Origin of the sequence: Pseudomonas sp. P108, assembly GCF_032613195.1 — a bacterium.
Classification (GTDB): domain Bacteria; phylum Pseudomonadota; class Gammaproteobacteria; order Pseudomonadales; family Pseudomonadaceae; genus Aquipseudomonas.
The window spans coordinates 112722-170392 of record NZ_CP126691.1; the positions used below are offsets into that span (position 1 = coordinate 112722).

General features: G+C 59.1%; 30 protein-coding genes, 2 tRNA genes and 4 rRNA genes (2 of these 36 cut by a window edge). 15 read left to right on the forward strand and 21 right to left on the reverse strand.

What is annotated here, in order from left to right; all coding sequences use genetic code 11:
- On the forward strand, positions 1–468 hold the 3' portion of the coding sequence (gene trpA / locus QOM10_RS00545) for a tryptophan synthase subunit alpha (RefSeq protein ID WP_316917399.1). 345 nt of this gene lie to the left of the window's left edge; the window shows 468 of its 813 coding nt (coding positions 346–813); its start codon lies off the left edge, out of view; its stop codon occupies positions 466–468.
- Between the two features lie 122 nt (positions 469–590).
- Positions 591–1046 carry an anti-virulence regulator CigR family protein gene (locus QOM10_RS00550; RefSeq protein ID WP_150749958.1) on the forward strand — a complete coding sequence of 152 codons (456 nt, stop codon included), beginning with the start codon at positions 591–593 and terminating at the stop codon, positions 1044–1046.
- Positions 1047–1093: 47 nt separating this feature from the next.
- Here QOM10_RS00550 and QOM10_RS00555 read toward each other — a convergent pair whose 3' ends face one another.
- The 10 genes from QOM10_RS00555 to QOM10_RS00600 all read right to left on the reverse strand — a co-directional run bounded on the left by QOM10_RS00555 (position 1094) and on the right by QOM10_RS00600 (position 11005).
- On the reverse strand, positions 1094–3055 hold the full coding sequence (locus QOM10_RS00555; protein WP_316917400.1) for a DUF4105 domain-containing protein: 1962 nt from the start codon (positions 3053–3055) through the stop codon (positions 1094–1096).
- Positions 3052–3372: a DUF2388 domain-containing protein gene (locus tag QOM10_RS00560; RefSeq protein ID WP_007911662.1), complete on the reverse strand. Its 321-nt coding sequence runs from the start codon at positions 3370–3372 to the stop codon at positions 3052–3054. The genes QOM10_RS00555 and QOM10_RS00560 overlap by 4 nt, the downstream gene beginning before the upstream one ends.
- 43 nt (positions 3373–3415) lie before the next feature.
- Positions 3416–3733 carry a DUF2388 domain-containing protein gene (locus QOM10_RS00565; protein WP_127925348.1) on the reverse strand — a complete coding sequence of 106 codons (318 nt, stop codon included), beginning with the start codon at positions 3731–3733 and terminating at the stop codon, positions 3416–3418.
- 108 nt (positions 3734–3841) lie between these two features.
- On the reverse strand, positions 3842–4159 hold the full coding sequence (locus QOM10_RS00570; RefSeq protein WP_007953908.1) for a DUF2388 domain-containing protein: 318 nt from the start codon (positions 4157–4159) through the stop codon (positions 3842–3844).
- A 375-nt stretch (positions 4160–4534) separates the two neighbouring features.
- Positions 4535–4750: a DUF1127 domain-containing protein gene (locus tag QOM10_RS00575; protein ID WP_007911656.1), complete on the reverse strand. Its 216-nt coding sequence runs from the start codon at positions 4748–4750 to the stop codon at positions 4535–4537.
- A 321-nt stretch (positions 4751–5071) separates the two neighbouring features.
- On the reverse strand, positions 5072–6565 hold the full coding sequence (locus tag QOM10_RS00580) for an acetyl-CoA hydrolase/transferase family protein (RefSeq protein WP_316917401.1): 1494 nt from the start codon (positions 6563–6565) through the stop codon (positions 5072–5074).
- Positions 6566–6780: 215 nt separating this feature from the next.
- A complete protein-coding gene (locus tag QOM10_RS00585) occupies positions 6781–8214 on the reverse strand; it encodes an NAD(P)(+) transhydrogenase (Re/Si-specific) subunit beta (protein WP_007911651.1) in 1434 nt (477 codons plus the stop codon).
- Positions 8214–8534, reverse strand: coding sequence for an NAD(P) transhydrogenase subunit alpha (locus QOM10_RS00590; protein ID WP_003187417.1), 321 nt, complete (start codon positions 8532–8534; stop codon positions 8214–8216). Before QOM10_RS00590 ends, QOM10_RS00585 begins: the two co-directional genes overlap by 1 nt.
- Before the next feature lie 15 nt (positions 8535–8549).
- Positions 8550–9671: a Re/Si-specific NAD(P)(+) transhydrogenase subunit alpha gene (locus QOM10_RS00595; RefSeq protein WP_160037691.1), complete on the reverse strand. Its 1122-nt coding sequence runs from the start codon at positions 9669–9671 to the stop codon at positions 8550–8552.
- A 434-nt stretch (positions 9672–10105) separates the two neighbouring features.
- Positions 10106–11005: a LysR family transcriptional regulator gene (locus tag QOM10_RS00600; RefSeq protein WP_150749960.1), complete on the reverse strand. Its 900-nt coding sequence runs from the start codon at positions 11003–11005 to the stop codon at positions 10106–10108.
- Positions 11006–11163: 158 nt separating this feature from the next.
- Here QOM10_RS00600 and QOM10_RS00605 point away from each other — a divergent pair, with 158 nt between their 5' ends.
- The 8 genes from QOM10_RS00605 (at position 11164) to rrf (QOM10_RS00640) (ending at position 19628) form a co-directional block, all read left to right on the forward strand.
- Entirely contained in the window at positions 11164–12345 is a 1182-nt protein-coding gene (locus QOM10_RS00605) for an acyl-CoA dehydrogenase (protein WP_007953903.1), read from the forward strand.
- A 13-nt stretch (positions 12346–12358) separates the two neighbouring features.
- Complete coding sequence (locus QOM10_RS00610) at positions 12359–13579, forward strand: CaiB/BaiF CoA transferase family protein (protein ID WP_150749961.1); 1221 nt, start codon at positions 12359–12361, stop codon at positions 13577–13579.
- A gap of 595 nt (positions 13580–14174) precedes the next feature.
- Positions 14175–15711: ribosomal RNA gene (locus tag QOM10_RS00615) — 16S ribosomal RNA — on the forward strand.
- A 123-nt stretch (positions 15712–15834) separates the two neighbouring features.
- Positions 15835–15911: transfer RNA gene (locus tag QOM10_RS00620), tRNA-Ile, on the forward strand.
- 10 nt (positions 15912–15921) lie between these two features.
- A tRNA-Ala gene (locus tag QOM10_RS00625) sits at positions 15922–15997 on the forward strand.
- A gap of 234 nt (positions 15998–16231) precedes the next feature.
- Positions 16232–19125 (forward strand): 23S ribosomal RNA (locus QOM10_RS00630).
- Between the two features lie 164 nt (positions 19126–19289).
- A 5S ribosomal RNA gene (gene rrf / locus QOM10_RS00635) occupies positions 19290–19405 on the forward strand.
- A gap of 107 nt (positions 19406–19512) precedes the next feature.
- A 5S ribosomal RNA gene (gene rrf / locus QOM10_RS00640) occupies positions 19513–19628 on the forward strand.
- The 16S, 23S and 5S rRNA genes sit together here with 2 tRNA genes alongside, the layout of an rRNA operon.
- Before the next feature lie 72 nt (positions 19629–19700).
- On the opposite strand, the gene QOM10_RS00645 is transcribed toward rrf (QOM10_RS00640), so the two are convergent.
- The 4 genes from QOM10_RS00645 to QOM10_RS00660 form a co-directional block, all read right to left on the reverse strand.
- Entirely contained in the window at positions 19701–20879 is a 1179-nt protein-coding gene (locus tag QOM10_RS00645; RefSeq protein ID WP_316917402.1) for a PepSY domain-containing protein, read from the reverse strand.
- A 77-nt stretch (positions 20880–20956) separates the two neighbouring features.
- Entirely contained in the window at positions 20957–23461 is a 2505-nt protein-coding gene (locus tag QOM10_RS00650; protein ID WP_316917403.1) for a TonB-dependent siderophore receptor, read from the reverse strand.
- Positions 23462–23549: 88 nt separating this feature from the next.
- The gene (locus QOM10_RS00655) at positions 23550–24551 is read right to left on the reverse strand and encodes a FecR family protein (RefSeq protein WP_316917404.1); all 1002 of its coding nucleotides are present in this window, start codon (positions 24549–24551) and stop codon (positions 23550–23552) included.
- Positions 24551–25051 (reverse strand): sigma-70 family RNA polymerase sigma factor, encoded by a 501-nt coding sequence (locus tag QOM10_RS00660; RefSeq protein WP_316917405.1) that lies wholly within the window; start codon positions 25049–25051, stop codon positions 24551–24553. Before QOM10_RS00660 ends, QOM10_RS00655 begins: the two co-directional genes overlap by 1 nt.
- A gap of 304 nt (positions 25052–25355) precedes the next feature.
- Here QOM10_RS00660 and QOM10_RS00665 point away from each other — a divergent pair, with 304 nt between their 5' ends.
- Positions 25356–27236 carry a methyl-accepting chemotaxis protein gene (locus QOM10_RS00665; protein ID WP_122597676.1) on the forward strand — a complete coding sequence of 627 codons (1881 nt, stop codon included), beginning with the start codon at positions 25356–25358 and terminating at the stop codon, positions 27234–27236.
- A gap of 123 nt (positions 27237–27359) precedes the next feature.
- On the opposite strand, the gene QOM10_RS00670 is transcribed toward QOM10_RS00665, so the two are convergent.
- The 5 genes from QOM10_RS00670 to QOM10_RS00690 all read right to left on the reverse strand — a co-directional run bounded on the left by QOM10_RS00670 (position 27360) and on the right by QOM10_RS00690 (position 34416).
- On the reverse strand, positions 27360–27827 hold the full coding sequence (locus QOM10_RS00670) for an SRPBCC family protein (protein ID WP_316917406.1): 468 nt from the start codon (positions 27825–27827) through the stop codon (positions 27360–27362).
- 21 nt (positions 27828–27848) lie between these two features.
- On the reverse strand, positions 27849–31241 hold the full coding sequence (locus QOM10_RS00675) for an amino acid adenylation domain-containing protein (protein ID WP_316917407.1): 3393 nt from the start codon (positions 31239–31241) through the stop codon (positions 27849–27851).
- Between the two features lie 13 nt (positions 31242–31254).
- Positions 31255–32184, reverse strand: a complete 930-nt coding sequence (locus QOM10_RS00680) for a diiron oxygenase (RefSeq protein WP_127925358.1) — start codon at positions 32182–32184, stop codon at positions 31255–31257.
- The gene (locus QOM10_RS00685; RefSeq protein ID WP_150776561.1) at positions 32181–32957 is read right to left on the reverse strand and encodes a DUF3050 domain-containing protein; all 777 of its coding nucleotides are present in this window, start codon (positions 32955–32957) and stop codon (positions 32181–32183) included. The genes QOM10_RS00680 and QOM10_RS00685 overlap by 4 nt, the downstream gene beginning before the upstream one ends.
- Before the next feature lie 748 nt (positions 32958–33705).
- Positions 33706–34416 carry a GntR family transcriptional regulator gene (locus tag QOM10_RS00690; RefSeq protein ID WP_102899668.1) on the reverse strand — a complete coding sequence of 237 codons (711 nt, stop codon included), beginning with the start codon at positions 34414–34416 and terminating at the stop codon, positions 33706–33708.
- 197 nt (positions 34417–34613) lie between these two features.
- Between QOM10_RS00690 and lapG the strand changes: the two genes are divergently transcribed.
- Both lapG and lapD read left to right on the forward strand, forming a co-directional pair.
- Positions 34614–35306: a cysteine protease LapG gene (gene lapG / locus QOM10_RS00695; RefSeq protein WP_095122342.1), complete on the forward strand. Its 693-nt coding sequence runs from the start codon at positions 34614–34616 to the stop codon at positions 35304–35306.
- A gap of 14 nt (positions 35307–35320) precedes the next feature.
- Positions 35321–37267 (forward strand): cyclic di-GMP receptor LapD, encoded by a 1947-nt coding sequence (gene lapD, locus QOM10_RS00700; protein WP_095122340.1) that lies wholly within the window; start codon positions 35321–35323, stop codon positions 37265–37267.
- Between the two features lie 341 nt (positions 37268–37608).
- On the opposite strand, the gene QOM10_RS00705 is transcribed toward lapD, so the two are convergent.
- Both QOM10_RS00705 and QOM10_RS00710 read right to left on the reverse strand, forming a co-directional pair.
- On the reverse strand, positions 37609–37947 hold the full coding sequence (locus tag QOM10_RS00705; RefSeq protein ID WP_007918987.1) for a hypothetical protein: 339 nt from the start codon (positions 37945–37947) through the stop codon (positions 37609–37611).
- A gap of 149 nt (positions 37948–38096) precedes the next feature.
- Complete coding sequence (locus QOM10_RS00710; RefSeq protein ID WP_316917408.1) at positions 38097–54035, reverse strand: retention module-containing protein; 15939 nt, start codon at positions 54033–54035, stop codon at positions 38097–38099.
- A 358-nt stretch (positions 54036–54393) separates the two neighbouring features.
- Here QOM10_RS00710 and QOM10_RS00715 point away from each other — a divergent pair, with 358 nt between their 5' ends.
- Entirely contained in the window at positions 54394–55743 is a 1350-nt protein-coding gene (locus QOM10_RS00715) for a TolC family outer membrane protein (protein WP_127925364.1), read from the forward strand.
- Positions 55744–55777: 34 nt separating this feature from the next.
- A protein-coding gene (locus QOM10_RS00720) for a type I secretion system permease/ATPase (protein ID WP_127925365.1) crosses the window boundary here: on the forward strand, positions 55778–57671 show its 5' portion. It continues 263 nt past the right edge of the window; 1894 of the gene's 2157 nt are visible here — the first part of the coding sequence; the start codon lies at positions 55778–55780; the stop codon falls past the right edge of the window.

Here is a 57671-nt window from a genome sequence, read left to right on the forward strand (position 1 = left end):
GCTGATGCGAAAGAGGCCGGTGTCGATGGTCTGATCGTGGTCGACATGCCGCCTGAGCACAACGCTGAGCTGTGCGATCCGGCACAGGCTGCCGGTCTGGACTTTATCCGTCTGACCACTCCGACCACTGACGATGCGCGCCTGCCGAAAGTGCTCAATGGCAGCTCCGGTTTTGTTTACTACGTGTCGGTCGCCGGTGTGACCGGTGCTGGCGCCGCAACGCTGGAACATGTCGAAGAGGCGGTCACTCGTCTGCGTCGTCATACCGATCTGCCGATCAGCATCGGTTTCGGCATCCGTACCCCGGAGCAAGCGGCGTCCATCGCGCGTCTGGCCGACGGCGTTGTGGTGGGCTCGGCGTTGATCGATCACATCGCCAATGCGATCACGCCTGCTCAAGCCGTCGACGGCGTATTGGGCTTGTGCTCGGCACTGTCGGAAGGCGTGCGTAAGGCCCGCGTCAGTTGAAGGTAAAGTTCCTGATACAGAGGAATTAGCGCTTCGCGGCACAGACTAAATGAGCAAGACCGAGGGCTTCAGAACATCGTTCTGAAGCCCTTTTTGCTGTTTGTGCCGTGAGGAAATACCCGATGAAAATGCCGAAACGTCTGATGGCCGGACTGGGTGTGCTGATGATCAGCGCGACGCCGCTGCTGGCCAGCGCTGATCAGCGCGACGATCACGACCACGGCGGCCCGCAGCAGGGCCATTACGATAACCGTGGCGACAATCACGGTGATGATCACCGTGGTCCGCAAAATGATCATCGAGGTGGCCCGCCACCGCGCGACTTTGGTCCGGTGCGTCAGACCATTCGTGACAACCATGGCTACTTTGTACGCGGTGCACCGCCGCCTCCGGGGATTCATCTGGAGCGTGGTCGACCGTTGCCGCATGGGTATTACGGTGAGCGTCTGGACGGTCGCGCGTTGGGTCGTTTGCCGGTGTATCCGGGTTATGAATGGCGTCGGGCGGGGGGCGATATTGTGCTGATCGCGGTGGGCAGCGGGATCGTTTACGAAATTCTCGATGGCGTTTTGTATTGATCCGCAGGCAATAAAAAAGACCGCAGCCAATGGCTGCGGTCTTTTTTTCAGGGCAGCTCCAGCCCGCCGGAGGCCTTGTGCAGTTTGCGCAGATGCGCGCCAATCTGCTTCACGTTCTCCTCGCTGGCGGCAATCTCGGCAGCGCGCTTGGGCTCCAGCAACTTACGCACTTCGGCGTCGAGATCGCCCGACAATGCGAGCAACTTTTTCTGCCGCTGACTGCTTTCTGCTTCCAGTCGAGTGAACTCGGTCGGCTGCGGCAATCCGTAACCCTTGGCGTCGAGCAATTCCGCCGGACGGCTAAGGAATCCGCTATTGGCGAGAATCTCCTGCAAGGTCGCGTTGGCCTTGTCCATGCCGCCGTTTTCCAGCTCGCGCGCACCGAGGTAACGCTGCTTGACCTCATCCTGAGCCAGCAGCAACTGGCGTCGATAACTGGCCTGCTCCAACAGCAGCAGGGCGGCGCTGGTGCGCAAGTCGGCGCGTTCGAACCACTCACGGCGCTCTTCGGCAGTGAGTGAAAGCCATTCCTCAACGGTGGTCTGTTTGATCGGCAACTGCTTCTTCAATACATCAAACATCGCCTGATAGCGATCGCGGAACGAGTCGAAGCGATAACCCAGACGCAACGCTTCTTTCGGATCATCCAGCACGCTGGTGTCCGCCAGACCACGGCCCTTCATCACTTCCAGCAAGCCGTTGGGCATGATGCTGTCGAGGCCGACGAACTGTGTGTTGTTGCTGCCGCTGCGCAACAGTTTCAGGCCTTCCACGGCGCAATTGTTCGACAGGAAGAAGTAGTTGCCGTCATAGCTCCAGTGCATTTCGGCGGCGTGTTCGACCACGCCTTCGATCTCGTCGCGGGACAGGTTCAGTGGCACCGACGCAAGGCTGCGCAGTTCGGTCTTGGTGTATTCGTCGATGACCTGCGCCAGCGGCAACACGAATAGACGCGATGGGTATTTGCCGACCAGTCCGTCCCAGCTCGACAGCTGTACATCACCGACAAAGGCGCGGTAGGACAACACCAGATGCTGGTCCAGATCGAGTCGGCAATCCGGCCCGCGCGGGCGGCCCGGTGCGCAGATCACTAGGCGCAACATGCTGTGGCCCCAGCGGCTGACCCAGTTCTGATTGGCTTCGGCCAGCAGATAATCGACGGCATAGACCCGTTCTGGATCAACTTGCCCCAATGGCTGTTTGGCGAAGTCGTTGCCGGCATTGAGGAACGAGAAGGTTTTGCTGCAGGCGTCCTTGGCTGGCGGTGCCCAGCCGAAGTGTTGCTGGTAATAGCGATACAGCGCCGGGCGGCGGCAGGCGTAGCTCGGGTCGACGAGGAAATACTCCATGTTGACCGCGACGAACTCCTTGGGGCTGGAGATTTCGTACAGGTCCGGACTGCGGGCGATCTGCCGATTGTGTTGTTCGCGCTCACCCCGACGGCCGACATATTGCTGCCAACCGGCGAGGTCGAGCAGGCGCGGGTCATCGCTGAGGGTGAAGCGCCGGCCGTTCTGGCCGCGACACTCGTCGGGAATGCCGATCAGCCCGGCGCTGTTGAACCGTCGAGTGCAGCGCTGGATAAGCGTGCGTTCGGCATCCGGCCATAAGCGGGCGCGGTCATAAATATGGGTAATTTCGTGCAGCACCGTGGCGAGCAGTTCCTGGCGCACAGTGCCGTGAGGGCGATTGGTTTTTTCTTTGGCCGCGCTGCCGTCGGTGAGGCTTGCGAGCAGTTTGCGGTTCAGGTCGAGTTCGGAAACCAGCGTGGCCTGGCCATAGGCATTGCCGGGCATGTCATCGGTCCAGCCGACATCGATGCGCCGATCCAGCCGCTCGATAAAACTCGGCGGCAGCTTTTGCATCGCCTCATCGATCAGCGCCTGGCTGGCCTGTTGTTGGGCGGGGCTCAGACCGTCGGTCTTGAGCCGCAATTGCAGGCCGGCGTGGGCGCTGTTGCCAAGCAGCAACAACGCCCCGGCCAGTAGCCAGGTGCCGAGTGACTTCACAGTGCGAGGATGGCTTCGGCGAGAACCTGATCACTGGCGTCACGCGCTTCCGGCACACGAGTGCGCAGGGTGTTCAGCGCTGCTTCCAGATGCGCGCCGCGGATATCGCCGTTGGTGGCGACGAAGCTGGCAGCGTCATCGTGCGCTTCGCGGATAATTTTCGAGTCGCGAATGGACGTGGTGGTGTCGGAAGTGAAATCGATGGTGCGCTGGGAGGCACGAACGATGATGTTACTGGTGGCTACCAGGGTGTGCGCCTGGGCCACGTCGGCCAACAAAAACAGGCCAAGGGCGGCAGCAATCAGCGGGCTACGCATGGAACGACTCCGGAGGGGCAAGGATAACTGGGGTACAGGATAACTATTGGACGAGAATTGCCTCTGCCAGTTCAAGATCGCTGACATGAAGTTTCGGCCGGGTTTTGCGCAAGTAATGCAGCGCAGATTCCAGACGAGCACCTCGCCATTCACCGTCACTGGCAACAAACGCGGCCGCGTCATCGTGAGCGGCGAGCAGTAGTTTACGGTCGAACGGTGCGGAAGACACCATGCTGGTGGCGTAACCACTGACGACGGTGCCTTGGGTCGACGCATTGAAAGCATCAAAGGCATTGACCGGCGTCGCCCAGCAGGCGGAGAACAATACGGAGGGAATCAGTAGATTTGGAAGAAAGCGCATCGGACTCGGTAATTTTTGGTGAGCCCAAAGGCTAGCGCAATGCCCGGGCCAGAGCCAGCGCCGAAACATCGGGACACGTTGCGCGTGTCCCGCAATGCCTGGAATCGCTTAGATCGTCAGGATGGCTTGGGCCAGCTGTGCGTCGGTCGCGTTCAGTTGAGGCGCCTGGTGACGGATGTGATCCAGTGCGCTTTCCAGTTTCACCCCACGGATTTCGCCTTCGCTGGCCACGAAGCTGGCAGCGTCGTCACGGGCGGCAAGGACGATTTTGTCGTCACGGAAGGACGAGGTGACGTCGGAAGTTGCGTCGGACGAGGACTTTAGTGCGCCGACAACGGCGTCGGTGGTGACGATAAAGCTGGTGGCGCTGGCGTTGGCAGCCACGGCCAGCAGGGCGGCGGCACTGAGCAGACGAAGACGGGACATGATGTAACTCCTGTGGATAAACCGTAGAGAGAGGTGGCTCGGTATCTGAGGAGTCAGACGCCAGTGACACAACATTCGCCACGTTCTGTGTGGATATTAGGCGCAGAACCCGATACCTAACCAGCATCCAGACGAAAAACTGTAGGAGCTGCCGAAGGCTGCGATCTTTTGCTTTGGATTTTCAAGATCAAAAGATCGCAGCCTTCGGCAGCTCCTACAATTGTAATGGTCTTATTTCGAATGATGTGAACTGTACTGGTATGGCTTTTTAAGAGCCCAAAACGACAAAACCCGTCGCGGTTTCCCACGACGGGTTTTGTTTGTTCAATTCGGGTTGCTGGCGGTGGGTCTAACGACCAGAGCCAGCGACGCTACTTAGCGCCAGAACGGCTTGCTCAGCTCTTCGTAGCGTTGTGCTTCGCTGATACCGGCGTCAGCCAGCAGACGCGAATCCAGACGAGCCAGTTGATGGCGGCTGGAGATGCGGCGCTGCCACAACATCAGGTTGGCGATAACGCGCAGAGGCAGGGAAGCCTGGGTGTTTACAGCTTTGTCTTCGAAGAACAGTTCGGAACTGAGTGTACGTTCCATGGTTGACATCCTTCCGCTTGTGGCGGGATCAGGTAGTGGTTTGACTGGTGCCCATGATCCTCTCGTTTGCCTAGTCTCTCTAGATACAGTTCAACTGTATTGTGAGTGACCAGTTAACTGTTTATAGGGGGTGTACGGGTCAAAATCGAGCAAACTGTACCTGTCTGCACTTAAGTGGTGCGTTTTTGCTTGATTCGAGGAAAAAGGTAGGCAAATGCTGTAGGAAAAGACCAGTACAGCAGTACAGTTTTTGTCAGTCTTGAGGATTGCAACAATCCGCTGACGCAAACTGTGTTTGCGCCAACGGTTTATTTGTGTGAATTACACCGCCAGCATGCGCCCGGTTTCTTCCAGGTTCATGTGCCAGCTCAACGCTTCACGCAGGATGTGCGGGGTGTGACCACCGATGGCACAGGCCTTCGTGAAGTAATCATTCAGCGCCTGACGGTAGTCCGGATGCACACAGTTATCGATGATCACCCGTGCACGCTCCCGTGGCGCCAGGCCGCGCAAGTCAGCCAGACCCACTTCGGTCACCAGAATGTCGACGTCATGCTCGGTGTGGTCTACGTGGCTGACCATCGGCACTACGCTGGAAATCGCGCCACCCTTGGCGATCGACTTGGTCACGAACACCGCCAGATGCGCATTGCGCGCGAAATCGCCAGAACCGCCGATGCCATTCATCATCCGCGTGCCACAGACGTGCGTGGAGTTGACGTTGCCGTAGATGTCGAACTCCAGCGCCGTGTTGATGCCGATGATGCCCAAGCGACGAACCACTTCCGGGTGGTTGGAGATCTCCTGCGGACGCAGCACCAGTTTGTCCTTGTACTTCTCCAGATTGCCGAACACGTCACTGTTGCGGCGCTCCGACAAGGTGATCGAGCTGCCCGAAGCAAAACTCAGCTTGCCGGCGTCGATCAGGTCGAAGGTCGAGTCCTGCAGTACTTCCGAGTACATGGTCAGGTCTTCGAACGGCGAATCGATCAGGCCGCACATCACCGCGTTGGCAATGTTGCCGATCCCCGCCTGCAACGGGCCGAGCTTGTTGGTCATGCGCCCGGCGTCGACTTCCTGCTTGAAGAAGGTGATCAGGTGCTCGGCGATGGCGTTGGTATCGACGTCCGGTGTTGACACGGTGGACGGCGAATCCGCCTGCTGGGTGATGACAATGGCGACAATTTTCTCCGGAGGAATCGGAATCGCCGTGCTGCCGATGCGGTCGTCGACTTTTACCAGCGGAATCGGCGTGCGCGTCGGACGGTACGTCGGGATATAGATGTCGTGCAGGCCTTCGAGGTTGGCGTTGTGCGCCAGGTTGATCTCGACGATCACCTGTTTGGCGAAAATCGCGAAGCTCGCCGAGTTGCCCACCGAGGTGGTCGGCACGATATGGCCCTGTTCGGTGATGGCCACGGCTTCGATGACCGCGATGTCCGGCAGCTTCAGTTGCTGGTTGCGCAGTTGTTCAACGGTTTCCGACAGGTGCTGGTCGATGAACATCACCTGGCCGGCATTGATTGCCTTGCGCAAGGTGCTGTCGACCTGGAACGGCATGCGGCGCGACAGTACGCCGGCTTCGGTCAGTTGCTTGTCGAGGTCGTTGCCCAGGCTGGCGCCGGTCATCAGGCTGATCTTCAGCGGCGTGACCTTGGCGCGCTCGGCCAGTGCGTGAGGAACGGCTTTGGCTTCGCCGGCACGGGTGAAACCGCTCATGCCGACGGTCATGCCGTCCTCAATCAGAGCGGCTGCGTCGGCGGCGCTCATCACTTTATCCAACAACGAAGGCAGACGAATACGGTCACGGTACATGGATTATTATCTCGGGAAGCGAGTAGCAGGATGCGCAGTCTAGTGAATTTGACGGGCGCCTGTCCCGCTACCAAGGTCGCAAACGAGGCGTCTATTTAGCGGGTTTCAAGTAAAACACCGTTACTGGATCTGCAACAACGCGGCAAATTGTCCGACGTTTTGCGCAAACAAAAACGCCCCGACGAGTCGGGGCGTTCGGTATTGCAGCGGGGGTATTACTCGACCGCTTTAACCATGTCTTCGATGACTTTTTTCGCGTCGCCGAAGACCATCATGGTCTTGTCCAGGTAGAACAGTTCGTTGTCCAGACCGGCATAGCCGCTGGCCATCGAGCGTTTGTTAACGATGATGGTTTTGGCCTTGAACGCTTCGAGAATAGGCATGCCGGCAATCGGCGATTTCGGATCGTTCTTCGCGGCCGGGTTGACCACGTCGTTCGCGCCGAGCACCAACACCACGTCGGCCTGGCCGAACTCGGAGTTGATGTCTTCCATCTCGAACACCTGATCGTAAGGCACTTCGGCCTCGGCGAGCAGAACGTTCATGTGCCCCGGCATACGGCCGGCAACCGGGTGGATCGCATACTTCACGGTCACGCCACGGTGGGTCAGCTTCTCGGTCAATTCCTTCAGCGCGTGCTGTGCACGTGCAACCGCCAAGCCGTAGCCCGGGACGATGATCACGGTGTCGGCGTTGGTCAGCAGGAAGGTTGCGTCGTCAGCCGAACCGGATTTCACCGGACGTGCTTCTTTCGCACCGGCAGGACCTGCATCGGCCGTATTGCCGAAACCACCGAGCAGTACATTAAAGAAGGAACGGTTCATCGCCTTGCACATGATGTACGAGAGGATCGCACCGCTCGAACCCACCAGGGAACCGGCAATGATCAGCATCGAGTTGTTCAGCGAGAAACCGATACCTGCCGCCGCCCAGCCGGAATAGCTGTTGAGCATCGACACCACCACCGGCATGTCTGCACCGCCAATCGGGATGATGATCAGCACACCCATCACGAACGCCAGCGCCAGCATCAGCGCGAACGCAGTGAGGTTGCCGGTGAACATGAAGGTCAGGCCGAGAGCCAGCGTCGCCAGACCCAGCACTGCGTTGAGCTTGTGCTGCCCGGCGAACTGTACCGGTGCGCCCTGGAACAGGCGGAACTTGTACTTGCCCGATAGCTTGCCGAACGCAATCACCGAACCGGAGAAGGTGATTGCACCGATGGCCGCGCCGAGGAACAGCTCCAGACGGTTGCCCGCCGGAATCGAGTCGCCCAGCTGTTTAACGATACCCAGCGATTGCGGCTCAACCACCGCGGCGATGGCAATGAACACTGCGGCGAGGCCGATCATGCTGTGCATGAAAGCGACCAGTTCCGGCATCTTGGTCATTTCAACGCGCTTGGCCATGATCGAACCAGCGGTGCCGCCGACCAGCAGGCCAACGATGACGTAACCGATACCGGCAGTCGCCAGTTCAGCACCGAGCTTATAGATGAGGCCAACGGTAGTCAGAATGGCCAAGGCCATGCCGAGCATGCCGAACAGGTTGCCGCGCCGCGATGTAGTCGGGTGCGACAGGCCTTTGAGGGCCTGGATAAAGCAGATCGACGCGATCAGGTAGAGCGTCGTGACGAGATTCATGCTCATTACTTCGGCGCCTCTTCTTTTACTTTCGGGGCTTTCTTCTTGAACATCTCAAGCATGCGGCGGGTGACCAGGAAGCCACCGAACACGTTGACCGCCGCCAGTGCCACCGCGAGGGTACCCATGGTTTTGCCCAGCGGCGTGACAGTCAGTGCAGCAGCGAGCATGGCGCCGACGATCACGATCGCCGAAATGGCGTTGGTGACCGCCATCAATGGCGTGTGCAGCGCAGGTGTAACGTTCCAGACCACGTGGTAACCGACATAAATCGCCAGCACGAAGATGATCAGGTTGTAGATACCGGGGGAGATAAGCTCTTCCATCGTCTGAATCCCTGCTTAGGCGTTTTTGCGGATGACTTGGCCGTCGCGGCACATCAGGCACGCGGCGACGATGTCGTCTTCGAGGTTGACGTCGAACTGGCCTTCTTTGGTGAAGACCAGCTTGAGGAAGTCCAGCAGGTTGCGCGCGTACAGTGCCGAGGCGTCTGCAGCGACTTCACCGGCCAGATTGGTTGGGCCGCAAATGGTCACGCCATTTTCGACCACGACCTGATCGGCCACGGTCAACGGGCAGTTGCCGCCCTGAGCCGCCGCGAGATCGATGACCACCGAACCCGGTTTCATCTGCGCCACGGTTTCCGCGCTCAACAGCGTCGGCGCCTTGCGGCCCGGAATCAGTGCGGTGGTGATGACGATATCAGCCTGCTTGGCGCGCTCGTGCACAGCCTGCGCCTGACGCTGCATCCAGCTCGCCGGCATTGGCCGGGCGTAACCGCCGACACCGACGGCGCATTCGCGCTCTTCATCGGTCTCGTAAGGCACGTCGACGAACTTCGCACCGAGGGATTCGATCTGCTCTTTTACCGCCGGACGCACGTCTGACGCTTCGATCACCGCACCCAGACGTTTCGCCGTGGCGATCGCCTGCAACCCGGCCACACCGGCGCCGAGAATCAGCACACGCGCCGCTTTCACGGTACCCGCGGCGGTCATCAGCATCGGCATGAAGCGTGGATAGTGATGAGCGGCCAGCAACACAGCCTTGTAGCCGGCAATGTTCGCCTGCGACGACAACACATCGAGACTCTGCGCGCGCGAGGTGCGCGGCGCCGCTTCGAGGGCGAACGCGGTAATGCCGCACTCGGCCATCTTCGCGATGGTTTCGTTGTTGAACGGGTTGAGCATGCCCACCAGCACCGTACCGCGCTTGATCCGCGTCAGTTCGGCATCGCTGGGGGCGACCACTTTGAGAATCAGCTCGGCGCCAAACGCGTCATTGGCACTGCCAATGGTTGCGCCTGCCGCTTCATAGGCACTGTCGACCACACTGGCTTTTACGCCGGCGCCGGTTTGCACAGTGACCTTATGACCTTGGCTGATCAGCTTTTTAATGGTTTCCGGGGTTGCAGCAACCCGTGTTTCACCGGTCTGGGTTTCGAGAGGAACACCAATGTGCACGTCAAATCTCCTGCGTGATCTTATTGAGTAAACCCATGCACTACGGATGGTGCGACTGGGGCGGCCGATCAGCACGATCCCGCCAAATCAGGGCGGGGCGCGGCATTTTGCAGGCGAACTTTATGCCCTTCAAGGGATTATGACGGGTGACGGAAAATTAACTACAAGTCATGCCGTGACCGAATGTCGCAGATGGCCAGCTGAATCCCTTGCAGGCCGTGCCTTGCAAGGATTCTGGCTGAATATTGAAAAATTTCTCATCGGTGGCGTGAATAGGCAGTAATGAGTCGCCGATGAAGGCTCAAAGCCACGTCGTCAGGCGCTTGTGGGACGTCTGTACGACTTTCGGATACAGTCGGTTAAATTGCGACAAATACTTATATCTGTAGGGCTTTTATTTTCCTGACTACGGGGTTAGTTATCGCTGCAAGCCTTTATCCTTCTAGGCTGTAGCTCTGTGCCTGAGTTACCAGCCAGTCACGAAATGCCTTTAATGACGCTGACTCGACCTTTCGCTCAGGAATCATCAGGTAATAGGCCTTGATGCTAGAGAGTGCCTGCGGGTTGGCAATCACCAAGCGTTTCTCGGCCAGTTCGCGTTGAATCAGGAATGGTGGAATCAGCGCAATGCCCATGTCGTGCATGGCGGCCTGAGCGAGCATGGAGAATAGCTCGTAGCGCGGACCTGTCATGTCGCGGGGGATATTCAGGTGTTGTGAGTTGAACCACTGACGCCAGGCATAGGGGCGGGTGGTCTGCTGCAACAACGGTAGCTCGGCGATTGCCTCGGCTGTCAGATGCGTCTTGTCACCGAGTAGGGCAGGGCTGCACACAGGCATCGGATTCTCGCCCATCAGTCTGTGGGATTCGGTACCGGACCAGTCGGCATCGCCGAAGTAGATCGCGGCATCGAATTCGGTATCGGCAAACAGGAAAGGTCGGGTGCGGTTGGTCAGGTTGACCGTGACTTCCGGGTGCTTGAGCTGGAAATCCTTAAGGCGCGGCAGAAGCCATTGGGTGCCGAAGGTTGGCACTACCGCCAATTCGATCACGTTGGTGCCTTGCTGGCCCATCACTGAGAGGGTGTCGCGCTCAACCGCATCGAGTTGCGTGGCGACCCGGCGACTGTAGGAAAGTCCTGCCTCGGTCAGTTTCACCCCGCGTCGCGAGCGTCGGAACAGTTCCACGCTGAGGAACTCCTCAAGGCTGGCGATCTGTCGGCAAATGGCGCCTTGGGTGAGGGAAAGTTCTTCAGCGGCTCGGGTAAAGCTCTCGTGCCGTGCTGCGGCTTCGAAACTGATCAGGGCCGTGGTGCTGGGAATCTTCCTGCGCATGTACGTCAACCTCACTAATGCGCCGCATAAAAGGCATTTCGCGACGTTTCGGAGTGAGAAATTAGCACAACAGAATGCGAAATCCTCGTTTGCCGCGACGGCGAACCACGCCTACGATCAATGCCACGTTAATTCACCCGATTTGCGAGGACACACTCATGGGCGGTAAAGCTAGCTTCAACTGGATCGATCCCCTGCTGCTGGATCAACAGCTCACCGAAGAAGAGCGCATGATCCGCGACACCGCCGAGCAGTTCGCTCAACAGAGCCTCGCACCGCGTGTTCTCGAAGCTTTCCGTCATGAGAAGACTGACCCGGCGATCTTCCGCGAAATGGGCGAAGTCGGCCTGCTGGGCGCGACCATCCCCGAGCAGTACGGTGGCAGCGGCCTCAACTATGTCAGCTACGGGCTGATTGCTCGCGAAGTGGAGCGTGTCGACTCTGGCTACCGCTCGATGATGAGCGTGCAGTCGTCGCTGGTAATGGTGCCGATCAACGAATTCGGCACTGAAGCGCAGAAACAGAAGTACTTGCCGAAGCTGGCTTCCGGCGAGTGGATCGGTTGCTTCGGCCTGACCGAGCCAAACCACGGTTCTGACCCGGGCGCGATGATCACCCGGGCGCGCAAAGTAGACGGCGGCTATAGCCTGACCGGCGCGAAGATGTGGATTACCAACAGCCCGATCGCCGATGTGTTCGTGGTTTGGGCCAAAGACGATGCTGGCGATATCCGTGGTTTCGTCCTGGAAAAAGGCTGGAAAGGCCTGAGCGCTCCGGCGATTCACGGCAAGGTCGGCCTGCGTGCGTCGATCACTGGTGAGATCGTCATGGACAACGTGTTCGTGCCGGAAGAGAACATCTTCCCGGACGTGCGTGGCTTGAAAGGCCCGTTCACCTGCCTTAACTCCGCACGTTACGGCATCTCCTGGGGCGCACTGGGTGCTGCCGAGTTCTGCTGGCACACCGCGCGTCAGTACACGCTGGATCGCCAGCAGTTCGGTCGTCCATTGGCAGCCACTCAGCTGATCCAGAAGAAGCTGGCTGACATGCAGACCGAGATCACGTTGGCCCTTCAGGGCTGCCTGCGTCTGGGCCGTATGAAGGACGAAGGTACTGCGGCGGTCGAGATTACTTCGATCATGAAGCGCAACTCCTGCGGCAAGTCGCTGGACATCGCCCGTATGGCTCGCGACATGTTGGGCGGGAATGGTATCTCCGATGAGTTCGGCGTGGCCCGTCATCTGGTCAACCTGGAAGTGGTGAATACCTATGAAGGGACTCACGACGTTCACGCGCTGATCCTGGGTCGTGCGCAAACCGGTCTGCAAGCGTTCTATTAATAGGAGAGCGACCATGGGCGCGCTGTCGCATCTGCGGGTACTGGATTTATCGCGAGTGTTGGCCGGGCCGTGGGCCGGGCAGATCCTCGCCGACCTTGGCGCCGAGGTGATCAAGGTAGAGCGCCCGGGCAATGGTGACGATACGCGAGCCTGGGGACCGCCGTTCCTTAAAGATGCGTATGGCGAGAATACGTCGGAGGCGGCCTATTACCTGTCGGCCAACCGCAACAAGCAATCAGTGACCATCGACTTCACCCGCCCCGAGGGCCAAAGGTTGGTGCGGGAGCTGGCGGCGAAGTCGGACATCCTTATAGAGAATTTCAAGGTCGGCGGTCTGGCGGCTTATGGGCTGGACTATGAATCGTTGAAGGCGATCAATCCGAACCTGATCTATTGCTCGATTACAGGGTTCGGCCAGACCGGGCCATATGCCAAGCGCGCCGGCTACGACTTCATGATCCAGGGGCTGGGCGGGCTGATGAGTCTGACCGGCAGGCCTGAGGGTGATGAGGGCGCTGGCCCGGTAAAGGTTGGGGTAGCGTTGACGGATATCCTCACCGGCCTGTATTCGACCGTGGCCATATTGGCGGCGTTGGCCCATCGCGATCACGACGGTGGTGGTCAGCACATTGATATGGCATTGCTGGATGTCCAGGTGGCATGTCTGGCTAACCAAGCGATGAATTATCTGACCACGGGCAATGCGCCGAAGCGTTTGGGCAATGCGCATCCGAACATCGTGCCCTATCAGGACTTTCCTACGGCTGACGGTGATTTCATTCTTACCGTGGGCAATGACGGGCAGTTCCGCAAGTTTGCCGAAGTAGCGGGGCAGGCGCAGTGGGCAGACGATCCGCGCTTCGTTACTAATAAGCAGCGAGTGGCCAATCGGGCGGTTTTGATTCCGCTGATTCGCCAGGCGACAGTGTTCAAGACGACTGCCGAGTGGGTTGCCGAGCTGGAGCAGGCGGGGGTTCCATGTGGGCCGATCAACGATCTGTCGCAGGTGTTTGAGGATCCGCAGGTAAAAGCGCGTGGCCTGGCGATAGAGTTGCCGCATGCGTTGGCGGGGATGGTGCCCCAAGTGGCTAGCCCGATTCGCCTGTCGCAGACACCGGTTGAATATCGCCGGGCGCCTCCTTTATTGGGTGAGCATACATTGGAGGTTCTGCAGAGTGTGCTGGGCCTGGGTGCGGGTGCGGTGGCTGAGTTGAAGGCGGCTGGGGTTCTCTGACGATCCCTTCTATATAGGAGGGATCGCTATATAGTGGAATTCTTGGTTGTTTTTTAACCAATCTGCAAGTGATTGAAAGAAAGCCGAAATTAACGGTTGACGGCAGATTTCAGATGTCTATAATTCGCCCCACTTCCGGCGCAGTCGAAACGGAAAACTCCTTGAAATTCAATGAGTTATGTAGGTTTCGGCAGCAGGTTGCTTCAGTTCATCGAAGCCGAAAGGAAGTTGAAAAAGAGGTCTTGACAGCAGCGTGTAACGCTGTAGAATTCGCCTCCCGCTGACGAGAGATCGGAAGCGCAAGTGGTTGAAGTTGTTGAAGTTGTTGAAGTTGTTGAAGAATTCTTCGAAAACTTCTGAAAATAATCACTTGACAGCAAATGAGGCTGCTGTAGAATGCGCGCCTCGGTTGAGATGAAAGATCTTAACCAACCGCTCTTTAACAACTGAATCAAGCAATTCGTGTGGGTGCTTGTGGGGTCAGACTGATAGTCAACAAGATTATCAGCATCGCAAGTTACTCCGCGAGAAATCAAAGATGTAACCAACGATTGCTGAGCCAAGTTTAGGGTTTCTTAAAAACCCAAAGATGTTTGAACTGAAGAGTTTGATCATGGCTCAGATTGAACGCTGGCGGCAGGCCTAACACATGCAAGTCGAGCGGATGAGAGGAGCTTGCTCCTGGATTCAGCGGCGGACGGGTGAGTAATGCCTAGGAATCTGCCTGGTAGTGGGGGACAACGTTTCGAAAGGAACGCTAATACCGCATACGTCCTACGGGAGAAAGCAGGGGACCTTCGGGCCTTGCGCTATCAGATGAGCCTAGGTCGGATTAGCTAGTTGGTGAGGTAATGGCTCACCAAGGCGACGATCCGTAACTGGTCTGAGAGGATGATCAGTCACACTGGAACTGAGACACGGTCCAGACTCCTACGGGAGGCAGCAGTGGGGAATATTGGACAATGGGCGAAAGCCTGATCCAGCCATGCCGCGTGTGTGAAGAAGGTCTTCGGATTGTAAAGCACTTTAAGTTGGGAGGAAGGGCAGTAACTTAATACGTTGCTGTTTTGACGTTACCGACAGAATAAGCACCGGCTAACTCTGTGCCAGCAGCCGCGGTAATACAGAGGGTGCAAGCGTTAATCGGAATTACTGGGCGTAAAGCGCGCGTAGGTGGTTCGTTAAGTTGGATGTGAAATCCCCGGGCTCAACCTGGGAACTGCATTCAAAACTGTCGAGCTAGAGTATGGTAGAGGGTGGTGGAATTTCCTGTGTAGCGGTGAAATGCGTAGATATAGGAAGGAACACCAGTGGCGAAGGCGACCACCTGGACTGATACTGACACTGAGGTGCGAAAGCGTGGGGAGCAAACAGGATTAGATACCCTGGTAGTCCACGCCGTAAACGATGTCAACTAGCCGTTGGGAGCCTTGAGCTCTTAGTGGCGCAGCTAACGCATTAAGTTGACCGCCTGGGGAGTACGGCCGCAAGGTTAAAACTCAAATGAATTGACGGGGGCCCGCACAAGCGGTGGAGCATGTGGTTTAATTCGAAGCAACGCGAAGAACCTTACCAGGCCTTGACATCCAATGAACTTTCCAGAGATGGATTGGTGCCTTCGGGAACATTGAGACAGGTGCTGCATGGCTGTCGTCAGCTCGTGTCGTGAGATGTTGGGTTAAGTCCCGTAACGAGCGCAACCCTTGTCCTTAGTTACCAGCACGTAATGGTGGGCACTCTAAGGAGACTGCCGGTGACAAACCGGAGGAAGGTGGGGATGACGTCAAGTCATCATGGCCCTTACGGCCTGGGCTACACACGTGCTACAATGGTCGGTACAAAGGGTTGCCAAGCCGCGAGGTGGAGCTAATCCCATAAAACCGATCGTAGTCCGGATCGCAGTCTGCAACTCGACTGCGTGAAGTCGGAATCGCTAGTAATCGTGAATCAGAATGTCACGGTGAATACGTTCCCGGGCCTTGTACACACCGCCCGTCACACCATGGGAGTGGGTTGCACCAGAAGTAGCTAGTCTAACCTTCGGGAGGACGGTTACCACGGTGTGATTCATGACTGGGGTGAAGTCGTAACAAGGTAGCCGTAGGGGAACCTGCGGCTGGATCACCTCCTTAATCGACGACATCAGCTGCTCCATAAGTTCCCACACGAATTGCTTGATTCATTGAAGAAGACGATAGAAGCAGCTTTAAGCTCCAAGCTGATAGCTCCAAGCTAACAGTTACGCGCTCGAAATTGGGTCTGTAGCTCAGTTGGTTAGAGCGCACCCCTGATAAGGGTGAGGTCGGCAGTTCGAATCTGCCCAGACCCACCAATTTTGTTATGGGGCCATAGCTCAGCTGGGAGAGCGCCTGCCTTGCACGCAGGAGGTCAACGGTTCGATCCCGTTTGGCTCCACCATATAACTGCTTCTGAAAGCTTAGAAATGAGTATTCCATTGAGAATATTGATTTCTAGTCTTTTGATTAGATCGTTCTTTAAAAATTTGGGTATGTGATAGAAAGATAGACTGAACGTTACTTTCACTGGTAACGGATCAGGCTAAGGTAAAATTTGTGAGTTCTCTTAATTGAGAAATTCGAATTTTCGGCGAATGTCGTCTTCACAGTATAACCAGATTGCTTGGGGTTATATGGTCAAGTGAAGAAGCGCATACGGTGGATGCCTTGGCAGTCAGAGGCGATGAAAGACGTGGTAGCCTGCGAAAAGCTTCGGGGAGTCGGCAAACAGACTTTGATCCGGAGATGTCTGAATGGGGGAACCCAGCCATCATAAGATGGTTATCTTGTACTGAATACATAGGTGCAAGAGGCGAACCAGGGGAACTGAAACATCTAAGTACCCTGAGGAAAAGAAATCAACCGAGATTCCCTTAGTAGTGGCGAGCGAACGGGGACTAGCCCTTAAGTGGCTTTGAGATTAGCGGAACGCTCTGGAAAGTGCGGCCATAGTGGGTGATAGCCCTGTACGCGAAAATCTCTTGGTCATGAAATCGAGTAGGACGGAGCACGAGAAACTTTGTCTGAATATGGGGGGACCATCCTCCAAGGCTAAATACTACTGACTGACCGATAGTGAACTAGTACCGTGAGGGAAAGGCGAAAAGAACCCCGGAGAGGGGAGTGAAATAGATCCTGAAACCGTATGCGTACAAGCAGTGGGAGCAGACTTTGTTCTGTGACTGCGTACCTTTTGTATAATGGGTCAGCGACTTATTTTCAGTGGCGAGCTTAACCGAATAGGGGAGGCGTAGCGAAAGCGAGTCTTAATAGGGCGTCTAGTCGCTGGGAATAGACCCGAAACCGGGCGATCTATCCATGGGCAGGTTGAAGGTTGGGTAACACTAACTGGAGGACCGAACCGACTACCGTTGAAAAGTTAGCGGATGACCTGTGGATCGGAGTGAAAGGCTAATCAAGCTCGGAGATAGCTGGTTCTCCTCGAAAGCTATTTAGGTAGCGCCTCATGTATCACTGTAGGGGGTAGAGCACTGTTTCGGCTAGGGGGTCATCCCGACTTACCAAACCGATGCAAACTCCGAATACCTACAAGTGCCGAGCATGGGAGACACACGGCGGGTGCTAACGTCCGTCGTGAAAAGGGAAACAACCCAGACCGTCAGCTAAGGTCCCAAAGTTATGGTTAAGTGGGAAACGATGTGGGAAGGCTTAGACAGCTAGGAGGTTGGCTTAGAAGCAGCCACCCTTTAAAGAAAGCGTAATAGCTCACTAGTCGAGTCGGCCTGCGCGGAAGATGTAACGGGGCTCAAACCATACACCGAAGCTACGGGTATCACCTTCGGGTGATGCGGTAGAGGAGCGTTCTGTAAGCCTGTGAAGGTGAGTTGAGAAGCTTGCTGGAGGTATCAGAAGTGCGAATGCTGACATGAGTAACGACAATGGGTGTGAAAAACACCCACGCCGAAAGACCAAGGTTTCCTGCGCAACGTTAATCGACGCAGGGTTAGTCGGTCCCTAAGGCGAGGCTGAAAAGCGTAGTCGATGGAAAACAGGTTAATATTCCTGTACTTCTGGTTATTGCGATGGAGGGACGGAGAAGGCTAGGCCAGCTTGGCGTTGGTTGTCCAAGTTTAAGGTGGTAGGCTGAGATCTTAGGTAAATCCGGGATCTTAAGGCCGAGAGCTGATGACGAGTGTTCTTTTAGAACACGAAGTGGTTGATGCCATGCTTCCAAGAAAAGCTTCTAAGCTTCAGGTAACCAGGAACCGTACCCCAAACCGACACAGGTGGTTGGGTAGAGAATACCAAGGCGCTTGAGAGAACTCGGGTGAAGGAACTAGGCAAAATGGCACCGTAACTTCGGGAGAAGGTGCGCCGGTGAGGGTGAAGGACTTGCTCCGTAAGCTCATGCCGGTCGAAGATACCAGGCCGCTGCGACTGTTTATTAAAAACACAGCACTCTGCAAACACGAAAGTGGACGTATAGGGTGTGACGCCTGCCCGGTGCCGGAAGGTTAATTGATGGGGTTAGCTAACGCGAAGCTCTTGATCGAAGCCCCGGTAAACGGCGGCCGTAACTATAACGGTCCTAAGGTAGCGAAATTCCTTGTCGGGTAAGTTCCGACCTGCACGAATGGCGTAACGATGGCGGCGCTGTCTCCACCCGAGACTCAGTGAAATTGAAATCGCTGTGAAGATGCAGTGTATCCGCGGCTAGACGGAAAGACCCCGTGAACCTTTACTATAGCTTTGCACTGGACTTTGAATTTGCTTGTGTAGGATAGGTGGGAGGCTTTGAAGCGTGGACGCCAGTTCGCGTGGAGCCATCCTTGAAATACCACCCTGGCAACTTTGAGGTTCTAACTCAGGTCCGTTATCCGGATCGAGGACAGTGTATGGTGGGTAGTTTGACTGGGGCGGTCTCCTCCTAAAGAGTAACGGAGGAGTACGAAGGTGCGCTCAGACCGGTCGGAAATCGGTCGTAGAGTATAAAGGCAAAAGCGCGCTTGACTGCGAGACAGACACGTCGAGCAGGTACGAAAGTAGGTCTTAGTGATCCGGTGGTTCTGTATGGAAGGGCCATCGCTCAACGGATAAAAGGTACTCCGGGGATAACAGGCTGATACCGCCCAAGAGTTCATATCGACGGCGGTGTTTGGCACCTCGATGTCGGCTCATCACATCCTGGGGCTGAAGCCGGTCCCAAGGGTATGGCTGTTCGCCATTTAAAGTGGTACGCGAGCTGGGTTTAGAACGTCGTGAGACAGTTCGGTCCCTATCTGCCGTGGACGTTTGAGATTTGAGAGGGGCTGCTCCTAGTACGAGAGGACCGGAGTGGACGAACCTCTGGTGTTCCGGTTGTCACGCCAGTGGCATTGCCGGGTAGCTATGTTCGGGAAAGATAACCGCTGAAAGCATCTAAGCGGGAAACTTGCCTCAAGATGAGATCTCACTGGAACCTTGAGTTCCCTGAAGGGCCGTCGAAGACTACGACGTTGATAGGTTGGGTGTGTAAGCGCTGTGAGGCGTTGAGCTAACCAATACTAATTGCCCGTGAGGCTTGACCATATAACACCCAAGCAATTTGCGTCGAAAGGCCAGATTGCGGTGTGTGAAGACGAAACGAACCGAAAGTTCGACTGCACTTAAAAAAGCAGCACAAACACCGAAAGCTGTCACATACCCAATTTGCTGAAGCGAGGCCACAAGGCCACGACTCAGTACCCGAATTTCTTGACGACCATAGAGCGTTGGAACCACCTGATCCCATCCCGAACTCAGCAGTGAAACGATGCATCGCCGATGGTAGTGTGGGGTTTCCCCATGTGAGAGTAGGTCATCGTCAAGATTAAATTCCAAAACCCCTGTCTGCTAACGCAGTCAGGGGTTTTGTTTTAGTAGAAACATCCGTTTTTGCTGGCTTGTTACCGTGTTGACGGGCCAGATACAGAATTTCTTGACGACCATAGAGCGTTGGAACCACCTGATCCCATCCCGAACTCAGCAGTGAAACGATGCATCGCCGATGGTAGTGTGGGGTTTCCCCATGTGAGAGTAGGTCATCGTCAAGATTGAATTCCGAAACCCCTGTCTGCTTACGCAGACAGGGGTTTTGTCATTTCAGGGCCAGGCAACATCAGCGATCAAACCGCTTTGCGTGCCTTGCTGATACGTCGAGCCTGCCATTTACGCCACCAGATGTAGACGCCAGTCCCTGACAACCCTGCAATCAACAGACCTAACACCGCGATCATGACTTGCCCTGTAACGCCAATGATCCGCCCACCATGTATCGGCAATTGCAGCCGATAAAACTGCTCTCCCAACGTTCCCTGCCCTGCAATCTCCTGGCCTAACAAGCGCCCGTCCGTACCATGAAAGAACAACCAGGATTTGCCATGAGCTTCTGTGTCGTGTTGTCCAAATCCTGCGCCGTAAAAGTTGTATTCAATGCTGTAATACAACTCTCCGATCGCCGCTGTCAGCCCTAGCCTTTTCCCCTCCTGTAATGCCCTCTCGTATGCCTGTTGATAACTCAATCGCGTCACCCCCAGGTCTGCGGGAGTCATTCGTCCTCGTGCCTCATAGACGCTCGGTTCAATCGGCGAAAATAACGAAACCGCTGGTTTGAATACCTGACTCGGCAAGTTCATGGCGACGCTGCTGACCGCGATCGGCAGCAGCAACAACCATAGCCATAAACCCCCGGCGCGATGCAGGTCGAAATTCAGCCGATAGGCATGGCCGCCCTTCACTTTCCAGGCAGTTGACCACTTCTTCCAGAACGGCTTTCCACGCGGCAATGTCAGCCAAAGCGCAATGAAACAATCGATCACCCAGGCAATCGCAACCAAGCCCATCAACAACAATCCCCAGTTCCCCGGCAGCGTCAGGTTGTAATGAAACTCGAGAATGAACGGGACAAAATTCTCCCGCTGAAAACAGCACTCACCCCAGTAGCGCTGGCCCTTTTGCTCAGCATTTACCGGATCCAGATAGAACACCTGATTACGCTCGGCAAATGGTTTGCCGGTCGCCGGATCATTACGCGCGACCGCAGCGAGCAACGCCGTATGCCCCGACTCATCCGGATACTCCATGTACCAGACCTGCAACTGCGGATGCGCAGCCTGCACGGCATCAACCAAATCACCGGGTGGCAGCCGCTCGCCTACGGCAGACGCCGCATAAAATTCCGGGTTCAACCATTCATCCAATTCATGATTGAACGCCAGAATGCTCCCGGTAATACCTGCCAGCAGCAAAAACACTGCCGTGGCCAAGCCGATATAACGGTGCAACAACACCAAAAACGCACGCATGAGAATTTCCCCACAGAAACGACAAAGCCAGCCCCTGAAACATCAGGGGCTGGCTTTTTTATGCACAGGACAAAGGCCTAGAACTGGTAGCTGACCGTCGCCGCCACGTTGCGCTCTTCGCCCATGTAGCAGAAGTTCAGACTGGCGCAGGAGGCGACGTAGGATTCGTTGGTCAGATTGTTCGCATTCAGACGCACGTCGACGCCCTTCAGACCGACCTTGCCCAAGTCATAACCAATCGAGGCATCAAACAACGTGTAGGAGGGCACCTTCATGGTGTTCTCCGCATCCGCCCAGCTATAGCCGACATACCGCACACCGCCGCCCAGGCGCAGGCCATCGAGTGCGGCACTGTCGAATTTGTAGTCCGCCCATAACGACGCCATATGCCGCGGCGCCTGCGTTGGTGAGTTGCCTTTGTTTTCGATCACGTCGGTTGGCGTGCTCAACGTACTGACCATCGACTTCGAGTATTCGATATCGGTGAAGGTGTAGCTGCCGAGGACTTTGAGGTTGTCGGTCAACTGCATGTGCGCTTCCAGTTCCAGACCTTGGGAGCGCACAGCACCGACCGCGCGATAGAAGTTTTCCTGCGGCAGTTTGGTCGCCAGGTTCTCCTGATCGATGCGGAACAGCGACGCGGTGAACAAGTTGTCAGTACCCGGCGGCTGATACTTCAAACCGACTTCCCATTGTGTGCCATCGGTAGGGGCCAGCGGGTTACCGGCGCTGTCGGCATAGGAGTTCGGGTTAAACGATTCGGAGTAGCTGATGTACGGCGCCAAGCCGTTATCGAACAGGTACAACGCACCGGCCCGGCCAGTGAGTTTGGTGCGCCGATCATTGATTTCCGTGCCGACCGGACGTCCGGCTTCAGCGATACGGTTTTCATCCGACGTCTCGACCCAGTCCTGGCGCAGACCCAGCGAGAAACGCCAGTTGTCCATCTCGATCAGGTCTTGCAGGTAAACCCCGGTCTGCTCCAGGCGCCGCAGGTAGCTGGTCTCGCCATACATGTCGATCGCCGAGTTGCCATATACCGGATTGAACGCGTTGATCGGCGCGAGTCCGCCACTGGTCCAGTCGACCACGGTTTTACGCCGCTGATAATCCGCGCCCATCAGCACCGTGTGTTTGGTCGCACCAGTAAAAAATTCGGCCTGGAGCATGTTGTCGACGATGAACGCATGCAGGCGCTCATCACCGCCAGTGTAATAGCGGTTCAACTCGTTGCTGGTCGGCGAGGTCCAGCCATAGGCGTAGACCTGATCCATGTTTACTTTGGAATCGAGGTAACGGAAATTCTGCCTTGCGGTGAAGACATCGTTGAAGCGATGTTCAAACTGATAACCGAACGATTGCTGATCACGCGAATAGCCATCGACGCCCGGCTCGCCTTCGAAGAAGTGCGGCGAGATGCGGTTGCCGTTGCGCTGATCAATTGTGCCGTCCGCCGGTACGCCACCGTGGTAACCGCCATCCGGATCGTGTTGCAGATAAGCCTGTAGCGTCAGTGAAGTGTCTTCACTGAAATCGATACTGAGGGTCGGTGCGAGGGCGAAGCGCTTTTCCTTGTTGTGGTCGAACTGCGTGTCGGACTGATCCGTTAAGCCGATCAGACGATAGGCAATGCGCTTGTCGTCATCGACCGGGCCACTGAAGTCAAAACCGACCCCGCGCTGGCCCTGAGTGCCGACCGTCGCTTGAACCTGATGGTAAGCCTCGTATAACGGTTTCTTGCTGGTCAGCGCCACCAGTCCGCCTGGCGAACTGCGGCCGTACAGCACCGACGACGGGCCCTTGAGAATGTCCACGCGCTCAAGGAAATACGGATCGACCTGCATGGTGCTGTAAGTGCCGCTGTCGCCCATCGACTTGAGGCCGTCGAGGTAGATGTTGTCCACCGAGCCGTCGTTGAAACCGCGCATCGCCACATAGTCATAGCGGTGAGTCGCGCCGTACGGGTTGGTCAGCACGCCTGGGGTGTAGCGCATTGTCTGCGAGACAGTCTGCGAGCCCTGGTCATCCATTTGCTCGCGAGTGACCACGGACACACTTTGCGAGGTTTCCAGTAGCGCAGTACTGGTCTTGGTGGCGATCTGGCTGTGAGTGGCGTTGTAGCCGTCCATACTGCCCAATGCGTTACCGAGGGCGAAACCTTTGATATCGGTGGTTGGCAGGGCCAGTACTTCGGATTCAGCGAGCGGACGCAGGATGTAACTGCTGCCGTCCTGGCTGACCGCTTCCAGGCCGGAGCCGCCGAGCAAATGGCTCAGCGCCTGATCGGTCGAATAATCGCCCTGAACGCCTGGCGATTGCCGGCCTTGAGTTTGCTGCGGGGTCATCGACAACGTGATGCCGGCCTGACGGGCAAACTGATTCAGCGCCTCACCCAGCGGACCCGCGGCAATGTTGTAGCGATGGCTGACTTCACTGGCCGCCGGATTATCCGCCATGCTCAAACCGGGCATCACACTAACGCCCAGCGCCGTGGAAAAAAGCGCTGCCCGAACGGCGTGGCGCAGCAGGCCCGATTCGGCAGTTAAATTCAGAGTGTTCTTACAGGTGGCGGGGACAGTCATTGTAGGTTTCCGTAGGAAGTCGCAAACGCTTGAATTGAAGTGCTTACTGACTAAGCCGGACCTGCAGCAAAAACCCGCCAAAATAATTTCAGGCGACGCGCTCCAGCGTCACCCACCAGCGCGTGCGATAGCGCAATTGCACTGGCAACGTCTGCGGCAGGATGGCCAACAGCTTGTCGGTGTCTTCCAGGCGGAATACCCCGGACAAGCGCAGATCTGCCACCTCCGCCGCGCAGTTCAGAAAGCCCTGACGATAACGCCCGACTTCAGCCATAAAGTCGCCCAGACGCATGTTGCGCGTGACGATCAAGCCGTCGACCCAGGCGCCGGCATCCATAGCCAGCGGCGGCGCCGGGCGAACCCGATGGTGATCGATCAGATAACTTTGCCCCGCCAGTGCCTGTACCGAAGTGCTGCCGGAACGGATCGCAACCTGACCATGGGTGACGCTGAGCAGAGTGCAATCATGTTCCTGACGCAGGATGAATCGGGCGTCGAAAGGTTCGTAAGTGCCGTGACGGTTTTGTATCCGCAGCGGTTGATCAGACGACGCCCCCTGATCAGCGCCGCCACAGGTGACGATGATCTCGCCGCGCGTCAGTTTGATCAGCCGCCGCTGCGCGGTGTAATCCAGATCCACTGCACTCGCGGTGTTGAGTTCGATCCGCGTGCCATCCGGCAACTGGAAGCCGCGCCGCTCGCCCGTCGCTGTAGCGTAATCGGCGCTCCATTGCTGCCAAGCGGCAGTGTCCTTGGCCAGCCATGCAGCGGAGCCCATCAGCAATGCGCCAGACAACAACTTCAAGGCCTGTCGCCGGCCCAAACCCTGAGCACTGTTTTCCAGAGTGTTGAACGCCACTTGCGCACCAGGCACCGCGCGCAGGTTATTGCTCAATTCGGCTTGCAGCGACTGCACCCGTTGCCAGGCCAGTTCATGCTCATGATGTTCGGCGCGCCACTGTTCACACTGGCGGTTCAGGCGCGGATTGCCATGATTGTTGCGCAGGCGCAACAGCCAGTGAATGGCCTGTTTGACCACCTGTTGCTGCGGCTCGGTGCGACGGCCAAGAGAAAGATTATCCACAGGCATCAGTTTTCGTACCGCAGCACGTAGCAGTGATACAGCGCGTCGGCGATGTAACGTTCGACCGAGCGCAACGACAGGCCCATCTGTTCGGCGATCTGCTTGTGGGTCAAACCTTCGCACTGCGCCAGCAGAAACGCCTGACGCACTTTCGGCTTCAGTCCTTCAAGCATCCGCGCGATGCTTTCCAGCAATTCGATCACCAGTGCGCGGGCTTCGGCGCTTGGCGTTTCGGCTTCGGGTAGATGCGCGATGGTTTCCAGATAGGCGCGTTCGATTTCCTCGCGACGCCAATGATCAATCACCAGACCACGCGCGATGGTGCGCAGAAAGGCGCGAGGTGCTTTGAGTTCGAGGCGTTCGGTGCGTTGCAACAGGCGTACGAAAGTATCCTGGGCCAGATCCGCCGCATCCGCCGCGTTGCCCAAACGGGCGCGCAACCACGCGTTAAGCCAGCCGTGATGACTACTGTAAAGCGTCTGTACTGCAAACTCGGGTGAGGACATGAACGCGAACGTCACAAATGATAATTACTCGCATTGTCATCAAGGGTTACGAAATTTGCAACTGTCACCCGAAGATCAGCACTGAAAAACATCGGGCAGAACGCTCTGGCACGCCGTTCGGCGGGAATCCGGCAGAAATGCCATCCATTTCCCACTCAGCCCTAAGATTTCTCCGACACGTGCCGACAGACTGGTGAGACATGCGTGCACCAAAGTAGAGCGGCCAGAAGAACGCTGCCTGCGCTGTACATGGAATGTTGCATCCGGAACGCATCCCCACTTTTGGCATAAGAAGTCCCATGAAATGAATCTCAAGTTCAGCCATAAAATCCTGTTGGCCGCCTCGGGCGTCGTGGTCCTGGCGTTCGCGCTGTTCACCCTCTACAACGACTATCTGCAGCGAAACACCATTCGCCAGAACCTCCAGTCCTCCGTACAGCAGGCCGGTGATCTGACCGCCAGCAGCGTGCAGAACTGGATGAGCGGGCGGATTCTGGTGCTGGAAAACCTCGCGCAGAACGTTGCCCATCAGGGCAAGGACGCCGACTTCCCGGGTCTGGTCGATCAACCGGCCTTCACCTCGAATTTCCAGTTCACCTACGTCGGTCAGGCCAACGGTGTGTTCACCCAGCGCCCTGACGCGAAGATGCCGGACGGCTACGACCCGCGTCAGCGCCCTTGGTACAAGCAAGCCGTTGTGGCTGACAAAACCATGCTGACGCCGCCGTACATGGCCGCTGTCGGTGGCCTGGTAGTGACCATCGCCATGCCGGTGAAAAAGAACGGCGAGCTGCTCGGCGTGGTCGGTGGTGACCTGAGCCTGGAAACCCTGGTGAAGATCATCAACTCGGTGGACTTCGGTGGCCTCGGCCACGCGTTCCTGGTCAGCGCCGACGGTCAGGTGATCGTCAGCCCGGACAAAGATCAGGTCATGAAAAACCTGAAAGACATCTACCCGAACACCAGCGTGCGCATCGAGAAGGGCAACCAGAACGTGGTGCTCAACGGCCAGGAACGCATTCTGTCGTTCACCCCGGTCAGCGATCTGCCGAATGCGCAGTGGTACATCGGTCTGTCGATTGATCGTGATAAAGCCTACGCCGCACTCAGCCAATTCCGTACTTCGGCACTGATCGCAATGTTCGTTGCGGTGGCCGCCATTGCGCTGCTGCTGAGCCTGTTGATTAACGTGTTGATGCGTCCGCTGACCACCATGGGCCGCGCGATGCAGGACATTGCTCAGGGTGAAGGCGACCTGACTCGCCGTCTGGTTGTGGAAAGCAAAGACGAGTTCGGTGAATTGGGCAGCGCGTTCAACCAGTTCGTTGAGCGGATTCACGCCTCGATTTCCGAAGTCTCCTCGGCGACTCGCCATGTGCATGACCTGTCGCAACGGGTGATGGCTTCGTCCAATGCCTCGATCGTCGGCTCTGACGAGCAAAGTGCACGCACCAACAGCGTCGCCGCGGCGATCAACGAGCTGGGTGCCGCTACGCAGGAAATTGCGCGCAACGCCGCCGATGCTTCGCAGCATGCCAGTGGTGCCAGCGAGCAGGCCGATGACGGTCGTCAGGTGGTCGAGCAGACGATTCTGGCGATGACTGAACTGTCGCAGAAGATCAGCCTGTCGTGCACCCAGATCGAAACCCTGAACGCCAGCACGGACAACATCGGCCACATCCTCGATGTGATCAAAGGCATTTCGCAGCAGACCAACCTGTTGGCGCTCAACGCCGCGATCGAAGCAGCGCGTGCCGGTGAAGCCGGACGTGGTTTTGCCGTGGTGGCGGATGAGGTGCGTAACCTCGCCCATCGCACCCAGGAATCGGCGGAAGAGATCCACAAGATGATCACTTCCCTGCAGGTCGGTTCGCGTGAAGCGGTGACCACGATGAATGCCAGTCAGGCCTCCAGCGAGCAGAGCGTGGAAGTGGCCAACCAGGCCGGTTTGCGTCTGGTCAGCGTGACCCAGCGCATCGGCGAAATCGACGGTATGAACCAGTCGGTGGCAGCGGCCACTGAAGAGCAGACCGCCGTGGTGGAAACTCTCAACGTCGACGTTAACCAGATCAACCTGCTGAACCAGCAGAGCGTGGCCAACCTCAATGAAACATTGAAGGATTGTGATGCGTTGTCGCAGCAGGCCAACCGCCTGAAGCAATTGGTCGACAGCTTCAAGATCTGACCTCAAGTCAGACCGCGTTATCGTTCTTCGCGAGCAGGCTCGCTCCCACATTTGGAATGCATTTCCCTGTGGGAGCGAGCCTGCTCGCGAAAGCGGTGGTGCATTCACCGCAAAGCCGAAGCCTTAAACAAACAGCCTCAGCACATTCCCCATCGCATCATCCGCAAACCCCTGCACAAACTCCTTGAATCCCGGCAACGCCTCTTCACCCCCCGAAGCAGGCTCGGCAATGATCGTCCACGTCGCCCGGGACTTGCCTGCGCCCAGCGACTCCACATTCATCGCCGCCCACAGATTCGCCACCCCCAAGGTGTTGTAAATCGTCGTCCAGGTCATGCTCCGCGCCTGCTCATCGCGGGAGTTGAGTTGCTCGACCACCACATTGCCATCCTTGAAGTATTTCTTGCGCAGCGAGGACACGCCCTCGCCAGTCATTTCGATGTGCGACAGCGCCGGAATGAAACGGTCGAAACCGCCGAAGTCGCCGACCACCGCCCAGACTTGCGCCGCGTCCGCCGGTACTTCCACTGACGACACAACGTGGCAGCCATGCGGATTTTTGATCAGGGTATCGGGTTGCAGAGTGTTCATGGTGTTGCTCCTTTTGTTGGATCAGATGAAATTGATTTCTTTCAGGTAGTCGCAGCCGCGACGCAGCAGCGCCGGGGATTTCTGCGGGTAGTGCGCGCCCATCTGCTGCACGCCGGCCTCGGCGTTGGCGTGGCCGATCAGGGAGATGTCGCCGATGTCTTCTTCAAAGCCGTTGAGGTAGAAACCGAGCACACCGAATAGCGCGTTATCGGCGTCGACCCGAGCCAATTGCTGTTGCCAGTCGGCGACGCTGACCAGCGCGAATTCGCTGCCGGTTTCGCGGAACGACGCCACGTAGGCATCCCAGCTCAATGGCTCGGGGTTATGCAGGTTGAACACCGCACGTTCGGGCGAATAACGGCTGGCGTGGAAGGCGATGAAACGGGCGAGAAAGTCCACCGGCATCAGGTCGAAATTCAGTGCGAAAGCCGGCACCTGGCCAAGCTGGATCGAGCCTTTGAGCATCAGCATCAAGCGGTTTTTGTGCGGCTGACAAACGCCGCTCAAGCTGTTGAAACTGATGTTGCCGGGGCGGTACAGATTAACCCGCACACCGCGCTCCCGCGCCCGTTCGAGGATGCGCTCGCCGACCCATTTCGACAGGTTGTAGCCGTTGCGAATATAGATCGGTGGCGTCGGCGCGGCGGGCAATTCCAGCACCCGTCCAGCATCGTCCACGGTGCTTGAAGCCGACAGTGTCGAGACGAAGTTGAAGACCTTTTTGCTCTGCCCTTCGCACAAGCGCAGCAGGGCGAAAATCGGTTCGACGTTGTCCGCCGCCAGCGACTCGTAATCGAGGACGTGATTGACGTTGGCGGCGTTGTGCACCAGCGCGCCGAACTCGCGATCCAGGCGTTGATAGTCCTCGTCGTTCAAGCCCAGTTGCGGACGGGTAATGTCTGCCGCGTAAACCCGCACACGACTCAGATCCAGATGCTCCAGACGGTTTTCCCGCAGTGACTCGGCAAAGCGTTGCGCCGCCGTTTGCCCGCCGCCATCGCGCACCAGACACGCGACTTCGCTGGCGCCCCAGCCGAGCAGTGCCTCGACGATGTGCACGCCAACAAAGCTGTTGGCGCCGGTGACGATGACCTTGTGCACATCGCCCATGCGGCTGACCGGCAGCGGTTCGATTTCCAGCGCACGCTCGGCGTCGGCCATGGCCTGGGCGCTGAGCACCGCGTTGTCATCGGTGCCGCGCACCAGCGTTGCCAGTTTGATGATGGTCGGCAGTTCGATGAAGCGATTGATCGAAATGCTGCGACCGAATTCCTCACGCAAACGCAGCAACATCCGCGACAGCAAAATCGAGTGACCACCCAGATTGAAGAAACTCTCATCGGTGGAAATATCGCTGTTCGGCAGCTCCAGCAACTCCGCCCAGATCTCCAGCAGCAGTGCTTCATCAGCATTCGCCGGCAGGCATTTCGGCCCGCTGCCCTGCACGCTCACCGGCAGGTCCAGCAGCGCTTTGCGGTCGACCTTGCCGTTGCTGGCGAATGGCATGCTCGACAGCTCAGTCCACGCCACGGGTTGCATGTAGTCGGGCAGAAACTGCCGGGCGTGGGCCTTCAGTGCTTCGCGCGCGGTGTCCGATTGCGGCTGGGCGAGGAACGCCAGAATCCGTCGCTGAGTGTCGATTACTACTGCGATTTGCCGGTACAACTGGCTCTCGCGCAGGCAGCGTTCGATCTCTTCCGGCTCGACCCGAAAACCACGGATCTTCACTTGATTGTCGCGCCGTCCGCACAGCTCGATTCCGTGCTCGCCCCATTTGGCCATGTCGCCGCTGCGGTAGGCGCGCAGCGTCTGCCCGTCCGGCAGATTCAAGGTCAGATAACGCTCGGCGGTCTGCTGTGGATTGTTCAGATAACCGAGGCAGACGCCGGGGCCGACGATGAACAATTCGCCGACGGTGTGCTCCGGCACCGGTTGCAAATCATCATCGAGAATCAGCACCTGGCTGTTGGCGATCGGCGCACCGAGGCTGCGGTTGCTGTCGCCGGGTTTGAGCAGGCGTGCGGTGATCAGCACCGTGGCTTCGGTCGGTCCGTAAAGGTTGTGCAGCGTGCCCTGACGGGTCAGTTGCTCGATGACGAATGGCTCGCAGACATCGCCGCCGGTCATCACTTGCACACCCTCCAACTGCTCCAGCGGCAGGATGCTCAACAGCGCTGGTGGCAGGAATGCGTGGGTCAGTTGCCGTCGGCGGATCAGCGCGACCAGTTGCAGCGGATCGCGCCGTTGCGTGTCGTCGGGCACCACCAGTTCGGCGCCTTCGAGCAGGGTCGGGAAGATGTCGATCAGTGATGAGTCGAAGCTCAGCGATGAGAACTGCAAGACCCGACTTTCTGCCTGCAACTGCACGTAATCGGCGTACCACGCGGTGAAGTGTGCAAGGTTGGCCTGACTGAGCAAAACACCCTTCGGATGCCCGGTGGTGCCCGAGGTGTAGAGCGCCATGCACGGTGCGTCGAGTTCAGGGCGGCGGCGCATCAGCGGGTGGCTGAGATCTGCCTCGGCGCTGTCGATACAACTGACATCCAGCCCCGCCATTGTTGCGCTCAGTGGATGCACGCCATCATGCAGCAACAGCACTGCACCGGCGTTTTGCAAAATGTATTGCTGGCGCTGCAATGGATGGCTCGGCTCCAGCGGCAAGTACACCGCGCCGCTGCCGAGGATCGCCAGAATCGAGGCGAACAGCGCCGGGCTTTTCTGCAGGCAGACGCCCACCACCCACGGTTGCGGATGTTGCTCGAGCAAGGGCTGCAAACGCTGCTGGATCGCGCGACTGTGGGCGTGCAATTGCCGATAGCTGATCGACTGTTCGGCGAGGTGCAGCGCCGGTCGTTCGGCATGCCGGATCAGGCTCTGTTGCAGGCGCTCGATCACTGGGAGCTGCGCCTGCTTCAGCAGCGCCGGATTGGCCGTGTCATTGAGGCGATGGACGTACGCCAGGCTGTCGAGAAACAGCAGGTTTTCCATCCGCTCGAAATCCGGCGCAGGCACAGATACGGCCCGCTGAAGATACTCCGCATCGCGGGAGACGCGGCTGACCAGCAACGCCACTTCGTCCACCACCTGCGTCAGCACCCTTTGCCGCAGGGCCTGACCATTGCCGGACGGCTCATCGGCAATCGGCACGCGGCTGATCAGTGACGAGCCGAGGAAGCACAGCAAATCGAGCGATGGCAAACCGGCAAGGCTCGGCGCGCCAACCCCCAGACGCAGATGCAGGTGCGGGATCGCGCAGAAGTCACCAGCGCCAATGAAGCCATCGTCGATGATCAGATCCACCGTCGATGCCGCAACGCCGCTGCGCTGTAATGAGTGACCGTGTTGTTCAAGTTCCAGCGCCAGGTCGGTCATGGCCTGGCTGGCGCCAATCAGCAAAATGTCGAGACGTTTCATGTCGGCCTCCTTGTCAAACCAGGTAATCGCGCAGGGCGTGCTGCACGCACGGTGTGTCGAGCAGCGAACTGTTGTGGAAGAACTTGACGATGTTGCCCACCAAGGGATGGTGGCGATTGATCGGGAACGCGAGCCCGGCCATTTCATCCCTGAGCGAACGGCGCGTTGTCGCGCTGACCGGCAGCGCATCGATCAGGCGCAGGTCGAAGGATTTCTGGATGTCGTTGGTCAGGTAATGGCCGATGAACACCGGCAGAATCTGCGCGATGGTTTCGCGATCCGCCGCGCTGGCGGTGTGCCAATAGATGCGCACCATTCGCGCCCAGAAACTCGAATGGCGACCCTCATCGAGCAAGTGATCGGCCATCAGGCCTTTGATCGACGGCTTGACCGTGTCGTCGCGGGCGAACGCCGCGACATCGCCGGTCACGGTGTTTTCGGCGATGGCCACGCAAATCAATTCCATCGCGCTGCGCAGGTGTTCCGGTGCCAGCGCGACGGCGGCGGGAATAGCCCGGCTCAGTTCGATTTCATCGGGCAACTGAATCGGTTCGATGCCGGTCATCGCGACCGTTTGCTGCATGAAGTCCATCGCCACCAAGGCGTGGTAATCCTCGTCGACCACCACGGTCATCGCGTCGTAACGGCAGGCAAACGGGAAGGTTACAGCGAAGCGGTTCTTGGCGATGCTGCGCGCAGTCTTGTCGACGATCTCGGTCTCGAAAATCACCACGTCGTTGATGAATTTGTACAACGTCTGCACCAAGGCGAAATCACGTTGCTGCGGACACTCGCGCAGGAAGGTTTCGCTGAGCACCAGCGGTTGACGGCTGAGCGGGTAGATCAGGCGTTCATCGTCTTCCAGCACGCGACGCGGGCGGGTGCGGATGGTGGCGCGGTTCTCCCAGGCATCGGCAAAGGATTGATAGTCGGCGGCGTTCATTGGGCGACCTCCGCCAACGGTTCGCGCATGCTCAGGCGCAGGCCGTCCCACAAGGCGATGCGGCTTTCCACGGCGGCGATGGCACTGGCGTAGACCTCGGCCTCGCGCTGCGGATCGCCGTCGACCAGACGCTCGAGCAGGTGTTCTGCTGCCGGGCCGTGATCTTCGGAGTCGACCTCGATGTGCCGTTCCAGGTAATAGCGGAAGGTCGGCGCCTGCTCGATACCGATGCCCCAGTCGTCGAGGATGCGCTGGAACATGGTCGGGATCACGCTCTCACGGCCATGCAGAAACGCCGCCGCCACGCTGTGCCCCGGGGCATGCAGGGCGGTGCGCAAGGTGTCGCGGACAAACTGCGCGGCGGCCGGATCAACCTCGATGCTTTGCAGCGCGACGTCATAGCTCACGCCTTCCTGTTGCAGGGCGATAAAGCGCTCCACGGCGGTGGTACTCGCGCCGATTTCGCGCATGGCATCCAGGTACAACTCGAAATGGCTGTAATGCCCTTCGGTCAGACAATCATCCGATTCCTCACCCAGAACGATCTCGTTGATCAACCGGGCGGCGTGAGGATCACGCGGCGGCAACCACGGCAAGCGGGTGCAAGTCAGCTCCTGCTGCAGGCGTTTGGTCAGCGACATGAAATCCCACACCGCAAATACGTGGGTTTCCATGAAACGTCGCAATACCGATAGCGAAGTGATCTCGGAAAAGATCGGGTGAATGCTAAGTTCGGCTTTCTTTAGGGCGAGTTGGTTCTTGGTGGGCATCATGATGTCCTTTATCGTTGATATGTAATGGAACTGCTCGGGTAACTGCGCAATCTGTGAAACTACGACTTACTTGTTTTCTGTCGGCGGACGACAGCCTTTCTTCCTGATAGGTAAGTGCGGACCGGATATATCTGTGACATGGCTTCATGTCTGCCCATAAGGCGCTGCTGTTGTACCGCAGGCATTGGGTGGGTGCCGAGGTGAAGGGTGAAGTTCAAACCTGGCGAGGAAAAACTAATACACCGACAAAGTATTTAACAAGTACATTTTTTAATTATTTTAAGTTGGCTGTTTTTTGAAGTTGAGTAGTTCCGATAAAACTTTTGGCTGAAGTTTTATTTGGGCGTAGTTGCTCCTTTCGGCGAATAACGGCCAAAATTTATCGATAAGAGTGAATGCCTCACTCGAAGCAACTTTCCAGTAATAAGAGTTGAATGATTTAAAAGGGGCGGAAGTTGGCCGTGACCCCGCGCCATGACTTCCTTTTTCCCGTGGCAAGGCTCCTTCCGTAGGTTCCTGGTGCGGGGACTGCGCCGTCAGGGCGGCGCGTCGCCCGTTCTTTATGGGGTTGGCCGTTCAAGAGTGCGGGTAAATGAGCGCCACGGCTATTACCGATTCGTCATCGGCACGGTGCAAATTTTGAGCTGAGCGGCGCAGGGAGGTTAGAGCGGGCAGGCGGATCCGCCCACCCGAGGGCTGGCAGATCGCTTGGGGATTTGTAAGAGAGTGATTCGCGGAGGGTGCGCGCTCAGCGCGCGGCTTTGCGGCTTTGTGCGGCGGGGGTCGCGAGATAGCGGGTAATCACCTCGACGCCCCGATTAAGGTGCTGCTCGAGGAGTTTGATTGACAGTTCAACGTCACGATCCTGCACGGCTTGCAGCATCGCCCGGTGATCGTCCTGGGACAATTTGCCCAGGCCCATGGCCTCAAGGTTGAAGCGCAGAAAACGTTCTTCTTCGTTGAGTCCGTCTTCGACCAGTCGCAGCAAGCGTTGGTTGGGCGCCTTGCTGTACAGGGCCATGTGGAACAAACGGTTGAGCCGGCCGATTTCCGTGTAGTCGTGTTGCGCCTCCAGTTCTTCGATGTAACCGGCGGCGCGAGTGTGATCGGCAGCGGTCAGCAACGGAATCGACTGGCGCATGGCTTCGGACTCGAGGAGGATGCGCAGCTCGTAGGTTTCGGTTGCATCGCCCTGAATCAACGGCGCAACCACCGCACCTTTGTGCGCGGTAACGCTGAGCAGTTCCTGGGCTTCGAGCTGGCGCAACGCTTCGCGCACCGGCATGCGGCTGACGCCGAACAGATCGGCCAGATCCTGCTGGCGCAGCGCCGTGCCGCAGGGCAGACGACCATCGAGGATTGCCGAACGCAGGGTTTCTTCGATCACCGACCGGGCCAGATGCGCAGGAATCGGTCCATCGACTTTAATGCTGTGCAGCGGTTTGGGCTTCTGTGTCACGACTACGCACCCTGTATGTCGGCCTGATTTGGATCCAAATGACACTAGTGATTGCTCTACAGGTTGTCAAACCTTGTAAAACATCGTGGTGCCCAATGAAGTTTAGCGCGCCGAGGATGATCTCATGGTGCCATTGTTTTTTCGCCGGCTAAGCTTCACCATCAAACGCTTTCCTTCCTGCCCCCCGGAATCCTGCTGTGGCGGTATGTTTCGCGATCCCCCGGACACTGCGCTGGCTAGGCTGCGCACTGCTGCTGGCCGGCGTCATGCTGGGCGGTCTGCATGCCGATTGGGATTTTTCCACGATCAGCCGCAAAGCCACGGCACTTTACGGACCGCTGGGTGCCGGGCAGCAGCGCATCGATGCCTGGCAAAATCTGTTGGCCACGCAGAAGCAAGTCAACGAGATGGAAAAGCTCAAAGTAGTGAACCTGTTCTTCAACAAACAGGTGCGCTACGTCGAGGACATCGATCTGTGGCACGAAGTCGATTACTGGGAAACGCCCATCGAGGCGCTGTGGAAAGGCGCCGGCGACTGTGAAGACTACGCGATCGCCAAGTATTTCAGCCTGCGCCACCTCGGGGTTTCCAGTGACAAGCTGCGCATCACCTATGTCAAAGCGTTGCGCCAGAACCGCGCGCACATGGTCCTGACTTACTATGCCACCCCCGATGCCATGCCGCTGGTGCTCGACAGCCTGATCGATCCGATCCAGCCGGCGTCGCAGCGAACCGATTTGCTGCCGGTCTACTCTTTCAATGCGGAAGGGTTGTACCTGCCGGGCGCCAAGGGCAACAAAAAAGTCGGTGACACCAAACGCCTGTCGCGCTGGCAGGATGTGTTGAAGAAAATGCAGGCCGAAGGTTTCCCGGTCGAGACGACTAACTAGGAGCACGCGCTCAGATGTCTTTGTTCAAACAGCTGTTGATCGCAATCTGTCTGTTCCTGGTGGTCGCCTTCACCGGCAGCTTCATGGTCAGCCTGGAAAGCTCGCGCACCCAGTACGTCAACCAGTTGCGTTCCCACGCCCAGGACGCCGCGACCGCGTTGGCCTTGTCGCTGACGCCGAATATCGACGACCCGGCGATGGTCGAGCTGCTGGTCAGCTCGATTTTCGACAGTGGCTACTACGCGAGCATCCGCGTGGTCGATCTGAAGACTGACCAGACGATTGTTGAGCGCAACGGCATTCCGGCCGTCACTAATGTGCCGGACTGGTTCGTCAAACTGATCGGCCTGGAACCGGCCGGTGGCGATGCACTGGTCAGCCGTGGCTGGGAACAGGCAGCGCGGGTCGAAGTGGTCAGCCATCCGATGTTTGCCGTGGCCAAGCTGTGGCAGAGCGCGTTGGGCAGCCTTGGCTGGCTGCTGATCTGCGGTGCGATCAGTGCCGTCCTCGGTGCGCTGCTGCTGCGCCGGCAGTTGAAGCCACTGGATTACATGGTCAAGCAATCCCACGCCATCGCCCGGCGCGAATTCCTCAGCCTGCCGGATCTGCCGCGCACGCCTGAATTACGCCGCGTGGTGCAGGCGATGAACCAGATGGTCGAGAAGCTCAAGGCACTGTTTCAGGAGCAGGCCGAGCGCAGTGAAAAACTGCGGGCCGAGTCTTATCAGGACAACCTGACGGGGTTGGCCAACCGGCGTTATTTCGAGATGCAGTTGAACAATCGCGTGAGCAACCCGGAGCAGGCCAGCTCCGGTTATCTGCTGCTGTTGCGGGTCAAGGATCTGGCCGGGCTCAACCAGCGTCTCGGTGGCCAGCGCACCGATGAACTGCTGAAAGCAGTTGGCGAACAATTGTCCCGCGAATGCGCCAAGTACCCGGAAACCCAGAATCTCGTCACCCGTATTCGCGGCGGCGAATTTGCCGTGCTGGCGCCGGGGCTGGTTCGTGAAGAAGCGCTGCAACTGGCGCAGAACCTCGACAATGCCTTGAGCAGTCTGCATGCCACCGGCGCGACCGACGTCGCGGCTGTGGCGTCGATCGGCCTGGCGCCATTCACTCACGGCGATTCGCCGCAACAGGTGCTGACACTTGGCGATCAGGCGCTGGCGCAAGCCGAAGGGCAGGGCGAGCAGAACTGGGCCTGCATCGATCAGAGCCTGACGGCGGATGTCGGCGACGATCACCATGCCTGGCATCGCTTGCTCGATCAGGCCTTGAGTCAGCAGCGTTTCGAGCTGTATTTCCAGCCGGTGGTGGCTGCCGCCGACACGCAACTGGTGCTGCATTACAAAGTGCTCTCGCGCTTGCTCGATGATCAGGGCCAGACCATCCCGGCCGGGCGCTTCCTGCCATGGCTGGAGCGCTTCGGCTGGACCGCGCGGCTGGATCGCCTGATGCTTGAGCGCGTGCTGGAGCAGATGAAAGAACATGAAGATTCGCTGGCGCTGAACCTGTCTTCGGCGACCCTGGCGGATCCGCAGGCGTTGAACAAAGTCTTCGAGATTTTGCGCGCGCATTCCAACCTGGGCGAGCGCCTGACCCTGGAAATCGGCGAGGAGCAATTGCCGGAGCAAGCGGTGCTGGAGCAGTTGACCCGGCGCCTGCGTGAACTCGGCTTCTCCCTGAGCCTGCAGCGCTTTGGTGGGCGCTTCAGCATGATCGGCAACCTGGCGCGGCTGGGGCTGGCGTACTTGAAGATCGATGGCAGTTACATTCGTGCGATCGATCAGGAGAGTGACAAGCGTCTGTTCATCGAAGCGATCCAGCGCGCGGCGCACAGCATCGATCTGCCGCTGATTGCCGAGCGGGTCGAGACGGAGGGGGAGTTGGCGGTGATTCGCGAGATGGGTTTGTATGGGGTTCAAGGGCAGTTGTTGGGTGAGCCGAAGCCTTGGCGGTGAGTCATTGCAAAAGCAACCCTCACCCTAGCCCTCTCCCAGAGGGAGAGGGGACTGACCGTGGGATATTGATGTAATACGCCGACGTGAAAGAGCTCCGCTGAATCCATAATCGACTCGATTTCTCAGGTCGATGTATAGCGCCAGACACCTCGGTCGGCCCCGTCCCTCCGAGAGAGCGGACTGATTGGGGATATTCGGGAAATACGCCGACATCAGCGATTTGCGCTGAATCCATAATCGACCCGGTTTTTCAGGTCGATGTACGGCGCCAGACACCTCGGTCGGCCCCCTCTCCCTCGGGGAGAGGGCTGGGGTGAGGGTAGGCCTTTGATCTGAAGAAATCAGATCAACCCGCCCTCATCCTCATCGATCAACTGACTCAACCCGCCCAACGCTTCCCGCGCCTGTGTCCGGTCCATCAACTTGGCCTGAGCCGCCGGTGGCAGGTCGGTGACGCGGATCACGCCTTTCTGGGTCAGCACCTGAATCAGGTCGTCGAGGACCCGAATCATTTCGAAGTCGCTCTGCTTGAGCTGTTTGAGGCTGGTTTCCACCACTTCGTTGGCGAACCAGGCCTGGATTTCATGGCTGTCGGCCGGCAGGGTTTCCGTGGCCTCGGCGTAGGCCGCGGCTTCCACGCGAATCAACAGACCTTGCGCATCGCGTTGCACGTAAAACATTGAGCATCCCTCGGAAATGAACCAGCGTCATGCTGTCAGCAGCATAGCCAACTGCGCGCGAGTATGCGGTGCGGCGACGTAATCGTCACCGTCGCGGTAAGCGCAAACGTGACGGCCGCCCCAGAAGGGCGGCCGTTTTTGTTCACGTATCAGCTGTTGTTGTGGTCGACTTTGATCGTCGGGTCGCTGCCGGCAATCAGGTTGTGAATGTTGGCGCTCGACCAGTTATTGCCTTCCAGTTTGATCGTCACGTCCGGGGTTGCCGCCGCAGCGTCGCCGGAGTTGAACTTGCCCGCCGAGCTGACTTGCAGCGACGACGTGCCATCGACCGTGGTGATCTTCAGGAAGTTATCGATGGTGCTGCCGGTCTCGCCCTGCAACAGATCGCGCAGATCGATACGGTCACCTTCACTGGCCTTGAAGTCCTTGATCACGTCGTTACCGGTATCGCCCGCCTTCCAGACGAAGGTGTCGGCACCCGAACCACCGATCAGGATGTCGTTGCCCTGACCGCCGATCAGCGTGTCGTTGCCAGTGCCGCCGAGGAGGATGTCATTGCCTTTGCCGCCATCGAGCCAGTCGTTGCCGCCCGAACCGAAGAGGATGTCATTGCCCGCGCCACCCAACAGCGTGTCGTTACCGTCATGCGCGCCGGACACATCGAACGCCTGATAGTGCTCGGTGATGTACTGGTGCACGTTGCTGGTGGTGACTTTGCTGACGTCAACCCCGGTTTCCTTGGCCACGAACGCCTGCATCGCCTGATAACCCTCACCGGCAATGCCGTTGAAGCTGACCAGATCGCCGAACAGGATGTCGTTGCCGTCGCCACCGCTGACGGTGTCGTTGCCCGGCATCGTCGCTTCGGTGTGGCCGATGATCGAGTTGGCCAGGTCCTTCGGATCGATGTTGGTCTGCGGCGTTTTGTCCGAGTCGTAAGGCTTCAGATCGTTGAGGCTGACATCGTTGTTCAGACCGATAGCCTCGACGTTCGACAGACCGCTGAGCAAGGCAAAGCCACTGGTCGAGTTACTGGTCGTTGACGAGTTGGTGCTGTTACCGGTCCCCGCCAGACTCGACAACTCATAGGTGCCGTCGCCCTGCGCGTGGATGGTGCCCAGATTAGAGCTGCTCCAGCCCCACCACGAATTGTAGGTTTGCAGGGTCACGGTGCCGGCGCTGTTGATCGTCAACGCGTGGGTATTGTCGATGTAGGTGCTGAAGGTGTCGCCCGGCTTGTAATTGCTGGTTTTCACCACATCGTCGAGCTTCACGTTGCCGTACAGCGTCGGGTTGGTCTGCTCGCCGCTCTGGTAGTAGGTCGGCTGGCCATCGGTGATGAAGTACGTGAGGTTCTTCGCCCCGGTGTTGGCCACCGCGTCAGCGCTCTGGAACCAGTTGGCCGTGGTCTTGAACACATCCTCGTAGTTGGTGCCGCCACCGGACGCCATCGAATCCAGTACCGCTTTGAGCTGGGTCAGCGCGTTCGGGTCGTTGAGGTTCACCGACACCGACTTGTTGACCTGGGTATCGAAGTCGACGAGGAAAATGTTCACCGTGCCCGAGTTGCTGCCGCCCAGGCTCTGCTTGAGGCTGTTGAACACCGAGGTCAGTGAGTCTTTGGCCGCGTTGAGCGACGAACTGCTCATGCTGCCGGAGCTGTCGACCATGAACGCGATGTTGTAGTTGGTGCCCGGCACCACGGTCAGGCCACCGATGTCGGCGACGATGATGTCGTTGCCATCGGTGCCGGTGACAGTGTCGTCGCCCGAGGTTGCCACGACCGCGTTGTAGACCGCCGGCACCACGGTGACCGGAATGGTCGCGGTGCTGCTGGCCGAGCCGCCGACCATCTCGGTGGAGGTCGAGGTCACGGTCAGGTTGAACTGGCCGTTGTAGTACGGCGGTGGCGTTACGGTCAGGCTGCCGAGGTTCCAGCCGGTGACGTTGGCGTCGCCGCTGCTGGCGGTGACGGTGAAGGTATGACCCGCGCCATCGCTGAGCACCGAGCCGACCGGTGCGCCGCTGATCTTCACGCTCAGGGTTTCCGAGCCGTCGGTGTCGGTCAGGGCGGTGGTGATCGCCGAGAGTTTCACCGTGGTGCCTTCGGCGCCGGTGTTGAGTTTGTAGCCGTCGTAATAGCCTTCGCCGTTGCTGCCGTGCAGATCGGAGACGGTCACGCCCGAATTGATCAGATCCTGCACGCCGGTGTAGATCGGCACGCCGGCGCTGCTCAGGTCGATTGGCGTGCTGCCGTTGACCGACAGGTTGACGTCGTAGCTGCCCGGGCCGCTCTGGTTGTGGTGGTAGATGTCCAGGGTGTAGTAGCCGCTGGTGGTCGGGGTGAACGAGCCATTGATGGCGCCGCCCGCGCCCCAGGTCCCCGAAGCCACACTCTTGCCGCCGATCGTGATCAGCAAACTGTCATCGGCAATACCGCTGAAGGTGTAGGTCTTGCCGGCTTCCAGATAAATCAGGCCTGACGTCTTCGATGCCGTGCCCGCCGCAACGCTACCGTCGGACTGCACATTGGTGACCGAGCCACTGGAGTTCGGTTTCCCGGCGCCGTCGATGACGTTTTTCAACGTGGTCGAATCCGCGCCATTGCCGTTGGTGCCCAGACCCGAGAGACCAGTCCAGACTTCCTTGATCAGGCCGGTGGACTTCACGCTGTTGTCGGCCACGCTCACGGTCGGCGCATCCGCCACTGGCGTGATGTCGATTTTCACGGTGCCGGTGTTGCCCAGCAACTGGCCGTCGGTTGGCTGGAACTTGATCTGCGCATAGTCCGCTTGGTTGTTGCCCAGACCGCTGCCACCGTAACCATTGACGCCAGACTCGTTGGCATCCGGCAGGAAGCGCAGCTTGCCCGCGTCGATGTCAGCCTTGCTGAAGGTCTGGTTGTTGGCGACGTCTTTCCAGGTCGAACCGTCCAGATACTGCAGTTTGCCTTCGCCCGGCAGTTGGGTGATTTTGATGCCGAGGCTGCTGGCCGGGCTGTCGACGTCGGTCACACCGAAAGTCGACCAGCCGAGTACCAGCGGCGTGTCTTCGGTGCCGGTGACATTGCTCGGTGCAGCGACCGGTGCGTCGTTGACCGCCACCACGTTGACCGTGGTGGTCGCGGTGTTGGAGTAGTTGCCGCCATCGGTCACGGTCACGGTGATGATCCGTGGCACGGTGCTCGGGTTTTCACTGCCGTTGGTGAAGCTGATGTTCTTGATGGCCTGCATGTAGTCGGCCAGCGTCGCGTTACCGGACAGCGTCAGCGTGACGGTGCCGTTGGTGCTGTTGGCATTGATGGTGATGCCGTTGACGCTGTTGCCCAGATTCAGCGCATCGCCGTCCTGACGGTTGGTCAGAACCACAGTGGCACCGGTGAGCATGGTGCTGTCCGGGTCGGTGATGCTGATATCGGTGTCGGCAATCGACACGCCCGCGCCCGGGGTGTTTTCGGTGAAGGTCACCTTGTAGTCGGCACCGGTGGCGCCGCTGGAGTTGTTGGCATCCAGGTCGAGCACGGGTGGCGCATCGTTGTCGATGATCGAGGTGCTGACGCTGCCATTGGTGCTGCTGACCGCGAGGTTCTCGAAGTTGCCGCCGGTGGCGGAATCGATCTTGACCACGAAGTTCTCGGTGCCTTCGGTGATCTTGTCATCGATGGTGGCGACGTTGAACTGCGCGCTGCTCGCACCTGCCGGAATCTTCACGGTGTACACGCCGGTGAAATCAGAACCGTCGGCGGCGGTACCGCTGTAGACGATTTTCAGGGTCACTTCGGTTTGCGCCGGGTGGTTCAGGCTGACGGTGTAGCTGGCCGTCTGGCCTTCGGTCACCGAGCTGCTGCCAGTGATGCTGACGGTGGTGGTATCGACCGTGTCGGTGACGTTGGTCACGGCTGGCGTGTTGTTGGTCACCAGATTTTCGAAGCCGCCGCCGCTGGTGCCAGTGATGGTTGCCTGCACGGTGCCGGCGTCTTTGTAGACGTCGTCAGCCGGAGCCGGGACGGTCACGGTGCCGGTGGTTTTGCCCGCGTCGATGGTGATTACCGAGCCGTTGCTCAGGGTTACGGTGACTGGCGAGCCAGCGGCGTTGGTCAGGGTCGCGGTGTAGGTGATCTGGCCACCTTCGGCCACGGTGCCGGTCGCGGACAGCGACAGGTTGGTGGTGTCGACGGTGTCGGTGACGGTAGTCGAAACCGGGGTCTTGTCGGCCACCAGATTCTCGTAGTTGCCGCCCGTGACGTTGGTAATCGAATTGGTCAGCGGCGCGTGACCAGTCAATGCGTCATTAGGCGCAGTGGTGGTCGCGGTGCCCGTGGTCTGGCCGATGCCGATGGTGATGGTCTGACCGTTGGCCAGGGTCACGACGACTGGCGAACCGGTTACCGGTGCGCCAACCGTGGCGGTGTAGACGACGTTGCCGCCTTCAGCCGCTGTACCGGTGGCGGTCAGTTTCACGGTGGTGGTGTCGATGGTGTCGGTGACGCTGGTCACGGCTGGCGTGGTGCTGGTCACCAGGTTCTCGAAGCTGCCCCCAGTGGCGGTTTTGATCGTTGCCTGAACGTTGCCGGCGTCTTTGTAGACGTCATCGGCTGGCGCTGGAACGGTTACGGTGCCGCTGGTTTTGCCGGCGTCGATGGTGATCACCGAGCCGTTGCTCAGGGTCACGGTGACTGGGGAGCCTGCGGCGTTGGTCAGGGTCGCGGTGTAAGTGATCTGGCCGCCTTCGGCCACGGTGCCGGTCGCGGACAGCGACAGGTTGGTGGTGTCGACGGTGTCGGTGACGGTAGTCGAAACCGGGGTCTTGTCGGCCACCAGATTCTCGTAGTTGCCACCGGTCACGTTGGTGATCGAGTTGGTCAGTGGTGCATGACCAGTCAATGCATCGTTTGGCGCTGCGGTGGTTGCGGTGCCAGTGGTCTGGCCAACACCGATGGTGATGGTCTGACCGTTGGCCAGCGTCACGACAACTGGCGAACCGGTGACCGGCGCACCAACGGTAGCGGTGTAGACGACGTTGCCACCTTCGGCTGCGGTAGCGGTTGCCGTCAGTTTCACGGTGGTGGTGTCGATGGTGTCGGTGACGCTGGTGATGGCCGGCGTCGTACTCGGTACCAGGTTTTCGAAGTTGCCACCGGTGGCGGTGCTGATCGTCGCCTGCACGGTGCCGGCGTCTTTGTAAACGTCATCGGCTGGCGCTGGAACGGTTACGGTGCCAGTGGTTTTACCGGCGTCGATGGTGATCACCGAGCCGTTGCTCAGAGTTACGGTCACTGGCGAGCCAGCGGCGTTGGTCAACGTCGCGGTGTAAACGATCGAGCCGCCTTCAGCCACAGAACCGGTCGCACTGAGCGACAGGTTGGTGGTGTCGACAGTGTCGGTCACGGTAGTGCTGACCGGCGTTTTGTCAGCCACGAGGTTTTCGAAGTTACCGCCGGTCACGTTGGTGATCGCGTTTGTCAGCGGTGCATGACCGGTCAATACGTCGTTAGGCGCGGTAGTGGTCGCGGTGCCGGTGGTCTGGCCAACACCAATGGTGATGGTCTGACCGTTCGACAGGGTGACCACGACTGGCGAGCCAGTCACTGGCGCGCCGACAGTTGCGGTGTAGACGACGTTACCGCCTTCAGCGGCAGTGGCGGTCGCGGTCAGTTTCACCGTGGTGGTGTCGATGGTATCGGTGACGCTGGTAATAGCCGGAGTCGTGCTCGGCACCAGATTTTCGAAGTTGCCACCGGTGGCGGTGCTGATCGTGGCCTGCACGGTGCCAGCGTCTTTGTAAACGTCGTCTGCAGGTGCTGGAACGGTCACGGTGCCGCTGGTTTTTCCGGCGTCGATGGTGATTACGGCGCCGTTTGACAAGGTTACGGTCACTGGCGAACCAGCGGCGTTGGTCAGCGTGGCGGTGTAAACAATCGAACCGCCTTCAGCCACAGAACCGGTCGCACTGAGCGACAGGTTGGTGGTGTCGACAGTGTCGGTCACGTTGGTGCTGACCGGGGTCTTGTCGGCCACGAGATTTTCGTAGTTGCCGCCGGTCACGTTGGTGATCGCGTTGGTCAGTGGTGCATGACCAGTCAATGCATCGTTTGGCGCTGCGGTGGTTGCGGTGCCCGTGGTCTGGCCTACACCGATGGTGATGGTTTGACCATTGGCCAAAGTCACGACAACTGGCGAGCCGGTAACCGGCGCGCCTACGGTAGCGGTGTAGACAACGTTGCCACCCTCAGCCGCCGACTCGGTGGCCGTCAGTTTCACGGTGGTGGTGTCGATGGTGTCGGTAACGCTGGTGACGGCGGGAACAGTGCTCGGCACCAGGTTTTCGAAGTTGCCACCGGTGGCGGTGCTGATGGTCGCTTGCACGGTGCCGGCGTCTTTGTAGACGTCGTCAGCCGGGGCCGGAACGCTTACGGTGCCGCTGGTTTTGCCGGCGTCGATGGTGATCACCGCGCCGTTGGACAGGGTCACGGTCACTGGTGAACCAGCGGCGTTGGTCAGGGTCGCGGTGTAAACGATCGAACCACCTTCAGCGACCGAATTGGTAGCGCTGAGTGACAGATTGGTCGTGTCGACGGTGTCGGTAACATTGGTCGATACCGGGGTCTTGTCGGCCACCAGGTTCTCGAAGTTGCCACCTGTTACGTCAGTGATCGCGTTGGTCAGCGGAGCGTGGCCAGTCAATGCGTCGTTTGGTGCCGTGGTGGTCGCGGTACCGGTGGTCTGGCCAACGCCGATGGTGATCGTTTGACCGTTGGCCAAGGTTACGACAACCGGCGAGCCGGTGACTGGCGCGCCGACAGTCGCGGTGTAGGTGACGTTGCCACCCTCAGCTGTCGACTCGGTGGCGGTGAGTTTTACGGTGGTGGTGTCGATGGTGTCGGTGACATTGGTTACGGCCGGCACGGTGCTTGGCACCAGGTTCTCGAAGTTGCCACCGGTCGCGGTCGAAATGGTTGCTTCGACTTTGCCTGCATCTTTGTAAACGTCATCCGCCGGCGCAGCGACGGTGACGGTGCCAGTGGTTTTACCCGCCTCAATGGTGATCACGGCGCCGTTCGACAGGGTCACGGTGACTGGCGAGCCAGCCGCGTTGGTCAGCGTTGCGGTGTAGATGATCGAACCACCTTCAGCAACCGAACCCGTCGCGCTCAGCGACAGGTTAGTGGTGTCGACGGTATCGGTGACCGTGGTTGAAACCGGGGTCTTGTCGGCCACCAGATTTTCGTAGTTGCCGCCGGTTACACCGGTGATCGAGTTGGTCAGTGGCGCCTGACCGGTCAGCGCATCGTTCGGTGCGGTGGTGGTCACGGTGCCGGTGGTTTTGCCAACTTCGATGGTGATGTTCTGGCCGTTGGCCAAGGTCACGACAACCGGCGAACCGGTTACTGGCGCGCCGACAGTGGCGGTGTAAGTGACGGTGCCGCCTTCAGCGACCGACGTATCAGCCGTGAGTTTGACGGTCGAGGTGTCGATGGTATCGGTGACCTCGGTCACGGCCGGAACAGCGCTCGGCACCAGGTTTTCGAAGTTGCCACCGGTAGCGGTGGAGATCGTCGCTTCAACCTTGCCCGCGTCTTTGTAGACGTCATCGGCTGGCGCTGGAACGGACACGGTGCCAGTGGTTTTGCCGGCTTCGATGGTAATCACCGCACCGTTCGACAGGGTCACGGTGACTGGCGAGCCAGCTGCGTTGGTCAATGTCGCGGTGTAGATGATCGAGCCGCCCTCAGCCACAGAACCGGTCGCGCTGAGCGACAGGTTGGTGGTGTCGACGGTGTCGGTCACGGTGGTGCTGACCGGTGTCTTGTCGGCCACGAGATTTTCGTAGTTGCCGCCAGTGACACCCGTGATCGCGTTGGTGATCGGCGCGTGCCCGGTCAGCGCATCGTTCGGCGCGGTGAAGGTCACGGTGCCAGTGGTTTTACCGACTTCGATGGTGATGTTCTGACCATTGGCCAGCGTCACGGTGACCGGCGAACCGGTGACTGGTGCGCCCACAGTGGCGGTGTAAGTGACGGTGCCGCCTTCAGCGACCGACGTATCAGCCGTCAGTTTGACGGTCGAGGTATCGATGGTGTCGGTGACTTCGGTCACGGCCGGAACGGTGCTCGGCACCAGGTTTTCGAAGTTGCCACCGGTAGCGGTGGAGATCGTCGCTTCAACCTTGCCCGCGTCTTTGTAGACGTCATCGGCTGGCGCTGGAACGGACACGGTGCCAGTGGTTTTGCCGGCTTCGATGGTAATCACCGCACCATTCGACAGGGTCACGGTGACCGGGCTGCCAGCTGCATTGGTCAGGGTCGCGGTGTAGATGATCGAACCACCTTCCGCAACGGTGCCGGTCGCCGTCAGCGACAGATTGGTGGTGTCGACGGTGTCGGTGACATTGGTCGAAACCGGCGTCTTGTCCGCCACCAGGTTTTCGAAGTTTCCGCCGCTGACCTCAGTGATCGCATTGGTGATCGGCGCGTGGCCGGTCAATGCGTCGTTTGGCGCGGTGGTGGTCGCGGTGCCGGTGGTCTGGCCGACGCCGATGGTGATGGTCTGACCGTTAGCGAGGGTCACGACCACAGGCGAACCGGTCACTGGCGCGCCGACGGTTGCGGTGTAAGTCACGCTGCCGCCCTCAGCCGCCGATTCGGTCGCGGTGAGTTTGACGGTAGTGGTGTCGATGGTGTCGGTGACGTTGGTCACGGCCGGCACGGTGCTCGGCACCAGATTCTCGAAGTTGCCGCCGGTAGCATCCTTGATGGTCACTTCGACTTTGCCGGCGTCTTTGTAGACGTCATCGGCAGGCGCTGGAACGGTCACGGTACCCGTGGTTTTACCGGCTTCGATGGTGATCACCGAACCGTTGCTCAGGGTCACGGTTACCGGCGTGCCGGCCGGGTTGGTCAGCGTCGCGGTGTAAACGATCGAACCGCCTTCAGCCACCGAGTCGGTCGCGGTCAGGTTGAGGTTGGTGGTGTCGTTGGTGTCCGACACTGCGGTGTCGGCGGACTTGCCGTCGACCGCGAGTTTTTCGTAATTGCCGCCAGTGGCGCCGTCGATGGTCACGCTCAGCGAGCTGCCGCCGGCCAATGGGCTGTTCGGCGCAACGAAGTTCACCGAGCCGGTGGTTTCACCGACGGCAATGGTGATGGTCTGGCCGTTGGACAGAGTTACGACAACCGGCGAACCAGTCACTGGCGCGGTCACGGTCGCGGTGTAGACCACGGTTTCGCCTTCGGCGACGTTCGCCGTGGCAGTCAGTGACACGGTGGAGGTGTCGATGGTGTCGTTGACGGTGGTGACGGCCGGCGCTGTGCTGGTGACCAGGTTTTCGAAGTCGCCACCGGTCGCTCCCTTGATGGTCGCTTCAACAGTGCCGGCGTCTTTGTAAACGTCGTCTTTCGGTGCGTCGACGGTGACAGTGCCAGTGGTTTTGCCGGCGTCGATGGTGATCACAGCACCGTTCGACAGGGTCACGGTGACCGGCGAGCCAGCGGCATTGGTCAGGGTCGCGGTGTAAGTGATCTGACCGCCTTCGTTCACCGAACCGGTGGCGCTCAGCGACAGGTTGGTGGTGTCGACAGTGTCAGTGACGGTGGTGCTGACCGGGGTTTTGTCGGCCACGAGGTTTTCGTAATTGCCGCCGGAAACGTCAGTGATCGCGTTGGTCAGCGGAGCGTGGCCAGTCAACGCATCGTTTGGCGCGGTGGTGGTCACGGTGCCCGTGGTTTTACCGACTTCGATGGTGATGTTCTGACCGTTGGCCAGGGTCACCACAACTGGCGAGCCAGTGACTGGCGCACCGACCGTGGCGGTGTAGGTGACGGTGCCACCTTCATCCGCAGACTCGGTGGCGGTCAGTTTGACCGTCGAAGTGTCGATGGTATCAGTGACGTCGGTAACGGCTGGCGTGGTGCTCGGCACCAGGTTCTCGAAGTTGCCGCCAGTGGCGTCCTTGATGGTCACTTCGACCTTGCCGGCGTCTTTGTAGACGTCATCGGCTGGCGCAGGAACCGTCACGGTGCCGGTGGTTTTGCCGGCCTCGATGGTGATCACCGAGCCGTTCGACAGGGTCACGGTTACCGGCGTGCCGGCCGGGTTGGTCAGGGTTGCGGTGTAAACAATCGAACCGCCTTCAGCCACGGTGCCAGTCGCAGAAAGCGACAGGTTGGTGGTGTCGACGGTGTCAGTAACAGTGGTCGAAACCGGGGTCTTGTCGGCCACCAGATTCTCGTAGTTACCGCCGCTCACATCAGTGATCGCATTGGTCAGCGGGGTGTGGCCGTTCAACGCATCGTTCGGCGCAGTGGTGGTCACGGTGCCGGTGGTTTTACCCACTTCGATGGTGATGTTCTGACCGTTGGCCAGGGTCACCACAACTGGCGAGCCAGTGACTGGCGCACCGACCGTGGCGGTGTAGGTGACGGTGCCACCTTCAGCCGCAGACTCGGTGGCGGTCAGTTTGACGGTGGTAGTGTCGACGGTATCAGTGACTTCGGTCACGGCCGGGACAGTGCTCGGTACCAGATTCTCGAAGTCGCCGCCGGTGGCGTCCTTGATGGTGACTTCGACTTTGCCGGCGTCTTTGTAGACGTCATCGGCTGGCGCAGCGACAGTCACGGTGCCAGTGGTTTTACCGGCCTCGATGGTAATGACCGAGCCGTTCGACAGGGTCACAGTCACCGGCGAGCCAGCCGGGTTGGTCAGCGTCGCGGTGTAGATGATCGAACCGCCCTCGGCGACCGAGTTGGTGGCGCTGAGCGACAGGTCAGTGGTGTCGACGGTGTCAGTGACCGTAGTCGAAACCGGGGTCTTGTCAGCCACCAGGTTTTCGTAGTTGCCGCCGCTCACACCCGTGATCGAATTACCCAGCGACGCCTGACCGGTCAACGCATCGTTCGGCGCGGTGAAGGTCACGGTGCCAGTGGTCTTGCCGACTTCGATGGTGATGCTCTGACCATTGGCCAGGGTCACCACGACCGGCGAACCGGTGACCGGCGCGCCGACAGTGGCGGTATAGGTGACAGTGCCACCTTCGGCCACAGTGGTGTCGGCCGTCAGCTTCACGGTCGAGGTGTCGATGGTGTCAGTCACTTCGGTCACGGCCGGGACAGTGCTCGGCACCAGATTCTCGAAGTTGCCGCCCGTGGCGTCTTTGATGGTGACTTCGACTTTGCCTGAGTCTTTATAGACATCATCGGCAGGCGCCGGAACGGTCACGGTGCCGGTGGTCTTGCCTGCCTCGATGGTGATCACCGAGCCGTTGCTCAGGGTCACGGTGACCGGGCTGCCAGCGGCATTGGTCAGGGTCGCGGTGTAGGTGATCTGGCCGCCTTCAGCCACAGTTCCCGTCGCGCTCAGCGACAGGTTGGTGGTATCAGTGGTGTCGGTGACGGTGGTGCTGACCGGGGTTTTGTCAGCCACGAGGTTTTCGTAATTGCCGCCGGAAACGTCGGTGATCGCATTGATCAACGGTGCATGGCCAGTCAGCGCATCGTTCGGTGCGGTGGTGGTCACGGTGCCGGTGGTTTTGCCGACTTCGATGGTGATGTTCTGGCCGTTGGCCAAGGTCACGACGACAGGTGAACCGGCGACTGGCGCGCCCACGGTAGCGGTGTAGGTAACGGTGCCACCTTCAGCCGTCGACTCGGTAGCGGTCAGTTTGACCGTCGAGGTGTCGATGGTGTCAGTGACGTCGGTTACGGCTGGGGTGGTGCTCGGAACGAGGTTCTCGAAGTTGCCGCCAGTGGCGTCCTTGATGGTCACTTCGACCTTGCCGGCGTCTTTGTAGACGTCATCGGCCGGAGCTGGAACGGAGACAGTGCCGGTGGTTTTGCCGGCTTCAATGGTGATCACCGAACCGTTGCTCAACGTCACGGTCACTGGCGTGCCAGCCGGATTGGTCAGCGTCGCGGTGTAAACGATCGACCCGCCTTCCGCCACGGTGCCGGTCGCAGTCAGCGACAGGTTGGTGGTGTCGACGGTGTCAGTAACAGTGGTCGAAACCGGGGTTTTGTCGGCGACCAGATTCTCGTAGTTACCGCCGCTCACATCAGTGATCGCATTGGTGATCGGCGCGTGGCCGGTCAATGCATCGTTCGGTGCGGTGGTGGTCGCGGTGCCGGTGGTCTGGCCTACGCCAATGGTGATGGTCTGACCGTTAGCCAGGGTCACGACCACAGGCGAACCGGTCACTGGCGCGCCGACGGTTGCGGTGTAAATCACGCTGCCACCCTCAGCCGCCGACTCGGTCGCGGTGAGTTTGACGCTGGTGGTGTCGACGGTGTCAGTGACGTCGGTTACGGCTGGGGTGGTGCTCGGAACGAGGTTCTCGAAGTTGCCGCCAGTGGCGTCCTTGATCGTGACTTCGACCTTGCCGGCGTCTTTGTAGACGTCATCTGCTGGCGCAGGAACCGTCACGGTGCCGGTGGTTTTACCGGCTTCGATGGTGATCACCGAGCCGTTGCTCAAGGTAACGGTCACTGGCGTGCCGGCCGGGTTGGTCAGCGTCGCGGTGTAAACGATCGAACCGCCTTCCGCCACGGTGCCGGTCGCAGTCAGCGACAGGTTGGTGGTGTCGACGGTGTCAGTGACAGTGGTCGAAACCGGGTTTTTGTCGGCGACCAGATTCTCGTAGTTACCGCCGCTCACATCAGTGATTGCGTTGCTCAGCGGGGTGTGGCCGTTCAACGCATCGTTTGGCGCTACGGTGGTTGCGGTGCCCTCGGTCTGGCCAACACCGATAGTGATGGTTTGGCCGTTGGCCAACGTCACGATCACTGGCGAACCGGTCACTGGCGCGCCGACAGTCGCGGTGTAGGTAACGGTGCCACCTTCAGCGGCAGTCTCGGTGGCGGTCAGTTTGACGGTGGTGGTGTCGACGGTATCGGTCACGTCGGTGACGGCCGGAACGGTGCTCGGCACCAGATTCTCGAAATTGCCGCCCGTGGCGTCCTTGATGGTGACTTCGACTTTGGCGGCGTCTTTATAGACGTCATCGGCGGGTGCAGCGACGGTCACGGTGCCGGTGGTTTTACCGGCTTCAATGGTGATCACCGAACCGTTCGACAGGGTCACGGTAACAGGCGAGCCTGCGGCGTTGGTCAGGGTCGCGGTGTAAGTGATCTGACCGCCTTCAGCCACGGTGCCTGTTGCGCTGAGCGTCAGGCTGGTGGTGTCGGTGGTGTCAGTCACGGTGGTGCTGACCGGGGTTTTGTCGGCGACGAGGTCTTCGTAATTGCCGCCGCTCACGCCCGTGATCGCGTTGGTGATCGGCGCTTGGCCGGTCAACGCGTCATTCGGTGCAGTGGTGGTCACGGTGCCGGTGGTTTTGCCGACTTCGATGGTGATGTTCTGACCATTGGCCAGGGTCACGACAACAGGCGAACCGGTCACCGGCGCGCCAACAGTGGCGGTATACGTGACAGTGCCACCTTCAGCCGCCGACTCGGTGGCGGTCAGCTTGACCGTGGTGGTGTCGACAGTATCGGTCACGTCGGTGACGGCTGGAACGGTGCTCGGAACGAGGTTCTCGAAATTGCCGCCGGTAGCGTCCTGGATGGTCACTTCGACCTTACCGGCGTCTTTGTAGACGTCATCGGCGGGTGCTGCGACGGTCACGGTGCCAGTGGTTTTGCCGGCTTCGATAGTGATCACCGAACCGTTCGACAGGGTTACGGTGACAGGCGAACCTGCGGCGTTGGTCAAGGTCGCGGTGTAAGTGATCTGGCCGCCTTCAGCCACAGAGCCGGTCGCGCTCAGCGACAGGTTGGTGGTGTCGGCGACATCGGTAACGCTGGTCGAAACCGGGGTCTTGTCGGCAACCAGATCTTCGTAATTGCCACCCGAAACGCCAGTGATCGAATTGGTCAGCGGCGCATTGCCGGTCAACGCATCGTTAGGGGCGGTAGTGGTCACGGTGCCGGTGGTTTTACCGACTTCGATGGTGATGCTCTGACCGTTGGCCAGGGTTACCACGACAGGCGAACCGGTCACCGGCGCACCGACGGTGGCGGTGTAAGTGACGGTGCCACCTTCAGCAACCGAGGTATCAGCCGTCAGTTTCACGGTCGAGGTGTCGATGGTGTCGGTCACTTCGGTCACGGCCGGGACAGTGCTCGGCAGCAGATTCTCGAAGTTGCCGCCCGTCGCATCCTTGATCGTGACTTCGACTTTGCCGGAGTCTTTATAGACATCATCCGCAGGCGCCGGAACGGTCACGGTGCCAGTGGTTTTGCCCGCCTCGATGGTGATCACCGAGCCGTTGCTCAGGGTCACGGTGACTGGTGTGCCGGCCGGGTTGGTCAGGGTCGCGGTGTAAACGATCGAGCCGCCTTCAGCAACGCTGCCGGTCGCTGACAACGACAGATTGGTGGTGTCGATCGAATCGGTAATTGTGGTGGTCGCTGGCGTGGTGTTTGGCACCAGGTTTTCGAAGTTGCCACCGGTTGCGCCGGTAATCGTGGTGCTGACGGTGCTGCCATTGTTGTAAACGTCGTTGGCCGCGGTTGGCACGTTGACGGAGCCGGTGGTCTTGCCGGCTTCAATGGTGATGGTCGAGCCGTTCGACAGGGTGATCGTCACCGGGGTTTGCGCGGCGTTGGTCAGCGTCGCGGTGTAAGTGATCTGGCCACCTTCGACGACGGTACCGGTGGCGGTGAGGCTGACGCTGGTGGTGTCGATCGAATCGGTAACGGTGGTGGTCGCGGGTGTGGTGTTTGGCACCAGGCTTTCAAAGTTGCCGCCGGAAGCGCCGGTAATAGTGGTGCTGACGGTGCCGCCATTGTTGTAGACGTCATTGGCCGCCGTCGGCACGTTGACGGTGCCGGTGGTTTGGCCGGCGTCAATGGTAATGGTCGAGCCGTTCGACAGAGTGACGGTCACCGGGGTTTGCGCCGGGTTGGTCAGGGTCGCGGTGTAGGTGATCTGACCGCCCTCGACCACTGTGCCGGTGGCAGTCAGGGTCAGGTTAGTGGTGTCGATCGAATCGGTGATGGTGGTCACCGCCGGTGTCGGGTTCGGCACCAGGTTTTCGAAGTTGCCGCCAGTCGCACCGGTAATCGTGGTGGTGACGGTACTGCCGTTGTTATAGACGTCGTTGGCCGGGGTCGGCACGTTGACAGTGCCGGTGGTCTGGCCGGCGCCGATGGTGATGGTCGAGCCGTTCGACAGGGTGACGGTCACCGGGGTTTGTGCCGGATTGGTCAGGGTCGCGGTGTAGGTGATCTGCCCGCCTTCGGTGACACTCGGCCCGGCCGTCAGGGTGACGGTCGTGGTGTCGATGGTGTCAGTGACCTGGGTCGTGGCCGGGTTGGTCGGCGTCGTCACAGTGATGCCGTTGCCGCCGGTGGTGCCGGTGACGGTCACGTCGATCTGCGTCGGGTCGTTATAGACGGTGTCGTTCGGCGCCAGCGGCACGTTGACCGTGCCGGTGGTTGCACCTGCCGGAATCACAATCACCGCGCCGTTGGACAGGGTGATGGTCAGGTCGGTCAGCGGCGCCTGGGTCAGGGTCGCGGTGTACACCAGCACGCCGCCGGCCTCGGTGATGCTCGGCGTGGCGCTAAGGCTCAGGGTCGACTCACGCAGAGCATTGGTGGTGGTATCGGTGGTCTGGCCGCCGGTGATGTTCTGCGCAGCTTGACCGGCAGCGTTGATGCCTGCGGTCGGGAAACCAATGGTTGGGTCAACACGACCAGCGGTGGCGTCGAGCATGACGAAGCTGTGGCCGCCACCAGCAGCACCGCCCGTACCTGCGGCGCTCGGGCCGGCAGCGGTGGCGTCAAGCGCGGTGGTCGGGTCGACACCGGCGGCAATGGCTTGCTGCAGTTCGGCTACTGACGGCGCAGCCTGCGCGGTGGCTTCTGCCAGGTCAGTGCTGGAGTCGGGGGCGGTGGCGCTCCACTGAGTTTCACGGCCCAGATCGAGGGTGCGGCCATCTGCCAATTCAAGCGACACGGCGCCGGAGAGACCGGTGTCGATCTGGTCGCCGACAAACAGGCGATCGCCTTCAACGAGTACGCGACGCACGCCCTCTGGGGACACCACGAATACCTGACCGACAATGCTTTTGACGATGGCAACAACACTGCTCATTGAAGACTCTCCGGGGTGTCACGTTCAGTTGACTTCCATGGACCTGAGGGCATGGGCGCCGATTCAGTCTGGACGTACTTTAAAAATTTGCGAAACAAGTTTGACGCATGTTTTCGTCAATATTTTGGCTAGATTCTTTCGCTATTAACTTTATGCCAAACTATTGACCTTCTGGGTGCCATCCTAAACAATCGTCCCACTAATGTCACATTGATATTTCCGCGGCGACCTGTCCTTCAGCGTGTGATCCAGTTCTTGTTTTGAACTTTCCGACATACGGTCAATCTGGTTGCCATCATCCGACGCAGCGCCACGTTTTGCTGTGATTCAAGACAAGAAGTTCTGGGAAATTCCTACCATGCGTTCGCCCCTGTTTCTGGCTGTACCCTTCGCTCTCGCCGCCTCTTTTGTACAAGCACAATCCTTACCAGAAGCCATGCAGCAGGCATTGGATGTCCATCCGGAAATCCAGGCAGGGGTAAATAGTCGTTTGGCCGCGGATTATCAATTAAGAGCGGCGAAAGGTGGATACCTGCCCAAGGTCGATCTGCTCGGCGGTTATGGCCGTGAAGGCACCGACAGCGTCACCACCCGCGCCAATTCCGGTAACCACTACGAAACCCTGAATCGTAGCGAGTCAAGTTTACGTCTCTCGCAAATGGTCTTTGACGGTTTTGCGACGTCCAGCGAAGTCGGGCGTCAACAAGCCACCGTCAACTCCCGCGCTTACTCGCTGCTCGGTACTTCCGAGCGCACCGCGCTGACCGTCGCCCAGGTTTACCTGGACGTGCTGACCCGCCGCGAATTCGTGCGTCTGGCCGAAGAAAACCTCAAGAGCCACCAGCGCATCTACGACCAGATCCAGCTGCGCACCCAGCGTGGCGTCGGCAGCGGTGCCGACCTCGATCAGGCCGAAGCGCGGATGGCCCAGGCCCGCAACAACCTGATCACCGAGCAGACCAATCTGGCCGACTCGGAAACCAACTTCCTCAGCGCCGTCGGCCAGATGCCCGATCAACTCGAGCGTCCGGCGCCGTTCATGGCGATGATGCCGGCCAACCTCAATGAAGCGCGCCAGCAGATGCTGGAAAACAGCCCGATCCTGCGTTCGGCCGAATCCGACATCGCCGCTGCCGAGAAGCAGTACGAAACCGCCAAGTCGACCTTCTACCCACGTTTCGACGCCGAACTGGGCCGCACTGCCGACAACGATCTCGACGGCCAGAACGGTCACAACAACGAGTGGCAGGCGATGCTGCGCATGCGCTTCAACCTCTATTCCGGTGGCAGCAACAAGGCCGATCTGGAATCCAAGTCGTACCTGTCGAACCAGGCGCTGGACATCCGCAACAACGCTTTGCGTCAGTTGAACGAAGAACTCGGTCTGGCCTGGAACGCCTTGAACAACGCCAACGCGCAGGTGCCGATCGCGCAGCAATACGTCGACCACAGCACCTCGGTGCGCACCGCTTACCAACGTCAGTTCAGCCTTGGCGAACGTACCTTGCTGGATTTGCTCGACAGCGAAAACGAGTTGTTCACCGCTTCGCGGCGTCTGGCTGAAATCAAAAACATTCAGTTATTTACTCAGTACCGAATCAAGGCGACCATGGGCGAGTTGCTCAGAAGCCAGGGAGTGGTCGCACCGTTGGCATCCGTTGTGCAAAACGACGTGAAGCCCAAGGTCCAGCTGCCTGGGATGAATTGAGTTATCCCTTTTCAACTGTCAAAGAGTGTCGAGCGTGGAATCAGAAGTCAGTCGAGTTCAACTCAGTCATGATCCACGCGCGTTGCACGACGATCCTTTACTGGACGGACTGCTCGCCCTTTGCATGCTTCATCAGAAACCCGCCAGCGCGGCGATGCTGACCACCGGCCTGCCGCTGCCCAAACAACGCCTGAGTGTCGAGTTGCTGCCCCGTGCGGCGGCTCGCGCCGGCCTGCAAGGTCGGGTGCTGCAACGCAAACTGGAAGAAATTCCGGCGATCGCCATGCCGGCCTTGCTGCTGCTCAAGGATGGCCGCAGCGCCGTCCTGCTCGGCTGGCAGGGCGACAACGAAGCGCGGGTGCTGCTCAGCGAAACCGACGGCGGCGAGTCCATCGTCAGTCGCGAACTGCTCGCCGACGATTACACCGGCAAAGTCTTCTTCGCTCAGCCGCAACACAAATTCGACGTCAATCACGGCACGCTGATTCCGCGTGCACGCTCGTGGTTCCGCGACACCCTCAAGCGTTCGCGCTGGCTGTATGCCGATGCGATCGCCGCGAGTTTCCTGATCAACATCATCGCCATGGCCGCGCCGCTGTTCGTGATGAACGTCTACGACCGCGTGGTGCCGAACCAGGCCGAAGCGACCCTGTGGGTGTTGGCGCTGGGCATCACCGGCGCCTACCTCTTTGACCTGATCCTCAAGAGCCTGCGCAGTCTGTGCCTGGATCTGGCCGGGAAGAAAACCGACCTGATCATCTCGGCGACGCTGTTCGAACGCATCGTCGGCATGTCGATGAAATACCGCCCGGCGCGGGTCGGCAGCTTTGCGCAGAACATCCACGAGTTTCAGAGCCTGCGCGACTTCCTTGCCTCGCTGACCCTGACCAGCCTGATCGACCTGCCGTTCACCATCCTCATCTTCATCGTCATCGCCATTCTAGGCGGGCATCTGGTGTGGATTCCGGTGCTGGCGTTCCCGATTGCGTTGCTGATCGGCTACGCCTTGCAGAAGCCGCTGGTGGCCACCATGGAACGCACCATGGCCCTCGGTGCCGAGCGCCAGTCGAGCCTGATCGAAACCCTCGCCGGCCTCGACGCGGTCAAGGTCAACAACGCCGAAAGCGAACGTCAGTACCAGTGGGAGCAGACCATCGGCACCCTCAGTCGCCTCGAACTGCGGGTGAAAATGCTCTCCGGCCTGGCGATGAACATCACCCTGCTGATCCAGCAACTGGCCGGGGTGATCATGATCGTCTTCGGCGTCTACCAGATCATTGCCGGCAACCTGAGCATGGGTGGTCTGATTGCCTGCTACATGCTTAGCGGCCGCGCCCTCAGTCCGCTGGCCTCGCTGTCCGGTCTGTTGACCCGTTATCAGCAGGCACGGGTAACCATGACTTCGGTCGACCAGATGATGGAGCTGCCGCAAGAGCGCAACTTCGAAGAGCGCCCGTTGAGCCGCAAGGTTTTGCAGGGCGCGATCGAATGCCGCCAGCTCAACTTCACCTACCCGGAACAACAGAACCCGGCGCTGAAGAACATCAATCTGGTGATCCGCCCCGGCGAGAAAATCGGCATCATCGGTCGCAGCGGCTCGGGCAAGAGTTCGCTGGCGAAACTGCTGGTCGGCCTGTATCAGCCGGACGACGGTGCGTTGCTGGTCGACGGTGTGGATATCCGCCAGATCGACGTCAGCGAGTTGCGCTACAACATCGGCTACGTGCCGCAAGACATCCAACTGCTGGCCGGCACCCTGCGTGACAACCTCGTCTCTGGCGCACGCTATGTAGAAGACGAGCTTGTCCTGCAGGCGGCCGAACTGGCCGGCGTCCACGAATTCGCCCGTCTGCACCCGCAAGGCTACGAGCTGCAAGTCGGCGAACGCGGGCAGAACCTCTCCGGTGGCCAACGGCAGAACGTCGCGC

What these genes read in the sequence shown, in the direction of transcription:
- QOM10_RS00550 (WP_150749958.1), top strand. Translation starts at nt 591, where the DNA reads ATGAAAATGCCGAAACGTCTGATGGCCGGACTGGGTGTGCTGATGATC.
- QOM10_RS00560 (WP_007911662.1), bottom strand. Translation starts at nt 3,372, where the DNA reads ATGCGTAGCCCGCTGATTGCTGCCGCCCTTGGCCTGTTTTTGTTGGCC.
- QOM10_RS00565 (WP_127925348.1), bottom strand. Translation starts at nt 3,733, where the DNA reads ATGCGCTTTCTTCCAAATCTACTGATTCCCTCCGTATTGTTCTCCGCC.
- QOM10_RS00570 (WP_007953908.1), bottom strand. Translation starts at nt 4,159, where the DNA reads ATGTCCCGTCTTCGTCTGCTCAGTGCCGCCGCCCTGCTGGCCGTGGCT.
- QOM10_RS00575 (WP_007911656.1), bottom strand. Translation starts at nt 4,750, where the DNA reads ATGGAACGTACACTCAGTTCCGAACTGTTCTTCGAAGACAAAGCTGTA.
- QOM10_RS00580 (WP_316917401.1), bottom strand. Translation starts at nt 6,565, where the DNA reads ATGTACCGTGACCGTATTCGTCTGCCTTCGTTGTTGGATAAAGTGATG.
- QOM10_RS00585 (WP_007911651.1), bottom strand. Translation starts at nt 8,214, where the DNA reads ATGAGCATGAATCTCGTCACGACGCTCTACCTGATCGCGTCGATCTGC.
- QOM10_RS00590 (WP_003187417.1), bottom strand. Translation starts at nt 8,534, where the DNA reads ATGGAAGAGCTTATCTCCCCCGGTATCTACAACCTGATCATCTTCGTG.
- QOM10_RS00600 (WP_150749960.1), bottom strand. Translation starts at nt 11,005, where the DNA reads ATGCGCAGGAAGATTCCCAGCACCACGGCCCTGATCAGTTTCGAAGCC.
- QOM10_RS00605 (WP_007953903.1), top strand. Translation starts at nt 11,164, where the DNA reads ATGGGCGGTAAAGCTAGCTTCAACTGGATCGATCCCCTGCTGCTGGAT.
- QOM10_RS00610 (WP_150749961.1), top strand. Translation starts at nt 12,359, where the DNA reads ATGGGCGCGCTGTCGCATCTGCGGGTACTGGATTTATCGCGAGTGTTG.
- QOM10_RS00645 (WP_316917402.1), bottom strand. Translation starts at nt 20,879, where the DNA reads ATGCGTGCGTTTTTGGTGTTGTTGCACCGTTATATCGGCTTGGCCACG.
- QOM10_RS00650 (WP_316917403.1), bottom strand. Translation starts at nt 23,461, where the DNA reads ATGACTGTCCCCGCCACCTGTAAGAACACTCTGAATTTAACTGCCGAA.
- QOM10_RS00655 (WP_316917404.1), bottom strand. Translation starts at nt 24,551, where the DNA reads ATGCCTGTGGATAATCTTTCTCTTGGCCGTCGCACCGAGCCGCAGCAA.
- QOM10_RS00660 (WP_316917405.1), bottom strand. Translation starts at nt 25,051, where the DNA reads ATGTCCTCACCCGAGTTTGCAGTACAGACGCTTTACAGTAGTCATCAC.
- QOM10_RS00665 (WP_122597676.1), top strand. Translation starts at nt 25,356, where the DNA reads ATGAATCTCAAGTTCAGCCATAAAATCCTGTTGGCCGCCTCGGGCGTC.
- QOM10_RS00670 (WP_316917406.1), bottom strand. Translation starts at nt 27,827, where the DNA reads ATGAACACTCTGCAACCCGATACCCTGATCAAAAATCCGCATGGCTGC.
- QOM10_RS00675 (WP_316917407.1), bottom strand. Translation starts at nt 31,241, where the DNA reads ATGAAACGTCTCGACATTTTGCTGATTGGCGCCAGCCAGGCCATGACC.
- QOM10_RS00680 (WP_127925358.1), bottom strand. Translation starts at nt 32,184, where the DNA reads ATGAACGCCGCCGACTATCAATCCTTTGCCGATGCCTGGGAGAACCGC.
- QOM10_RS00685 (WP_150776561.1), bottom strand. Translation starts at nt 32,957, where the DNA reads ATGATGCCCACCAAGAACCAACTCGCCCTAAAGAAAGCCGAACTTAGC.
- lapD (WP_095122340.1), top strand. Translation starts at nt 35,321, where the DNA reads ATGTCTTTGTTCAAACAGCTGTTGATCGCAATCTGTCTGTTCCTGGTG.
- QOM10_RS00705 (WP_007918987.1), bottom strand. Translation starts at nt 37,947, where the DNA reads ATGTTTTACGTGCAACGCGATGCGCAAGGTCTGTTGATTCGCGTGGAA.
- QOM10_RS00710 (WP_316917408.1), bottom strand. Translation starts at nt 54,035, where the DNA reads ATGAGCAGTGTTGTTGCCATCGTCAAAAGCATTGTCGGTCAGGTATTC.
- QOM10_RS00715 (WP_127925364.1), top strand. Translation starts at nt 54,394, where the DNA reads ATGCGTTCGCCCCTGTTTCTGGCTGTACCCTTCGCTCTCGCCGCCTCT.